General features: G+C 70.6%; 59 protein-coding genes, 1 pseudogene and 1 riboswitch (1 of these 61 cut by a window edge). Of the genes and pseudogenes, 22 read left to right on the top strand and 38 right to left on the bottom strand.

Translation table 11 applies throughout. From position 1 onward, the window contains the following. From ABTX60_RS11980 to ABTX60_RS11960, 5 genes are all read left to right on the top strand, one after another. A protein-coding gene (locus tag ABTX60_RS11980) for an ABC transporter ATP-binding protein (protein WP_352096939.1) crosses the window boundary here: on the top strand, nt 1-671 show its 3' portion. It extends 79 nt beyond the left edge of the window; the window shows 671 of its 750 coding nt (coding positions 80-750); its start codon lies beyond the left edge, outside the window; its stop codon occupies nt 669-671. Then, nucleotides 653-2290, top strand: coding sequence for a hypothetical protein (locus tag ABTX60_RS11975; RefSeq protein WP_352096938.1), 1638 nt, complete (start codon nt 653-655; stop codon nt 2288-2290). The genes ABTX60_RS11980 and ABTX60_RS11975 overlap by 19 nt, the downstream gene beginning before the upstream one ends. 116 nt (nt 2291-2406) lie before the next feature. Next, nucleotides 2407-2814 carry a VOC family protein gene (locus tag ABTX60_RS11970; protein WP_352096937.1) on the top strand — a complete coding sequence of 136 codons (408 nt, stop codon included), beginning with the start codon at nt 2407-2409 and terminating at the stop codon, nt 2812-2814. A gap of 24 nt (nt 2815-2838) precedes the next feature. Then, entirely contained in the window at nt 2839-3960 is a 1122-nt protein-coding gene (locus tag ABTX60_RS11965; protein WP_352096936.1) for an LOG family protein, read from the top strand. Between the two features lie 146 nt (nt 3961-4106). Continuing rightward, nucleotides 4107-4799, top strand: coding sequence for an LAETG motif-containing sortase-dependent surface protein (locus ABTX60_RS11960; protein WP_352096935.1), 693 nt, complete (start codon nt 4107-4109; stop codon nt 4797-4799). A 60-nt stretch (nt 4800-4859) separates the two neighbouring features. On the opposite strand, the gene ABTX60_RS11955 is transcribed toward ABTX60_RS11960, so the two are convergent. The 5 genes from ABTX60_RS11955 to rlmN form a co-directional block, all read right to left on the bottom strand. Beyond that, complete coding sequence (locus ABTX60_RS11955) at nt 4860-5657, bottom strand: maleylpyruvate isomerase family mycothiol-dependent enzyme (RefSeq protein ID WP_352096934.1); 798 nt, start codon at nt 5655-5657, stop codon at nt 4860-4862. 24 nt (nt 5658-5681) lie between these two features. Beyond that, complete coding sequence (locus tag ABTX60_RS11950; protein ID WP_352096933.1) at nt 5682-6701, bottom strand: ABC transporter ATP-binding protein; 1020 nt, start codon at nt 6699-6701, stop codon at nt 5682-5684. Further along, entirely contained in the window at nt 6701-8365 is a 1665-nt protein-coding gene (locus tag ABTX60_RS11945; RefSeq protein ID WP_352096932.1) for an ABC transporter permease, read from the bottom strand. Before ABTX60_RS11945 ends, ABTX60_RS11950 begins: the two co-directional genes overlap by 1 nt. Further along, entirely contained in the window at nt 8341-9378 is a 1038-nt protein-coding gene (locus ABTX60_RS11940; protein ID WP_352097035.1) for a thiamine ABC transporter substrate-binding protein, read from the bottom strand. The genes ABTX60_RS11945 and ABTX60_RS11940 overlap by 25 nt, the downstream gene beginning before the upstream one ends. Before the next feature lie 124 nt (nt 9379-9502). After that, nucleotides 9503-9609, bottom strand: a riboswitch (TPP riboswitch). 24 nt (nt 9610-9633) lie between these two features. Beyond that, nucleotides 9634-10740 (bottom strand): dual-specificity RNA methyltransferase RlmN, encoded by a 1107-nt coding sequence (gene rlmN / locus ABTX60_RS11935; RefSeq protein WP_352096931.1) that lies wholly within the window; start codon nt 10738-10740, stop codon nt 9634-9636. 171 nt (nt 10741-10911) lie between these two features. Between rlmN and ABTX60_RS11930 the strand changes: the two genes are divergently transcribed. Continuing rightward, complete coding sequence (locus tag ABTX60_RS11930; RefSeq protein WP_352096930.1) at nt 10912-11133, top strand: hypothetical protein; 222 nt, start codon at nt 10912-10914, stop codon at nt 11131-11133. A gap of 304 nt (nt 11134-11437) precedes the next feature. Here ABTX60_RS11930 and ABTX60_RS11925 read toward each other — a convergent pair whose 3' ends face one another. From ABTX60_RS11925 to ABTX60_RS11915, 3 genes are all read right to left on the bottom strand, one after another. After that, nucleotides 11438-12049, bottom strand: a complete 612-nt coding sequence (locus tag ABTX60_RS11925; RefSeq protein WP_352096929.1) for a hypothetical protein — start codon at nt 12047-12049, stop codon at nt 11438-11440. Between the two features lie 655 nt (nt 12050-12704). Continuing rightward, nucleotides 12705-13373 (bottom strand): YdcF family protein, encoded by a 669-nt coding sequence (locus ABTX60_RS11920; RefSeq protein WP_352096928.1) that lies wholly within the window; start codon nt 13371-13373, stop codon nt 12705-12707. After that, a complete protein-coding gene (locus ABTX60_RS11915; protein ID WP_352096927.1) occupies nt 13373-14164 on the bottom strand; it encodes a GntR family transcriptional regulator in 792 nt (263 codons plus the stop codon). Before ABTX60_RS11915 ends, ABTX60_RS11920 begins: the two co-directional genes overlap by 1 nt. 161 nt (nt 14165-14325) lie before the next feature. On the opposite strand from ABTX60_RS11915, the gene ABTX60_RS11910 reads away from it, so the two are divergent. The 11 genes from ABTX60_RS11910 to ABTX60_RS11860 all read left to right on the top strand — a co-directional run bounded on the left by ABTX60_RS11910 (nt 14326) and on the right by ABTX60_RS11860 (nt 21059). Next, a complete protein-coding gene (locus ABTX60_RS11910) occupies nt 14326-14655 on the top strand; it encodes an SCO3933 family regulatory protein (RefSeq protein WP_352096926.1) in 330 nt (109 codons plus the stop codon). A gap of 2 nt (nt 14656-14657) precedes the next feature. Further along, on the top strand, nt 14658-15998 hold the full coding sequence (locus ABTX60_RS11905; protein WP_352096925.1) for an FtsK/SpoIIIE domain-containing protein: 1341 nt from the start codon (nt 14658-14660) through the stop codon (nt 15996-15998). A gap of 22 nt (nt 15999-16020) precedes the next feature. Continuing rightward, nucleotides 16021-16695, top strand: a complete 675-nt coding sequence (locus ABTX60_RS11900) for a DUF2637 domain-containing protein (protein ID WP_352096924.1) — start codon at nt 16021-16023, stop codon at nt 16693-16695. Between the two features lie 19 nt (nt 16696-16714). Next, nucleotides 16715-16903: a mobile element transfer protein gene (locus ABTX60_RS11895; protein WP_097221057.1), complete on the top strand. Its 189-nt coding sequence runs from the start codon at nt 16715-16717 to the stop codon at nt 16901-16903. Nucleotides 16904-16915: 12 nt separating this feature from the next. Further along, entirely contained in the window at nt 16916-17071 is a 156-nt protein-coding gene (locus ABTX60_RS11890) for a hypothetical protein (RefSeq protein WP_097221055.1), read from the top strand. 20 nt (nt 17072-17091) lie between these two features. Continuing rightward, nucleotides 17092-17382, top strand: a complete 291-nt coding sequence (locus ABTX60_RS11885; protein ID WP_502992309.1) for a SpdD protein — start codon at nt 17092-17094, stop codon at nt 17380-17382. Between the two features lie 93 nt (nt 17383-17475). Next, nucleotides 17476-17664, top strand: coding sequence for a hypothetical protein (locus ABTX60_RS11880; RefSeq protein ID WP_352096923.1), 189 nt, complete (start codon nt 17476-17478; stop codon nt 17662-17664). A gap of 7 nt (nt 17665-17671) precedes the next feature. Next, nucleotides 17672-19063: a replication initiator protein RepSA gene (gene repSA, locus ABTX60_RS11875; RefSeq protein WP_352096922.1), complete on the top strand. Its 1392-nt coding sequence runs from the start codon at nt 17672-17674 to the stop codon at nt 19061-19063. 1 nt (nt 19064) lies between these two features. Continuing rightward, the gene (locus tag ABTX60_RS11870; RefSeq protein WP_097221050.1) at nt 19065-19262 is read left to right on the top strand and encodes a helix-turn-helix transcriptional regulator; all 198 of its coding nucleotides are present in this window, start codon (nt 19065-19067) and stop codon (nt 19260-19262) included. Then, a complete protein-coding gene (locus ABTX60_RS11865) occupies nt 19262-20497 on the top strand; it encodes a tyrosine-type recombinase/integrase (RefSeq protein ID WP_352096921.1) in 1236 nt (411 codons plus the stop codon). Before ABTX60_RS11870 ends, ABTX60_RS11865 begins: the two co-directional genes overlap by 1 nt. 373 nt (nt 20498-20870) lie before the next feature. Further along, complete coding sequence (locus ABTX60_RS11860; RefSeq protein WP_352096920.1) at nt 20871-21059, top strand: hypothetical protein; 189 nt, start codon at nt 20871-20873, stop codon at nt 21057-21059. Between the two features lie 186 nt (nt 21060-21245). Here ABTX60_RS11860 and ABTX60_RS11855 read toward each other — a convergent pair whose 3' ends face one another. The 6 genes from ABTX60_RS11855 to rpsB form a co-directional block, all read right to left on the bottom strand. Next, nucleotides 21246-21695 carry an SRPBCC family protein gene (locus ABTX60_RS11855; protein ID WP_352096919.1) on the bottom strand — a complete coding sequence of 150 codons (450 nt, stop codon included), beginning with the start codon at nt 21693-21695 and terminating at the stop codon, nt 21246-21248. Between the two features lie 118 nt (nt 21696-21813). Further along, nucleotides 21814-22941: a phosphatidate cytidylyltransferase gene (locus tag ABTX60_RS11850; protein WP_352096918.1), complete on the bottom strand. Its 1128-nt coding sequence runs from the start codon at nt 22939-22941 to the stop codon at nt 21814-21816. Then, nucleotides 22941-23498: a ribosome recycling factor gene (frr, locus tag ABTX60_RS11845; protein ID WP_006136598.1), complete on the bottom strand. Its 558-nt coding sequence runs from the start codon at nt 23496-23498 to the stop codon at nt 22941-22943. Before frr ends, ABTX60_RS11850 begins: the two co-directional genes overlap by 1 nt. 165 nt (nt 23499-23663) lie before the next feature. Continuing rightward, nucleotides 23664-24422, bottom strand: coding sequence for a UMP kinase (gene pyrH / locus ABTX60_RS11840; RefSeq protein ID WP_030852122.1), 759 nt, complete (start codon nt 24420-24422; stop codon nt 23664-23666). A gap of 184 nt (nt 24423-24606) precedes the next feature. Further along, nucleotides 24607-25443, bottom strand: a complete 837-nt coding sequence (gene tsf / locus ABTX60_RS11835; RefSeq protein ID WP_352096917.1) for a translation elongation factor Ts — start codon at nt 25441-25443, stop codon at nt 24607-24609. A 177-nt stretch (nt 25444-25620) separates the two neighbouring features. Further along, nucleotides 25621-26559: a 30S ribosomal protein S2 gene (rpsB, locus tag ABTX60_RS11830; RefSeq protein ID WP_352096916.1), complete on the bottom strand. Its 939-nt coding sequence runs from the start codon at nt 26557-26559 to the stop codon at nt 25621-25623. A 273-nt stretch (nt 26560-26832) separates the two neighbouring features. Between rpsB and ABTX60_RS11825 the strand changes: the two genes are divergently transcribed. Then, nucleotides 26833-27402 carry a M23 family metallopeptidase gene (locus tag ABTX60_RS11825; RefSeq protein WP_352096915.1) on the top strand — a complete coding sequence of 190 codons (570 nt, stop codon included), beginning with the start codon at nt 26833-26835 and terminating at the stop codon, nt 27400-27402. A gap of 150 nt (nt 27403-27552) precedes the next feature. On the opposite strand, the gene ABTX60_RS11820 is transcribed toward ABTX60_RS11825, so the two are convergent. The 18 genes and pseudogenes from ABTX60_RS11820 to proS form a co-directional block, all read right to left on the bottom strand. Then, nucleotides 27553-28110 (bottom strand): TetR/AcrR family transcriptional regulator, encoded by a 558-nt coding sequence (locus tag ABTX60_RS11820; protein WP_352097033.1) that lies wholly within the window; start codon nt 28108-28110, stop codon nt 27553-27555. Nucleotides 28111-28203: 93 nt separating this feature from the next. Further along, nucleotides 28204-29046, bottom strand: a complete 843-nt coding sequence (gene whiG, locus ABTX60_RS11815; RefSeq protein WP_053668728.1) for an RNA polymerase sigma factor WhiG — start codon at nt 29044-29046, stop codon at nt 28204-28206. Between the two features lie 272 nt (nt 29047-29318). Next, the gene (dprA, locus tag ABTX60_RS11810; protein WP_352096914.1) at nt 29319-30479 is read right to left on the bottom strand and encodes a DNA-processing protein DprA; all 1161 of its coding nucleotides are present in this window, start codon (nt 30477-30479) and stop codon (nt 29319-29321) included. Further along, entirely contained in the window at nt 30476-32101 is a 1626-nt protein-coding gene (locus ABTX60_RS11805; RefSeq protein ID WP_352096913.1) for a YifB family Mg chelatase-like AAA ATPase, read from the bottom strand. The genes dprA and ABTX60_RS11805 overlap by 4 nt, the downstream gene beginning before the upstream one ends. After that, nucleotides 32102-32503 carry a YraN family protein gene (locus tag ABTX60_RS11800; protein ID WP_352096912.1) on the bottom strand — a complete coding sequence of 134 codons (402 nt, stop codon included), beginning with the start codon at nt 32501-32503 and terminating at the stop codon, nt 32102-32104. A gap of 131 nt (nt 32504-32634) precedes the next feature. Beyond that, entirely contained in the window at nt 32635-32943 is a 309-nt protein-coding gene (locus ABTX60_RS11795; RefSeq protein ID WP_003993268.1) for a DUF2469 domain-containing protein, read from the bottom strand. Nucleotides 32944-32999: 56 nt separating this feature from the next. Continuing rightward, entirely contained in the window at nt 33000-33524 is a 525-nt protein-coding gene (locus ABTX60_RS11790) for an NUDIX hydrolase (RefSeq protein WP_352096911.1), read from the bottom strand. After that, entirely contained in the window at nt 33514-34296 is a 783-nt protein-coding gene (gene lepB, locus ABTX60_RS11785) for a signal peptidase I (RefSeq protein WP_352096910.1), read from the bottom strand. The genes ABTX60_RS11790 and lepB (ABTX60_RS11785) overlap by 11 nt, the downstream gene beginning before the upstream one ends. A 51-nt stretch (nt 34297-34347) precedes the next feature. Next, on the bottom strand, nt 34348-35310 hold the full coding sequence (gene lepB / locus ABTX60_RS11780; RefSeq protein WP_352096909.1) for a signal peptidase I: 963 nt from the start codon (nt 35308-35310) through the stop codon (nt 34348-34350). After that, nucleotides 35198-36292, bottom strand: coding sequence for a signal peptidase I (gene lepB / locus ABTX60_RS11775; RefSeq protein ID WP_352096908.1), 1095 nt, complete (start codon nt 36290-36292; stop codon nt 35198-35200). The genes lepB (ABTX60_RS11780) and lepB (ABTX60_RS11775) overlap by 113 nt, the downstream gene beginning before the upstream one ends. Further along, the gene (lepB, locus tag ABTX60_RS11770; protein ID WP_352096907.1) at nt 36285-37010 is read right to left on the bottom strand and encodes a signal peptidase I; all 726 of its coding nucleotides are present in this window, start codon (nt 37008-37010) and stop codon (nt 36285-36287) included. Before lepB (ABTX60_RS11770) ends, lepB (ABTX60_RS11775) begins: the two co-directional genes overlap by 8 nt. Before the next feature lie 45 nt (nt 37011-37055). Then, nucleotides 37056-37406 (bottom strand): 50S ribosomal protein L19, encoded by a 351-nt coding sequence (gene rplS / locus ABTX60_RS11765; protein ID WP_010044485.1) that lies wholly within the window; start codon nt 37404-37406, stop codon nt 37056-37058. Between the two features lie 134 nt (nt 37407-37540). After that, nucleotides 37541-38374: a tRNA (guanosine(37)-N1)-methyltransferase TrmD gene (gene trmD / locus ABTX60_RS11760; protein ID WP_352096906.1), complete on the bottom strand. Its 834-nt coding sequence runs from the start codon at nt 38372-38374 to the stop codon at nt 37541-37543. Beyond that, a complete protein-coding gene (gene rimM / locus ABTX60_RS11755) occupies nt 38374-38916 on the bottom strand; it encodes a ribosome maturation factor RimM (protein ID WP_352096905.1) in 543 nt (180 codons plus the stop codon). The genes trmD and rimM overlap by 1 nt, the downstream gene beginning before the upstream one ends. Before the next feature lie 84 nt (nt 38917-39000). Next, nucleotides 39001-39240 (bottom strand): RNA-binding protein, encoded by a 240-nt coding sequence (locus ABTX60_RS11750; RefSeq protein WP_031107040.1) that lies wholly within the window; start codon nt 39238-39240, stop codon nt 39001-39003. Nucleotides 39241-39242: 2 nt separating this feature from the next. After that, complete coding sequence (gene rpsP, locus ABTX60_RS11745; protein ID WP_030852064.1) at nt 39243-39659, bottom strand: 30S ribosomal protein S16; 417 nt, start codon at nt 39657-39659, stop codon at nt 39243-39245. A 298-nt stretch (nt 39660-39957) separates the two neighbouring features. Then, nucleotides 39958-40560, bottom strand: coding sequence for a hypothetical protein (locus tag ABTX60_RS11740; RefSeq protein WP_352096904.1), 603 nt, complete (start codon nt 40558-40560; stop codon nt 39958-39960). Between the two features lie 249 nt (nt 40561-40809). Then, a pseudogene (proS, locus tag ABTX60_RS11735) lies at nt 40810-42223 on the bottom strand (proline--tRNA ligase). Nucleotides 42224-42422: 199 nt separating this feature from the next. Here proS and ABTX60_RS11730 point away from each other — a divergent pair. Then, complete coding sequence (locus ABTX60_RS11730; RefSeq protein ID WP_352096903.1) at nt 42423-43277, top strand: methyltransferase domain-containing protein; 855 nt, start codon at nt 42423-42425, stop codon at nt 43275-43277. Nucleotides 43278-43411: 134 nt separating this feature from the next. Then, a complete protein-coding gene (locus tag ABTX60_RS11725) occupies nt 43412-44014 on the top strand; it encodes a hypothetical protein (RefSeq protein WP_352096902.1) in 603 nt (200 codons plus the stop codon). Between the two features lie 78 nt (nt 44015-44092). Here ABTX60_RS11725 and ffh read toward each other — a convergent pair whose 3' ends face one another. From ffh to nsdA, 5 genes are all read right to left on the bottom strand, one after another. Next, nucleotides 44093-45643, bottom strand: coding sequence for a signal recognition particle protein (gene ffh, locus ABTX60_RS11720; protein WP_352096901.1), 1551 nt, complete (start codon nt 45641-45643; stop codon nt 44093-44095). 81 nt (nt 45644-45724) lie between these two features. After that, nucleotides 45725-48172, bottom strand: coding sequence for a [protein-PII] uridylyltransferase (locus ABTX60_RS11715; RefSeq protein ID WP_352096900.1), 2448 nt, complete (start codon nt 48170-48172; stop codon nt 45725-45727). Nucleotides 48173-48209: 37 nt separating this feature from the next. Next, nucleotides 48210-48548, bottom strand: coding sequence for a P-II family nitrogen regulator (locus ABTX60_RS11710; protein ID WP_003993253.1), 339 nt, complete (start codon nt 48546-48548; stop codon nt 48210-48212). Beyond that, a complete protein-coding gene (locus ABTX60_RS11705) occupies nt 48545-49885 on the bottom strand; it encodes an ammonium transporter (protein ID WP_352096899.1) in 1341 nt (446 codons plus the stop codon). Before ABTX60_RS11705 ends, ABTX60_RS11710 begins: the two co-directional genes overlap by 4 nt. A 338-nt stretch (nt 49886-50223) precedes the next feature. After that, nucleotides 50224-51720, bottom strand: a complete 1497-nt coding sequence (nsdA, locus tag ABTX60_RS11700) for a transcriptional repressor NsdA (RefSeq protein WP_352096898.1) — start codon at nt 51718-51720, stop codon at nt 50224-50226. Nucleotides 51721-52164: 444 nt separating this feature from the next. Here nsdA and ABTX60_RS11695 point away from each other — a divergent pair, with 444 nt between their 5' ends. Further along, nucleotides 52165-52827 (top strand): bifunctional DNA primase/polymerase, encoded by a 663-nt coding sequence (locus tag ABTX60_RS11695; protein WP_352096897.1) that lies wholly within the window; start codon nt 52165-52167, stop codon nt 52825-52827. Nucleotides 52828-52937: 110 nt separating this feature from the next. Here the strand turns inward: ABTX60_RS11695 and ftsY are convergent, their stop codons facing one another. Further along, nucleotides 52938-54137: a signal recognition particle-docking protein FtsY gene (gene ftsY, locus ABTX60_RS11690; protein WP_352096896.1), complete on the bottom strand. Its 1200-nt coding sequence runs from the start codon at nt 54135-54137 to the stop codon at nt 52938-52940. Between the two features lie 151 nt (nt 54138-54288). Between ftsY and ABTX60_RS11685 the strand changes: the two genes are divergently transcribed. Next, nucleotides 54289-55260 carry an LLM class flavin-dependent oxidoreductase gene (locus ABTX60_RS11685; RefSeq protein ID WP_352096895.1) on the top strand — a complete coding sequence of 324 codons (972 nt, stop codon included), beginning with the start codon at nt 54289-54291 and terminating at the stop codon, nt 55258-55260. Nucleotides 55261-55341: the final 81 nt, after the last annotated feature.

The following is a 55341-nucleotide window of genomic DNA, read 5'->3' as shown; positions in this document are numbered from 1 at the left end:
GCGGCGTCTCGCTCGGCGTGCGCGAGGGCGAGATCCTCGCCCTGAGCGGCCCGCGCGGCAGCGGCAAGACCACCCTGCTGCGGTGCCTGTCCGGCCTGGTGCCCGTCCGGCGCGGCGAGGTCTGGTTCAACAGCGTGCCCGTGCACACCATGGGCCCCCTCACCCGCGAACGGCTGCGCCGCGACCGCTTCGGCTGGATCGACCCGGCCCCCTCCCTGGTCCCGGAGCTCAACGCCTGGGAGAACACCGCCCTTCCGCTGATGCTGCGCGGCACCAGCCGGCGCCGCGCCAAGACCGTGGCCCTGGAGTGGCTGGAGCGCCTGGACGTCGGCGACAGCGCCCGCAAACGACCCCACCAGCTGGTGCAGGCCCAGCGGCAGCGGGTCTGCATCGCCCGCGCGCTGGCCCCCGCGCCCTCGGTGCTGTTCGCCGACGAGCCCACGGCTCCCCTGCACCGCGCGGACCGCGCTCATGTGCTGCGCACCCTCACCACCGCGGCCCGCTCCCACCGCATCACCGTCGTCCTGGCCACCCACGACGCGGAGACCGCGGCCCTCGCCGACCGCACGGTGTCCCTGCTCGACGGGCGGCGCGTGCAGACGGTGCACCTCCCGCCGGTCGCCGAGACCAACGAGCCGGAAGGCCGGGCGGCGTGCTCGCTCTCCGTCTGACCCGCGGCGCCCACCCCGCCGTCCAGCTGCGCCGTCTCCTGGTGGCGGCCGCCTCGGCGGGCACGGGCTTCCTGCTGCTCTGTGCCCTCGGCTACGCGCTGGGGCACCCCGGCGCCCCCGGTTCCGCCGCGCTGCGACTGGTCTGGTGCGCGGCCCCGACGGCCGCCACGGTGTACTTCGCGGTCGCGGTCGCCCGTACCGACCCCGCCACCAAGCCCCGCGCCGCTCTCTCGGCGATCGGCCTCGGCCCGGTGCGCATGATGGCCGTCTCGGCGACGACGACGGCCCTGTCCTGCACGCTCGGCTCGATGCTGGCCCTGCTCGTCTTCCTGCACCTGCGGGGCGACCTGACGGGCATGCCCTTCGACGGCGCCGCCGCCGAGTCCCTCGCCGCGGGCCTGCCCCTGCCGCTCCCGGCAGCTCTGACCCTGCTGTCGCTCGTGCCCGTCGGCACGTCGGTGGCGGTGGCACTGGCCCTGCGGCCGCGCGAGGCGGGGCCCACCGGGACCCGGGCGGCCCGGACGTACGGCCGGTTCGGCGCGTACCGGCGCACCAGCACCCGTGAGACGTTCGGGGCGTACGGCCGGTTCGGTCGGCAGATCGTCCGGCCCACGGGCGGCCACGCCGCCGAGCCCGCCGCGAAGAGCGGCCCGCCCGCGGCCCGGACGAGCGAGCCGGCCTCGGCGGCGGTCGCGGGTCCCGGCGCGTCGGTGAGCGCGGTCGCGGCCCCTCCGGCCCGGGTGCCGGGCCACACGCTCGCCGGACCGGCTGAGCCGGCCGGCCCGCAGACGGACGCCGGGGGCCCGGCCCGGCTCCCCGCGGCCCCCCCTTCGGCCGCAGCGGCCGCGAGCGCCCCGGCCGGCGATCCCGCCCAGTGGCTCAGCCCGCGCGCGGCGGAGCCGGACGCGGCAGGCGCCATCAGCCCCGCCGGAGCTCTGGCAAGGCACCCGGGCCCGCACCACGCGACCCTCGACGCCCCCGACGGCCTCACCGCCCCCGACGCGGCCCTGCCGGACACCACCGCCGCCCCCTCCGGTCTGCCCTGGGGCATCACGGTGCTGGCCGCGGGCCTCGCGGTGGAGAGCTACACGAGCCGCACCGCGCCCTCGCCCCCCGACCTGTCCTTCTCCGGCGCCTCCCCCGGCGTGATGGCGGGCTGGGCGCTGGCCGTCGTCGGCCTGGCCCTGGCCGGTCCGGGCCTGACGCATCTGTGCGGACGGCTGCTCCAGTCGGCCCGCCCCGGCGCCCGGCGGCTCCTGGCCGGCCGCATCCTCATGGCGGAGTCCGTCCGCATCGGGCGGCCCCTGGGCGTCGTCTGCGCGGTCCTGTCCGCCGCGTGGGCCATGGCTCTGCTGCACGCCCCGGACGGACTCGCGCTCGGTCCGCTCACCACCCTCGGGGTGGTCCTGGTGACCGGCTGCACCACGGCGACGCTCCTGACGGCCGCCGTCGAAGCCCGTCAGGCCCGAGCCGGGACCACCGCCGCGCTGCTGCGGCTCGGCGCCCCCGCCACGATGCTGCGCGGCGCCGCCGCCCTGCGCGCGGGCGCCCTGCTCGCCCTGTTCGGTCCCCTCACCCTGACGGTGGCGGAACTGGCGGCGCTGCCCCTGGCGCGCTGAGGCCGCGGCTCCCGCCGGAAAACTCGTGCGGAGAAAGTCTCCGTGCGGCGATGAGTTCCGGTCCGGCCCCCGGTCTATCCCGCGTAACGACACGGACGTGATGGGAGAGACCTCGCATGTACCAGCAGATGATCTTCGTGAACCTGTGCACCGGCGATCTCGGCGCCTCGAAGAAGTTCTTCACGGAGCTGGGCTTCACGATCAACGAGCAGTTCAGCGACGACACGACCGCCTCGGTCGTGATCAGCGACACCATCGTGGTCATGGTGCACACCAGGGAGAAGTACCTCCAGTTCACCAAGAAGGAGATCGCGGACTCGACGAAGACCAGCGAGGTGCTGATCGCGCTGAGCGCCGAGAGCCGCGAGAAGGTCGACGAGCTGGTCGAGAAGGCGGTCGCGGCGGGCGGTTCCGTCTCGGGCGAGACCCAGGACCACGGCTTCATGTACGACCGCGCCTTCGACGACGTGGACGGCCACACCTTCGAGGTCGTGTGGATGGACCCGGCGGCCGTCCAGGGCTGACGGCGGCTGTGCCAGCATGGGCGCGTGCAGACGATGCCCGCCCATGCGGCCCACCACGACGACCGTGAGATAGAGAGCCTCGAGGAGTTCGACGCGACCGTCTCGGCACGCGGCACCCTCGCCGGACACCGCGTCCAAGCCATCGATCTGACGGACCGTACGCGCGAACTGCTCACCCACGACACGGCGGGCGCGGTCTTCCTCGGCTGCGCGATGCGCGAGGACGCGGCCGCGAAGGTCCGCGGCGACGGCGCCCTCGTCTTCCCCCCGGTCCCGGGTCTGCCGTTCGACCCGTACCGCGGCCTGGTCTACTCCCCGGAGGAACTCTTCGCGTCGCTGGCCGACGGCTACGAGGCCACGCCCGACGCCCTCGCCTATGCCTGGTTCCAGCGCACGAAGGCGGACCGCGACATCCACGCGTCGATGCTGCGCTCGATCCACGACGACTCCGTCTCGGACGCGCTCGACGAACTCCTGTCCGGCGCCCGGGTCGTGGGCGTCATGGGCGGTCACGCGATGGCCCGCGGCACCGAGGAGTACGCGGGCGCCGCACGGCTCGGCCGGGAGCTGGCCCGGGCCGGCTTCACGATCGCGACCGGCGGCGGCCCGGGCGCCATGGAGGCGGCGAACCTCGGCGCCTACGCCGCCCCCTTCGACGACACGATGCTCGCCGAGTCGCTGGAACTCCTCGGCAAGGCACCGCACTTCACCCCGTCCATCACCCAGTGGGCCGCCGCCGCCTTCGAGATACGCGCTCGCTGGCCCCAGGGCGGCCGTTCGGTCGGCATCCCGACCTGGTTCTACGGCCATGAGCCGCCGAACGCCTTCGCCTCCCACATCGCCAAGTACTTCGCCAACGCCACCCGCGAGGACGGCCTGCTGGCCCGGTCGAACGCGGGCGTGGTGTTCCTGCCGGGAGCCGCCGGGACCGTCCAGGAGATCTTCGACAACGCCACGCCCAACTACTACGAGTCGCGCGGCGAACCCACGCCGATGGTGCTGGTGAACCGAGTGCACTGGACGGAGAAGCTGCCGGCGTGGCCGCTGCTGCGGTCGCTGGCCGGGGGGCGCTCGATGGAGGCGCGGATCGCGCTGGTGGAGCGGATCGAGGAGGCGCCCGAGGCGTTGAAACGTCTCGGCGGTTAATAAGAAGGCAAAGCAAGTGCTTGCAGGCTGCATATGCGTTGACACTACTTATGCGGCGCTTATAGACCTGAGAGCCTCACGGTAGTGCTGATGCCCAGTCAGCACTGCCTCAGCCCCCCGCATTCGCAATCCTGTAAAGGACAAACGTGGCAGTTCTGTCCGTATCCCGCCGCGCACGTGCCGTGCGCGTCCTCGGTGTCGTCTCCGCCTCGGCCGCGCTCGCGCTCGGCACCGCCGGCAACGCGCTCGCCTGCAACATCAGCGAGTTCTCCGCCGAGGCGAAGTGCGATGGCGACAAGGGCGTCATCACGGTCACCGACGTGGACCCCGCCGGCATCCCGGCGACGGTCACCGTCTACCTGCAGAACAACGGCGCCGACGCGAAGAAGGTCGGCGAGCAGGTCGTCAAGGGCTCGCGCGAAGGCACCACCATCACCTTCGCCGACGACTGGAAGGCGAACGCCGAGTACCGCGTCCACGTCAAGGCCGCTTCGTACGTCGACGAGGACATCAAGCCGAACCTCGTCACCCCGGCCACGGCCTGCAAGAAGAAGGAGGAGGAGCCCCCGGCTTCGACTCCCCCGGCGACTCCGACCCCGTCGGCGTCCCCGTCGACGCCCGCCGAGGAGAGCGAGAGCCCGGCTCCGGAGCCGTCGGAGAGCCAGAGCAGCTCGCCGGCGGGCAACGCGCCCGCCCCGGCCGGTGACTCCAACCTCGCCGAGACCGGTGCCAACTCCAACACCGGCCTCATCGCCGGCATCGCGGCGGCCCTGGTCGTCGTCGGTGGCGGTGCGGTGTTCTTCGGCATGCGCCGCCGCGGGGCGAACAGCGACAGCTGACGCCCGAGCACACACCATGGCGTGGCCCGCCCCCCGACCGGGGGCGGGCCACGTCCCGTCTCAGCCGAAGGTGGCCCGCTCCAGCCAGAACTCCAGCAACTCCCGTTCGCCCAGGACCTCCAGCTCCTTCGCGTCCAGGGGCAGCCGACGGTAGAACGCGAGCAGCACGAAGGTGAGCGGCCCGCGCAGGGCGACCGTGGCCTTCTCGTGGCCCCGGCGCCAGCGGACACCGTCCTCGGTCAGCTCGACGAGCCACTCGGCGTTCAGGTCCGGTCCCGTGTCGGTGGCGTGCAGATGGATGCTGCGGCCCGGGCCGACCAGCTCCCCCACCACGTCCTGCGGCTCCGTCCGCTGCACGTACTCCACGATCTGGAGCCATTCGTCGATCGCGTCGGCGGCGACCTCGGGCGCGACCTCGTAGGGCAGCCCGGCGGCGAGTGCGGCGTCGGCGCGGTGCACGGTGATCTCGTGGGTCATCCTGCGGGCCCAGAACCCGGAGGTCCGTATCCCGGCCCAGCCCCACACCTTCGCGTCCGGCCCGGCCTCCCGCAGCGTGGCGACGATCCGTTCGCCCGTCTCCGCCAGCCAGGCGTCCAGTGCGGCGGCGTCACCGGCGGCCTCCGGACCGGCCACACCCGGCACCTGCTCCTCGGGCACCTCCTCCTCGGCCCGGGTCCGCACCATCAGCTCCGCCCAGCGCAGGGCACCGCCCGTGTGCCGGACGAGTTCCTCCAGCGACCAGTCGGGGCAGGTCGGCACCGTGCCGGACAGATCGGCCCCGGAGCTCACCACCTGCCTCAACAGGACGATCTGGTGGGCGATTTCGTCGCAGCAGCGGCCGTGCGCGAGTGGCGTCATGCCTCGCACCCTAGGCGGGGGCCTTCAACCGAGCACCACGATTTCGGCCGCGTCGAACTCCACCCCGACCTCGTCCCCGACCTCCGGTGCCGCCCGCAGCGCGCACGCCGCCTCCAGACGCGGGGCGTCCGGGGCCTGGAGGTGGAGGGCGACATGGGTGCCCTTGAAGGTGCGCGCGGTGACCGTGCAGCGCAGGCCCGTGTCGGCGGGTACCAGGCGCACCCCGGCGGGCCGCACCAGCAGGGTGCGTGCGCCCTGCGGGGCGTTCTCCGGCACCGGTACCTTGCCCCAGGGCGTGTCGGCGGCCTCCGTCCCGACCGTCGCCTCGACCACGTTCTCGAAACCGAGGAAGCGGGCGACGAAGGCGTCGGCGGGCCGCTGCCACACCTCGAGGGGCGTACCGGACTGCGCGATCCGCCCGTCCCGCATCACCACGACCCGGTCGGCCAGCGCGAAGGCCTCCCCCTGGTCGTGCGTCACTGCGAGCACGGTCGTGCCCAACCGGCCGAACAGTTCCTTCAGTTCGACGACAAGGCGCTCCCGCAGCGACCGGTCGAGCTGTCCCAGCGGCTCGTCCAGCATCAGCAGCCGGGGGTTCGGCGCGAGGGCCCGGGCCAGCGCCACCCGCTGCTGCTCCCCGCCGGACAGCGCGGCAACGGCCCGCCGGCCCGCGCCCGGCAGCCCCACGAGGTCCAGCAACTCCTTGACCCGTTCGGCCTGTTGCCGCTTCGACTCGCCGTGCATCCGCAACCCGAACGCCACGTTGCCGGCCACGTCCCGCTGCGGGAACAGCTGGTGGTCCTGGAACATCAGCCCGACGCCCCGCCGGTGCGCGGGTACGCCCGCCTGGCTCCGGCCGTCGAGCACCACCCGCCCGGAGTCGAGGTGTTGCAGCCCGGCCACCGCCCGCAGCAGGGTCGACTTGCCGCTGCCGCTGGGCCCGAGCACACACACGATCTCGTGCTCGGCGACCTCCAGATCGACGGCGTCCAGCACGGCACGCCCACCGAAGCGGACCGTCGCGCCCTGCAGGGCCAGCAGCATCAGAACTCCCCCGTCCGGTCCGTGCGGAGCCTCTCCAGCACCAGCAGGGCCACCGCGCACACCACCATCAGAATCGTCGAAAGGGCCATCGCCTGGCCGTAGTTGAGGTCGCCGGGCCGCCAGAGCAGCCGGGCCACCGCCACCGGCAGCGTCGGCCGGTCGGGGCGTGCGATGAACACCGTCGCGCCGAACTCCCCGAGGGACACGGCGAAGGCGAACCCGGCCGCGATCAGCAGCGCCCGCCGCACCATCGGCAGGTCCACCTCCCGCCACACCCGCCAGGGCGAGGCCCCGAGCACCGAGGCCGCCTCCCGCAGCCGCACGTCCACCGCCCGCAGCACGGGCAGCATGGTCCGCACCACGAACGGCACCCCGACCAGCGCCTGCGCGAGCGGCACCAGGACCCAGGAGGACCTGAGGTCCAGCGGCGGCTCGTCGAGGGAGATCAGGAACCCGAAGCCGACGGTCACCGCGGACACCCCGAGCGGCAGCATCAGCAGGGCGTCGAAGCCGCGCACGAACCGCCCGGCGTCCCGGCGGGTGAGCGCGACCGCGGCGAGACCGCCGATCACCACCGCGATGAGCGTGGCGGCGACGGCGTACGACAGGGAGTTGCCGATCGCCTCGATCGGCGGGACCAGGAACACTCCCCCGTCCTCGCGGGTCAGCGCCCGGTAGTAGCCGAAGCCCGGCGCGCCCAGGGACCGCTGCACCAGCACGGCGAGCGGCAGCACGATCAGGACGGCGACGGTGACGAGTACCCCGCCGAGCAGCGCCCACTGCCCCGTTCCCCGTGGCCTGCGCCCGGTCGCGGAGGCGTCCACCAGCCGCAGCGCGGTCTCCCGCCGCCGCACGGTCCAGGCGTGCAGGGCGAGGATCGCGCCCACCGCGACGAACTGGATGAGGGTCAGTACGGCGGCCGTGGACAGGTCGAAGATCTCCGAGGTCTGCCGGTAGATCTCCACCTCCAGGGTGGAGAAGGTGGGCCCGCCGAGGATCTGCACGACACCGAAGGAGGTGAAGGTGAACAGGAAGACCATCAGCGCGGCGGCGGCCACGGCCGGGGCGAGCGCGGGCAGCGTGACCTGCCGCCAGGCCTTCAGAGGCGATACCCCGAGCATGCGCGCGGCCTCTTCCTGCCGCGGGTCGAGCTGCGCCCAGAGCCCGCCGACGGTCCGGACGACGACCGCGTAGTTGAAGAAGACGTGCGCGAGCAGGATGGCCCACACCGTGGTGTCCAGCCGTACGCCCCACAGCTCGTCGAGCAGCCCGCCCCGGCCGACGAGCGCCAGGAACGCCGTACCGACGACGACCGTCGGCAGCACGAACGGGACGGTCACGACCGCCCGCAGGACCTGCTTGCCGGGGAAGTCGAAGCGGGCGAAGACGTACGCGCCGGGGAGTGCGACGAGCAGGGTGAGCACGGTGGAGACCACCGCCTGCCAGGTCGTGAACCACAGGACGTGCCGGACGTCCGACTGCGCCAGCACCTCCCCGATCCGCCCGAGGTGCCAGGCCCCGTCGGTCTTGAGGCCGCGCGCGACGATCGCGGCGACGGGGTAGGCGAAGAAGGCCGCGAAGAACGCGACGGGCACGGCCAGCAGACCGAACCGCGCCGCCGCGCCCCGCCTCCGGGCGGCTACTTCAGTACGAGTGAGGTCCACGACTTGACCCACTGGTCACGGTGGTCGGCGATCTTCGCCGGGTCCATGGTCTCCGGGTCCTTCGCCTGCGGCCCGTACTTCACGAACTCCGGCGGCACCTGGGCGCCCTCGGTCACCGGGTAGACGAACATGTTGAGCGGCATGTCCTCCTGGAACCTCTTGCTGGTCAGGAAGTCCAGGAACGCCTTGCCGCCCTTGGCGTTCTTCGCGTTGGCGAGCAGCCCGGCGTACTCGACCTGCCGGAAGCAGGTGCCCTCGGCGACGCCGGTGGGGGCGGTGCTCGGCTTGGGGTCGGCGTAGACGACCTCGGCGGGCGGCGAGGAGGCGTACGACACGACGAGCGGCCGGTCGCCCTTGGCCTTCTTCCCGCCGGCCGACCCGGAGAACTCCTGGTTGTAGGCCTGCTCCCAGCCGTCGACGACCTTGACGCCGTTGGCCTTGAGCTTCTTCCAGTAGCCCTCCCAGCCCCCGTCGCCGTACCGGGCGGCGGTGCCGAGCAGGAAGCCGAGGCCGGGCGAGGAGGCGGAGGCGTTCTCGGTGACGAGCAGGTTCTTGTACTGCGGCTCGACGAGATCGTCGAAGCTCCGCGGCGGCTGCAGCTTGTGATCGGCGAAGTACTTCTTGTCGTAGTTGACGCAGATGTCGCCGGTGTCGATGGGCGTGACGCGATGCTGCTTCCGGTCGACCCGGTACTCGGCCTTTACCTGGTCGGACCCCTTCGCCTCGTACGGCTGGAAGAGGCCGTTGTCGAGGGCGCGGGACAGCAGGGTGTTGTCGACCCCGAAGAAGACGTCGCCCTGCGGGTTGTCCTTGGTCAGGATGGCCTTGTTCACGGCCTGTCCGGCGTCGCCGTCCTTCAGGACGTTCACCTTGTAGCCGGACTGCTTCTCGAAGGCCGCGATGACGTCCTTGGACGCGGCCCACGAGTCGTGACTGACGAGCGTCACGGTCTTGGAGTCGCCGGACCCCTGGCCGCTGTCGGACGACCCGCACGCGGCGAGCGTGCCGGCCATGCCGAGCCCGACGACGACAGCCGTCAGTCGCTTCTTGTTGTCGCTCACTGGATTCCTCCTGGGGTGACCAGGAGAAGACGCGGCCCTGCCCGGGACTTCCGTGGTCCCGGGCAGGGCGCAACAGCTCGAGTGGTGACCGATCTCCCTACCCAGAATGACCTGGGCCAGGTTCGGAGGGTCTGCGGCCGTGTGCCGCACTCTCAGCGCTGTGGCGCTCCCCTGTCGGAATATGCAGATGTTCTTACGCGGGTCAGACTACCGTTCGGTGGCGGCGAGCTGACCACACGCCCCGTCGATCTCCTGACCACGGGTGTCCCGGATCGTCACCGGCACACCATGGGCGGCGATGGCCTCCACGAACGCCTTCTCGTCCTCGGGCCGCGAGGCGGTCCACTTGGAACCGGGCGTCGGGTTCAGCGGAATGAGATTGACATGCACGGGCTTGCCCTTGAGTAGCCGCCCGAGCCGGTCACCGCGCCAGGCCTGGTCGTTGATGTCCCGGATCAGCGCGTACTCGATGGACAGCCGACGGCCGGACTTGGCGCTGTACTCGAACCCGGCGTCCAGCACCTCGCGCACCTTCCACCGGGTGTTCACCGGCACGAGGGTGTCGCGCAACTCGTCGTCGGGAGCGTGCAGCGAGATGGCCAGCCGGCACTTGAAGCCCTCGTCGGCGAACCGGTGGATGGCGGGGACGAGGCCGACGGTGGAGACGGTGATGCCGCGCTGCGAGAGCCCCAGGCCGTCGGGCTCGGGGTCGGTGAGCCGCCGGATGGACCCGACGACCCGGTTGTAGTTGGCGAGGGGCTCGCCCATGCCCATGAAGACGATGTTGCTGAGCCGGGCCGGGCCGCCGGGGACCTCCCCGTCCCTGAGCGCCCTCATGCCGTCGACGATCTGATGGACGATCTCGGCGGTGGACAGATTCCGGTCCAGCCCCGCCTGCCCGGTCGCGCAGAACGGGCAGTTCATCCCGCATCCGGCCTGCGAGCTGATGCACATGGTCACCCGGTCCGGGTAGCGCATCAGCACGGACTCGACGAGCGTCCCGTCGAACAGCCGCCACAGGGTCTTGCGGGTGGTGCCCTGGTCGGTCGACAGATGCCGCACGACGGTCATCAGCTCGGGCAGCAGGGCTTCCTGCAGCCGCCCCCGGGCACCGGCCGGAATATCGGTCCACTGCTCCGGATCATGCGCGTACCGCGCGAAGTAGTGCTGCGAGAGCTGCTTGGCACGAAACGGCTTCTCCCCGACCGCGGCAACAGCCTCCTTGCGCTCGGCAGGAGTGAGATCGGCAAGATGCCGCGGCGGCTTCTTGGCTCCGCGGGGGGCGACGAAAGTGAGTTCTCCGGGTGCAGGCATAACCCTCCCAGTGTCGCAGATCAACTCCGGGAGCCCAGGCCAGAGTGGGGTGGGGGTGGTCACCCGCGGGTGCCGTCTGTCGGCGTTGGTCGGCTTCGGACGGCCCAGGGACGGCCCAGGGGCGCGTGCTCTGGGGTTGGGATGATCTCTCCGGGGGGGGGTGCGAGGGACATGCTTGAACTGATGGAGTGGCTGGCTGAGCGCGGAGTCACGACCGTCTGCAAGGTCGACGGTGACCGCATGGTGGAGCGGGGGAAGGCATGGATGGTCATCATCAGCGGTGGACCGCTTGGCGAGGACTCGTTCTTCCGTGCCGACCTGGCTACGGCAGACGCATGCCTTGATTCGTTGCTTGCGCACCTGGAGGGCAAGGGCCTGTCGCCGTTCGCATGATCAGTGTGTCCCCTACAGTCGTCGCTACCGCTCGATGCGGACTATGGGCGGGGAGGTCGCTGAGGTCTGCTGGGCCGGTCAGAAGCGCTATACGGAGCAACGGCGGTCAATGCCAGTCAGTGCGGTTGCTGTACTCCGCGGCTGTACTGTGCCGCCACGGGAAACCCTTCGGCGTCTGCCCTGTTCTCGCAATCGCCAGTGCAGTCTGAGATGTCAAGCCGAAGGCCTTGGCTTCTTGTTGGTCAGCTTCCTCTGCATCCTCTTGATCTTCTTCCTGTCGATCAACTTCTCCAAGGCGTTGCCTTCAAGATTGTCGACTAGGCGTGGGTCCGGGCGAAGAGGTTGCGGTTTGCTTTGGTTGCTCGGGGCGCTCATTACTGTCTCCTTCGGCTTTAGTCATCGTACCCGCGACCAAGAAGCCAAGGGAAACGATGAGCAACAGCAGTGACACGAAGAGCAACCAAGCCTTGGCTCCGGTTTTCCGGTTCATCCCGAGCAAAGCAGCACGCGTGTCAAATACAACCTTCCGGATGACGCTCTCAGGCTGCCCACTATATAGGCCTCGCAGCCGTACCGGATCGATGCTGCTGCCGCTCCGGAAGAACAGGGACAGCACGATCAACAAGCCTGCCCCTGCCGCCAACCATTGTGCGACCAGTTGCATGTCACTGGCCTTGTCCGTGTCCTTAACAGCCCCTACCAAAACAGCCACGAAGATCAGAAGGATGCCCCCCTTGCTGTCCAAGCTGTCGACTCGACGTTCTTGCAAGTCGATTTCTTGGTCAAGCTCCGAGCGGAAAAATTGATCTTCATCCCAACCGCTGGTGCTCTGTTGTCGAGACATGCGCCAGCACACCAGACCAATAGGCAGCAAGCCCAGGAGCCCGAGACCCCACTTGATCCAGTACTTGCGCATGTACGCAATGTAATTGCATAGATCATGGGGCGCACTTCCGCGGGCAAGCTTTGTCACGCGGTCGGCGTAGCAACTGGCCGGAGTTGCTCGCAGGTCGGCGGCTCCAGGAAAAGTGGACACACCTTCCGCACACACTCCCCTTCCTCCACCACCCACCGAACCCAGCTCCCATCCCGTCTGCCGTCGACCCACACACCGTGGAGCGGGCGTGGTTCCTGGCGTCCAGGTGGAGCGCGCCACTGTACGAACGACCTGGACGCCAGGGGCCGCGTCTGCTCGGCTCTGCCTGGGTCGATGGCAGGCGGGATGGGAGCTCCCCGCGCACGCCACCAATCGGCCGGCACTCGCGAACGGCGCCCCCTCCATCTCGGAGCCTGAGCGCCCCCGCCGGAGGCATGTTTGAGCGTTGCCGCGCTCCCGCGGTTCTCGACTCATGGCCCCGGCCTGTTTCACATGTGGGCGCGCGTCGGCGCAGCCCGGGCGGAGCGGGCCGAAGGCAGGAGCGGCGCCCGGAGCGGAGCCGGGAAGCGCGCCCGGCGGAGCGGAGCGCAGCCGGGGCTTGATGAGGTAGAGAAACTCGTAACAGCTCAGGCGTGGCCGGTCGCGTAGGAGCATGGCTCGTGGCCTGAGCGCCTGGCCTGGCGGCGAGTTGATGTCAGGCGGAAGCCTTGCCAGTGGTGCTGAGGAGCCGACTGGTGAAGCCTTCGCGGCAGAGCCGCTCGAACGCCTGACGTACGTCCTCCGGCACCGGCTGGCTGATCATGAACCCTTGCTCCGGGTAGATCAGCAAGCGCTGAAGGGCGCCCACCAGCATGTCGATGACCAGTCGCGCATCCCGGATGGAATCGACGTACTCGTCGAACGTCATCGGGGTAGAGGCGCTAACCACCTCAACCTCTGGCCAGAGCTTGCGAGCCGTCGCGTACGAGCGCCTCTCCTCATACGGCTTGCTGATCAGAAGCACGGAGGACACGTCCACTCCGGCCTTTTCGAGCAGGGCTTTGGACAAGCGGATGTTCTCACCCGTGTTGCGAGCGTGCTGTTCCACGAGCACCGCAGAGCTGGGGACACCGAGTTCAAGAGCCCGCTCGCGGTAGTGGACAGCCTCGCCCCTCGGCATGCGTTCTCGCGTCGTGGGGCTGGTAGCTCCCGTGAACACAAGCAGTGGAGCCATGCCGCGCTTGTACAGATCCACTGCCGTATCGGCCACACCCAGGTCGTGGCTGCCCAGGCCAATCGCGACAGAGCACGGCCGCGGGGTGTGGCCCATCTGGTGGTAGTCCCACAGGCGTCGTGCGTCGGCCCGTGCCTGTGTCGAGATCATTACTGTCCCTTCTCGCCCTTCGCTGAGTCCGGAACCTTGAACTCGTATTCCCAGGCGAAGCGCGAAGCCGCGTGAACACCGATGGCGAACTCGACCACTGTGCCAGATGCCGTGTAGGTCGTTCGATGCAGCTCGACCACCGGTTCACCCGGCGGTAGTTGTAGGAGCTTCGCCTCGTCGGACGTGGGGGCCCGGGCGAAGAGCCGCTCCTTCATGTGGTCGATCTCGTACCCGGCGTCGTACAGCACCCGGAAGCCGCCGCCTTTGCCGGCCGGACCCGGTGTCGGGTCCACCAGCCTGGTGCCCTCGACATGCTCGGGTCGGTAGTAGCTGGTCAGGGTGTGCGTCGGCTGGTCGCCTTCCTTCACCAGTCGCGCTCGCGCGTACACCTCTGCCCCTTCAGGCAGGCCGTGTGCGGCTGCGACTGCTGGCGGGGCTTCGATGAGGCTGACCGTCTGAGACTGCTCATTTCGGCGGTAGCTGCGCCCGGAGGCCACGCGGTCCGCGATGAACGCGACCTCGTCGCCGTCTCGCCACTTGGCCTTGTCGTACCGGGCGATGCCGAGCCGCTTGAGCGGCACCTGTTGCCGTACGACGGTGCCGTGCCCCCGAGACGAGGTCACCAGGCCCTCGACCTCAAGAGCCTTGTAGGCCGCATGGACGGTGGACTTTGAGCCCTCGCCCTCTGCGACTAGCTCCCTGATCTGCGGAAGCTGCTGGCCTGGTGCGTACTCGCCCCTTTTGATCTGCTCAGCCAGCTTGTCCGCCAGCTCTCGCCACTTGGGCGTCATCGCGTGACTCCTCTCTTCGCGACCAGTCAAACACAGTCCCAGGACTGTTGACAGTCCCAGGACTGCGTGCCACTGTTTCCTCAGGCGCTCGCAGTCCTAGGACTGCGAACCGGAGGGCCCTTTTTGGGCTGCTCCAAACGCATCGACTCAGGGAGTGATTCATGCCGTCGTTCAAGATCGACGTTTCCACCGCCGTGGTGTTCGTGGCCACCGCCCCGACGCCGAAGCTTGTCAACCAGAAGACTGGAGAGCGCGCCATGGACCGGGAGACCGGTGCGGGCCTGTCGACCGTGGGCCTGCTGGTCTCGGACGAGGGGGAGGGCAACCTCTACCAGGTCACGATCCCGGAGACGGGTATCCCGGAGGGCCTGGCGCCGGGGCTGCCGGTGAAGGTGATCGGCTTGAAGGCCCGTGACTGGGAGAACGAGTTCAACGGCCAGAAGCGCCACGGCATCTCGTTCCGCGCGGTCGCGATCACCCCGGCGGCCTGACCATGACCGACCTGACGATGTGGCTGGAGGCCACGGGAGCCTTAGCCGGTGCCGGTGGTCTCGGCTACGCGAAGGTACGCGCCCCGCGCGTGTACTGGGCGCTGGTCGGCATGCCGGTCACATGGGGCCGCTTCCTCCTCTCGTACCGCTCGACCATGGACGTGTGCGGCCTGACGGTGCAGCCCTCGGGTCTGCGGGCGTTCATGACGCGCAACGTCGCCCGCCGCGAGGTGCAGCCGGTTCCGCCGAAGATCCGCCGGGTTCGGGGCACCTCGACCGGCCTGCGGGTCACCCTGCGGCTCCCGGCCGGTCTGGAACCCGCCGACCTGATCGCCACCTCGGAACGGCTGCGCCACGCCTGGGGCGTGCACTCGGTGGCCGTGGCGGAGACCAAGCCGGGGTACGTCGAGCTGCGCATGACCGGCTATGACGTGCTGCGCCGGGTGCGGATGCCGCGCAAGGCACGTCCCCGCGACATGGTCGTGCCGGTCGCACTGCGGGAGGACGGGACCGCCTTCGAGCGGGACTATCGCAAGGCGCCGATGGCGCTCACTCTGGGCGCGAACCACTCGGGCAAGTCGATGTACCAGCGCAACCTGATCAAGGGGCTCGCGCAACTGCCGGTGGCTCTGGTCGGCATCGACTGCAAGCGCGGGGTGGAACAGACCGCCTACGGGCCTCGTCTCTCGGCACTGGCCACCACTCCGGACGAGTCTGCCTCGCTGCTGGGTGTCTTGGTGGCGGAGATGGAAAACCGCTTCGACCTGCTGAAGACGCACGGCGTCTCCGACATGTGGGAGCTGTCCGCCGCGCTCCGGCCGGTGCCGGTCGTCGTCCTCGTGGACGAGGTGGCAGAGCTGTTCCTGATCTCCTCCAAGAAAGATGAGGAACGCCGCGAGCGGATCGTCACCACGCTGATTCGGCTGGCGCAGATGGCTCGCGCGGTCGGCATCCACCTGGAGATCTGCGGGCAGCGCTTCGGTTCCGACCTGGGCAAGGGCGCCACCATGCTCCGTGCCCAGCTCACCGGCCGGGTGGTGCACCGGGTCAACGACAAGCAGACCGCCGAGATGGGTCTGAACGACGTGGCCCCCGACGCGGTCGCGGTCGCCAGCCTCATCCCGATGGAACGCCCCGGGACGGCGGTCGCGGCGGACGCCTCCGGTGGCTGGTCGAAGATCCGCACCCCCGACACGTCTCGCGACGAGGTGGCAGCGGTCTGCCGGGCCTTCGCTCACCTGGTCCCGGACTTCCCCGCCCTCGAACCCTTCCGCCCCTACGTGCCCGCCGATATGCCGGCCGTTGGCCCCTCGCTGGTCAAGGCCCGGCCGGTCACTGACTGACCCCCGAAGGGAGGTGTCCTCCATGCCTCGCTCGATCCGTCCGGACGCGGTTTTGGTCCAGGCCGTCATCGCCGGTGCGCTGTCCTTCGCCCACCTGCACGACCTGGCCGCAGCCGCCGGACAGACCGGCTGGAAAGCCTGGGCCTACCCCGTCTCCGTGGACTTGCTGCTTGTCGCTGCCTGGCGTCGGCTGCGCACGGCCCGCCGGGACCGCTCGGCCTGGATCTGGTTCGTCATCGCACTGTTCGCCTCGCTCGGCGCGAACGTCGCCACCGCCGGGCTCCTCGACCTCGACGCCGTGCCCGCCTGGCTGTGCATCCTCGTCGCTGGCTGGCCCGCCCTGGCGTTCCTGGGCGGAACGCTCCTGGTGCACTCGCCCACCGAAACGACCGCTCCGCCCGAGCAACTGGTGAACGACGAACCCGCCGCACCGGAAGTCGAGATGCACCGCACCGACGAACCCGACCCCGTTCCCGAGACGGCTCCCGTACCGGCACCGGAGCTGACGGCCGCACCGCCGAAGCCGCCTACCAGCACGCCAGCGGTCCCGGCCGCCCTGCTCGACCACGCCCGGAAGATCGCTGACGCACACCGGGCCTCCACCGGCTCACCGATACCCGCGGCTGACCTGTCCGCCCGGCTCGGCCTGCCCACTCCGATGACCGACGCGATCACCGCCGAACTCCAACTCACCTGACCAGGAAGGAGAAACACCCGTGAGCGCTTACCGCCGCTTCCGCGACCGCCTCCGCATCGGCCCCGTCCAGGTCGCCACGTACTACGACGCCCGGGGCCGCGACATGCACACGGCTGCCTGCACCGCCCCCGGCTGTGGCTTCTCCGCCGACTACACCAGCCGCGCCGCCGCCGAACTCGCCGCCCGCACCCACCGCTGCAAGGCCTGACAGGAGACCGCCATGGACGTTCCGCTCTGGCTCGCGCTGCTCGTCGTCGGCTTCCTCGGCATCAAGCTCGTCCGCCCGCCGTGGTGGCTGGTCGCCGTGCTCCTCCTCGGCGGCTACCTCGTCGCGGACAGCATCCTCGGCCCCGCCGTCGGCGCGGTCGTCAAGTAACCCACGAAGGGACACCGCCCGTGTTCACCCCGAAGTACCCGACCCAGGACACCGCTCCGGCCGTCGCCGCCAACATGCCGGCACCCACCGCTCCCGCCCCGACTCCGGTCGTCCCGGCCTCGAACCGGCCGACCGTCCAGCTCGCCCCGGGCAGCGCGCTCGCCCTCGCCGCGGGCGGTGGTGCCGTGGTCCTGGTCGTCGGCGCCGTCCTGGTCTCGATGCTCCTGGCCGTGGCCATCACGGGCATCTCCGTCGCCGTGGTCGCCGTCGTCCTGCGCTTGCTGCTCAAGGATCTCGACAAGCAGCGCTGACGGCCCCCGGAGCGGCCTCGGTCGCCAAACTTCCGCCGCTCCGGGCGCCTGCACCACTTCCAGATCCAACGGACCCGAAAGGGAAGCCTCATCATGCACCAGCACGCCCCGACCAAGCGCGTCTGCCGCGTCTGCGACGGCTTCGCCGCTGCTGTGATCACCACCGGAGCCCGCCACCGCGACGGCACCCGCGCCACACTCCGTGTCACCTGCCCGGCCTGCAAGGGCACCGGCCACACCACCCCCGCCACGGCGCCCGCGCTCCACCGCGTCGGGAGGTGAAACGTACGTGACTGACACCGCCACCATGGCGGGCCTGGACCCGGCCACCCTCGCCGACGTGCTGAGGGTGGCCGGGTCTGATGGCTTCGACCGCATCCAAGACCAGATCCGCCGTACAGGCGGCTGCTCCGACCCGATCCACCTGCAAGGCTCCACCGTCACCCGCGACGCGTTCACCGGGCAGGTGCTGCATTCCTACTCCACCGACGCTGAGCCCGGCGGCCGTCTCCGGGTCGCCTGCGGCAACCGCCGCGCCTCGCGCTGCCCGTCCTGCGCCTGGACCTACGCGGGCGACACCTACCACCTGATCCGCGCTGGGCTGGTCGGGGACCCGGCCAAGGGAACCCCGGAAACGATCCGCGATCACCCGAGGGTCTTCGCGACCCTCACCGCGCCGTCGTTCGGCCGGGTCCACAACCGGCCCGGCAACCGGCCGTGCGCCTGCGGCATCCGCCACCAGGAGGACGCGCCTGAACTCGGCACGGCCCTTGATCCGGCCACGTACGACTACGCGGGCGCGGTGCTGTGGAACAACCACGCTTCCGAGCTGTGGCGCTACTTCACGATCTACCTGCGCCGAGAGATCGCCCGCCGCGCTGGCCTGACCCAGAAGGCTGCCCACGAACAATCCCGGGTCTCCTTCGGCAAGGTCGCGGAGTACCAGAAGCGCGGGGCCGTGCACTTCCACGCCGTGATCCGCTTCGACGGACCCGAGGGCCCCGACTCCCCGCCTCCGTCCTGGGCCACCCTCGACCTGCTCACCGACGCCATCCACGCCGCCGCTAACCGCGTCGCGGTCGACGTACCGCCCGCCGGAGAGCAGCCCGCCCGCACCCTTCGCTGGGGCACCCAGCTCGACGTACAGCCCATCGGAGCCTTCGGAAACGGCGAAGACATCACCGAACAGGCCGTCGCCTCCTACGTCGCCAAGTACGCCACCAAGGCCGCTGAGACCACCGGCACCGTGGATCGCCGCATCGGCAACAAAGAGGCCCTGGTCCTACTCGAAGTCCCCGACCACCCCGCCCGGTTGATCGCAGCCTGCCTCGACCTCCACGCGCTCTACCCGGACCGAAAGCTGCGGGACTGGGCCCACATGCTCGGCTTCCGCGGCCACTTCTCCAGCAAGTCCCGCCGCTACTCCACCACCCTCGGCGCCCTGCGACAGGTCCGCGCCGACTACCGCGCCGCCCAGCAACGCGAAGCCCTCGGCCTACCCGTCCCCGACGACACTCCAGAGACAACCACCCTTGTCCTCGCTCACTGGACCTATGCCGGTCACGGCCACACCCCCGGCGAATCCTGGCTTGCTGCCAACATCCGCCGCGACATCCAGCACAACCGAGAGACCGCCCGCGAGGAACTACCCGGCCAGCTCAGCGACGAAAGGGAGTGGTGATATGGCCTCCGCTCTGCCGACCCGCTTCCTGACGCCCGAGGACCTGGTCGAGATGTTCGAGCTGCCGAGCGTCGAGACGGTCTACCAGTGGCGCCGCAAGCGCACCGGCCCCCGCGGCTTCCGTGTCGGCCGGCACCTGCGCTTCGACCCCAATGACGTACGGGCCTGGGTCGACTCCCAGCTTGGGGAGGCCGCCTGATGGCTGGTCACATTCAGGATCGTTGGTACAAGACCGAACCGGGTCCGGACGGCAAGCCGGTAAGGGTCAAGACCGAGCGCTACGGCAACGGGCTCCGCTACCGGGCCCGGTACGTCGGACCGGACGGCACCGAGAAGAGCAAGTCCTTCCCGGACCGTCAAAAGCGCCGGGCGGAAGAGTGGTTGGCCGAGACTGCTGCCGACATGTCCCGTGGTCAGTACGTCGATCCCAGGGCTGCCCAGACCACCTTCCAGCAGTACGCGGAACGCTGGATCGCCGGGCAGACGACCGACCTGAACACACGCATCGGAGCAGAAACCCGCCTTCGGCTGCACGCCTTCCCTCGTATCGGGGCGCGTCCGCTCGGGTCCTTCCGTCCGGTCCACATCCGCGAGTTCGTTCGCGACCTGGAGAACGACTCGATAGGCGGCACCTACGCCCGCAACATCTACGCCAACGTCCGCGCGGTGCTGTCGGCCGCAGTGGATGACGGCCACCTCGCCCGGAACCCGTGCTCGGCCGCGTCCGTCCGCCCGCCCGCCGTCTCCACTGCCCGGGTCGTGCCCTGGCTCCCGTCCCAAGTGCGTGCGGTCCGCGACGCCCTGCCCGAGCGCTACCAGGCCATGGTCGACGTCGGCAGCGGCTGCGGCCTCCGACAGGGCGAGATCATCGGTCTGGCCGAAGACACCTTGCAGCTCGACAGCGACACCCTTCGGGTCACCGCTCAGGTCAAGCTGATCCGGGGCGTCGCGGTCTTCGCTCCGCCCAAGGGCAACAAGGAGCGTGACGTACCGCTGCCGTCCTCGGTGGCCTCCGCGCTGCGGCGGCACATGAAGAGTCATCCGCCCGTGGGCATCAAGCTGCCATGGGGCAGGCCTGACGGCCCGCTCACCGAACGGCGCCTGATCTTCACCAACACGGCCGACGGAATCGTCTGGCGAAGCAACTTCAACATCCAGGAGTGGAAGCCAGCCCTTGCGGCGGCCGGCCTCATCCCGACGCCGGAGCCGGGCAAGCCGTACGCCTCCGCTCGGCAGCACGGAATACACGCGCTGCGCCACTTCTACGCCTCGGTCCTCCTGGACGCGGGCGAGAGCATCAAGGCCGTGAGCGAATACCTCGGGCACTCCGACCCGGCGATGACGCTGCGCGTGTACGCCCACCTAATGCCCAGCAGCACCGAGCGCGCCCGCCGCGCCCTGGACGGTGTCTTCGGCACGGCTCAGGAGCCCTGACGGCCCAGGGACGGCCCAGCGGGCATAAGACGGCCCCCTACTGGCGACAACATCGCTGGTAGGGGGCTTCTTCGTGCCCGGATCACATCAGTTCTCCGGGCTTAGGCATGGCCGTACCAGTGTCGCAGATCAACTCCGGTTGCCCGGGCCGGAGTGGGGGTGGGGGCGGTCACTTGCGGGTTGCGTCGGTCAGCGTTGGTCGGCTTCGTATAGCCCGGGGCAGGCGCAGGCCCACCAGCCACCCCGAGGGGAAGTCGGATGACACCCTGCCGCTCCGCGAGTCCAGCTGCGCCGCGGATAGCGCCAGCGGCCTGCTGGAATGAGGCCTGCCTGCAAAGATGAGCGGACCATCACACGAAACGGGGGGGCGAGCATGCTCGTACTCATACTGTCAGTCGTCGTTCTGCTCATCATCGGTGGCTGCGTCTGCGTCTACTGGGCAGCCCGGGGCGACGCCCCCCGCTGGGCACGTGGGGTGGCCAAGGCGACGCTGCTCGGCAGCGAACTGGCCCGCAGCGCGAGCCGGGGTTCCGGCACCCAGCGCAGCGACGGGGACGACTAGGGTCCGTCTGGAGAACGGAGTCCTGCGCCGATCGTCTCCAAGGAAAGGGGCCCCGTGGTTCTCAAGTGCGCCTTCCTCGTGATGTGGGCGCTCTGCGGCCTGTGCGTTCTCTTCAAGCTGCGGCAGAACGGCTGGAAGGTCCCCCGACGGCGCTGACCCCAGGAGCCGCGGGAGGAAGGGGCGCCCCTACACGCCCGTCCGCTCCAGCCGGTCCTTGAGGAGCTGCTCGTTGCGTGGGAGTTCCTTGCGGACCTGGGGGCGTACGACCAGCGGGACCAGGACCTTGCCCATGCCGTGGCCCTCGAAGTCGATGTCGATCGTGACGTGCGAGCGGCGGCCCTGGTCGTAGGGCTCGACCTCGCCGTGCACCTGCGCCCGGACAGGGCCGTCGACGCCGCGCATGCCCCAGCTGTGCGGCGGGTCGTACTCGGTGACCTCCATGGTCATCGGCATGACGCGACGGCCTACGTGCCGGGTCACCCGGACCTTCGAGCCGATGCCGACAGGGCCCTCGTCGAGACGCTCCGCGGACACGGCGCTCAGCTGCCACTCCGGCATGTGCCCGGCGTCCATGACGTACTGGTAGACCTCCTCGGGACGGCGGTCGACGTCGATGCTCTCTCGGATGATGGCCATGATGGCCTCCTTTGGGAGATACATCTGAATCGTCCCACTTCGGTCCCTCAGGGTCTCCCCGAGACGCCGGAGAGCCCCCGCCCGGTCGGGCGGGGGCTCTCCGGCAGAGCAGGTCGGATCAGCCGGACCCGACGAACAGCACGAGCAGCAGCCACACCACCGGAGCCGTGGGCAGCAGCGAGTCGAGCCGGTCCATGATGCCGCCGTGCCCCGGCAGCAGCGTGCCCATGTCCTTGATGCCGAGGTCCCGCTTGATCATGGACTCGCCGAGGTCGCCCAGCGTGGCGGTGACCGCGACCGCGACCCCCAGCACCAGTCCCTGCCACCAGGCACCGTCGTCGATGAGGAACTGCATGCACAGGGCCCCCGCGACCATGGCGAAGGAGACCGCGCCGAGCAGGCCCTCCCGGGTCTTGCCGGGGCTGATGCGCGGGGCGAGCTTGTGCCGGCCGAACCGCCAGCCGACGGCGTACGCCCCGGTGTCGCTGACGACCGTCAGCAGCAGGAAGGTGAGCACCCGCTGCGGCCCGTCGTCCGCGGTCAGCATCATCGCGACGAAGGTCGCCAGGAACGGCACGTAGAACGCCGCGAAGACGCCCGCGGTGACGTCCCTCAGGTAGCCCTCGGGCGGTTCGGTCATGCGCCAGACCAGGACGGCCAGTGCCGTGAGCGCCATCGCCACCCACGCGCCCTCGGCGCCCCGGACGTACCCGGCGACGACCATCGCGGCACCACCGAGCGCGAGCGGCACGATCGGCGCCCGGATGCCTTTGCGCTCCTCCAGCCGCTTGGTCAGCTCCCACAGGCCCACCACCACGGCCACCGCGACGACACCGACGAACACGGCCTTGACGACGAACAGCGAGGCGACGATCACCACCCCGAGCCCGACACCGACGCCTATCGCGGCACTCAGGTCGCGACCCGCGCTCTTCTTCGGCGGCTTGGGCGCCGGCTGCGAGGCGTCGGGCATGGGCTCCGGATTCGTGTCGTTTCGGACCGGGGTGCCACTCAGGCGAGCAGCTCCCCGGTCGTCATCCTGGTTTCCGCCGAATTCGGTCACGTCGGGCACGATGGGCATGGGGCGAGTCTGAGGCGCTTCATACGCATCGTATGCGGGACCCGCCGGAGCGGCCCCTTGGACGTGCCCTTGGCCATGGCCCTGGACGTGCCCGTGACCATGCCCGTGGTCGGTGGGCCCCCAGTACCCGGCCTGTGGCGGCGCCCCCCAGGAAGAGTCGTTCATCAGACCTCGAGCAGCTCCGCTTCCTTGTGCTTCAGGAGCTCGTCCACCTGCGCGACGTACTTCGCGGTGGTGTCGTCGAGCTCCTTCTCCGCACGGCGGCCCTCGTCCTCGCCGACCTCGCCGTCCTTGATCAGCTTGTCGATGGCTTCCTTGGCCTTGCGGCGCACGGAGCGGATCGAGATCTTCGCGTCCTCGCCCTTGCCCTTGGCGACCTTGATGTACTCGCGGCGGCGCTCCTCGGTGAGCTCGGGGAACACCACACGGATGATGTTGCCGTCGTTGCTCGGGTTGACGCCCAGGTCGGAGTCGCGGATCGCCTGCTCGATGTTGCGCAGCGCGCTCTTGTCGAACGGGGTCACCACGGCCATGCGCGGCTCGGGCACGGAGAACGAGGCCAGCTGGTTGATCGGCGTCGGCGCGCCGTAGTAGTCGGCCACGATCTTGTTGAACATCGCCGGGTGCGCACGGCCGGTGCGGATCGCGGCGAAGTCCTCCTTGGCGACCACGACGGCCTTCTCCATCTTCTCCTCGGCCTCGAGGAGGGTCTCTTCGATCACCACTTGCTCCTGCGTGTCTTGAGTAGGCCCGGCTGCGGTTCCATGTGGGGCGGCGGCCGGCTGCGTCGCGTCTTCTTCTGAACGGTTCCCGACCGGCGGGACATTGTCCATCCCCCGGCCCGGCCCCGTCCCGTCCGTCCCCCGGACGGGGTTGTACCCGGGGTGTCAGTCCCGGCTGCCGGGGTCCCCCACCAGCGTGCCGATCTTCTCACCCTTGACGGCACGTCCGATGTTGCCCTCCGCCAGCAGCTCGAAGACCACGATCGGGAGCTTGTTGTCGCGGCACAGGGTCACGGCCGTGGCGTCGGCGACCTTCAGGTCGCGCGTGATGACCTCGCCGTAGCCGAGGTGATCGAACTTCACCGCGTCCGGGTTGGTCTTCGGGTCGGAGTCGTAGACCCCGTCCACGCCGTTCTTGCCCATCAGCAGCGCCTCGGCGTCGATCTCCAGGGCACGCTGGGCGGCGGTGGTGTCGGTGGAGAAGTACGGCATGCCCATCCCGGCGCCGAAGATGACCACACGGCCCTTCTCCAGGTGCCGTACGGCGCGCAGCGGGATGTACGGCTCGGCGACCTGGCCCATGGTGATGGCGGTCTGCACCCGGCAGTCCACGCCCACCTTCTCCAGGAAGTCCTGGAGGGCGAGGCAGTTCATGACCGTGCCGAGCATGCCCATGTAGTCGGAGCGGGCCCGGTCCATGCCGCGCTGCTGGAGTTCGGCACCGCGGAAGAAGTTGCCGCCGCCGATGACGATCGCGATCTCCGCGCCGTCGCGCACGACGGCCGCGATCTCGCGGGCGATCTTGTGCACCACGTCGGGGTCGACGCCAAGGCCGCCGCCACCGGAGAAGGCCTCTCCGGACAGCTTCAGCAGAAACCGGCCGCGCACTTTGCCGTCGTCGCTCTTCTGGGCCTTGGTGGTCATGGGGGATCCCGCCTCTTTCACGTGTTGCACATACCAAGAAGGCCATTGCCGGTGGGGCGTGTTTCGCATCCCATACGGCAATGGCCTCCTCGTCAGATCTGCTGTCGTCCGCCACTGGTGTGACGGCGTACGCGGACGACTGCTGTCGACCCTATCGGGGTCGGGCGTCGAGCGCGGTACGGACTCAGATGCCGACCTTGATGCGCGAAAAGCGCTTCAGGGTGACACCGGCCTCGTCCAGAACCTTCTGGACGGACTTCTTGTTGTCGAGCGCGTACGGCTGGCCGAGCAGCGTGGCGTCCTTGAAGAAGCCGTTGAGGCGACCCTCGACGATCTTCGGCAGGGCGGCCTCGGGCTTGCCCTCGGCGCGGGTGGTCTCCTCGGCGACGCGGCGCTCGGACTCGACGACCTCGGCCGGCACGTCCTCCTTGGAGAGGTACTTCGGCGCGAAGGCGGCGATGTGCTGGGCGACGCCCTTGGCGATCTCGGCGTTCGGCTTGTCCAGCTCGACGAGGACACCGATCTGCGGGGGCAGGTCGGGCATCGTGCGGTGCATGTACGCCGTCACGTAGCCGTCGGCGAACTGCGCGAAGCGGTCCAGGACGATCTTCTCGCCCAGGTTGGCGTTGGCCTCGTCGACGAACGCCTGGACGGTCTTGCCGGCCTCGATCTCGGAGCCGAGCAGGGCCTCGAGGTCGGCCGGGGAGGTCTTGGCGACGTGCTCGGCGATGGTCTTGGCCACGGCCTGGAACTTGTCACCCTTGGCGACGAAGTCCGTCTCGCACTTCAGCTCGACGAGGACACCGGAGGAGTTGTCGTCGGCAATGATCGAGACGACGGCACCGTTCTCGGCGGAACGGCCCTCGCGCTTGGCGACGCCCTTCTGGCCCTTGATGCGGAGCGCCTCGACGGCCTTCTCGACGTTGCCCTCGGCCTCGTCCAGCGCCTTCTTGCAGTCCATCATGCCGGCGCCCGTGAGCTCACGGAGCTTCTTGACGTCGGCGGCGGTGTAGTTCGCCATGAGTCTGTGAATCTCTCTCGAAGTCTGGAAGATCGAAGATCTGCGGATGCGCTCCATGGAGCAGGAGCGCGCTGTCCTTCCGCTGACCTACGGGTGAACGGCGGGAGCGGACTTCACCGCGCCGAGGGCGCTGGTGTAAGCAGTACCGCTCCCGCCGTCACCACGGGACTGACGGGGTCAGGCCTGCTCGGCCTCGGCCGGCTTGTCGCCCTCGGCCGGCTTCTCGGCCTCGGCGGCGGGGGCCTCGGCCGGCTTCTCGGCCTCAGCGGCGGGGGCCTCGGCCGGCTTCTCGGCCTCGGCGGCCGGAGCAGCCTCAGCGGCGGGGGCGGCCTCGTCGGCCTTCTTCTCGCCCTCGAGCAGGTCGCGCTCCCACGCGGCCAGCGGCTCGCCCGCGGCCTTGTCGCCCTTGCCCTCGGTGGCGACACCGCTGCGGGCGATGAGGCCCTCGGCGACGGCGTCGGCGATGACGCGGGTGAGCAGGGTGACGGAGCGGATCGCGTCGTCGTTGCCCGGGATCTTGTAGTCGACCTCGTCGGGGTCGCAGTTGGTGTCGAGGATCGCGACGACCGGGATGTTCAGCTTCCGGGCCTCACCAACGGCGATGTGCTCCTTCTTGGTGTCCACGATCCAGACGGCGCTGGGCACCTTCTGCATCTCGCGGATACCGCCGAGGGTCTTCTCCAGCTTGGCCTTCTCGCGCGAGAGCACGAGAAGCTCCTTCTTGGTCAGACCCGACGCGGCGACGTCCTCGAAGTCGATCTGCTCGAGCTCCTTGAGGCGCTGCAGACGCTTGTAGACGGTCGAGAAGTTGGTGAGCATGCCGCCCAGCCAGCGCTGGTTGACGTAGGGCATGCCGACGCGGGTGGCCTGCTCGGCGATGGCCTCCTGCGCCTGCTTCTTCGTGCCGACGAACATGACCGTGCCGCCGTGGGCGACGGTCTCCTTGACGAACTCGAAGGCGCGGTCGATGTACGACAGCGACTGGAGCAGGTCGATGATGTAGATGCCGTTGCGCTCCGTGAAGATGAAGCGCTTCATCTTCGGGTTCCAACGACGGGTCTGGTGACCGAAGTGGACGCCGCTCTCCAGCAGCTCCCGCATCGTGACGACGGCCATGGCCGTATCTCCTTGAATTTCTCGGTTGTGCCGCGGATGCCGGACGGCTTCCGCGCCTGACGCCCACTGCGCGCCGTTCCACGAGGGACCGAGGGGCGCTGATACGGCCCGTTGCCGGGGTGCGTATCGGGGCGTGCGAAGTCGACCCGATGACTCGGATCGCCACCAGAAGTGTACGGGACCCGCGGGGTGCCGGGTGACGCCGTTGTCCACAACCGGCGGGTGATCCACAGCCGGGGGCCATGAGGGGCGCTGGTCCGGGACGCTCTTCCCATGCGAATGAACCGGTGTGTCCGCGTGTGTACGCGTCTGATCCTGCTGCTGCTCCTCACAGTGTGGGCCTTGCTGGCCCCACCGCCGCGGCTGCTCGCGGCGGGCTCTCCCCTCGGTGACCCCGCCGTGCCGGCGGTCGGCCGCGCCTGGCCCGTCGGCCTGCGCCCTCCGGTGCTGCGCGGCTGGGAGCCCCCGGCGACGGTCTACGGCCGGGGCCACCGGGGCGTGGACCTGGCGGCCGCAGCGGGAACGCCGGTGCGGGCGGTGGCGGCGGGCCGGGTCTCCTTCGCGGGCAGGGTGGCCGGAAAGGGAGTGGTCTCGGTGGAGCTGACGGGCACCGGCGACCCGCCCCTGCGCACGACCTACGAGCCGGTGATGGCGTCGGTGGAGGAGGGCGACGAGGTGGAACCAGGCGAGGTGATGGGCACGGTGGACGCGAGCGGGTCGCATTGCACGGCTACGTGTGTGCACTGGGGCTTGCGGCGCGGAGAGACCTATCTGAACCCCCTGCCCCTCCTGCCACCGTGGTTGCTCAGCCGGGGCCCGTCCAGACTGCTGCCGGTGTACTGACCCCGCTGCGGGCAATCGTGCCGCCGGGGCGACGGGTGTCCCCGGCTCCGGCTCCCTGCTCGAGCGAAGCCGAGAGCCTGGGTGTGGGTGGGCGCGGCGCACCCCGCTCCGCCGGGCTGTGGGCCCACCCGCCCCGGGCGCGGACGCGGCTCAGCCCCGCACACCCCGCAGCGCCATGGACACCGCCGCATCCGCGATCGTCGCGGGCTCCTCCGCCGCCCCCAGCTCGATCCTGCGCACGGCCGCGTCCACCACTCCCTGCACCAGCATCGCCGCGAGCCGGGGCTGCTCGTGACCCAGCTCGCCCAGCGCCTCGACGATCATCGCGACCAGCCCGCCGTGCGCCGCCCGGATCTTCTCCCGCGCTCCCGCGTCGAGTTCACTCGCGGAGATCGCGACCACGGCGCGGTGCCGCCGGTCCCCGACCAGCTCCAACTGCTGCCGCACATACGCCTCGACCTTGGCCTCGGCCGTCTCCGCGCGCTCCATCGCCGCCGACACGTCCGCGGCCCAGACCGGGAAGTCGACCTCGCACAGCTCCTCGACCACGGCTGCCCGTGACCGGAAGTACTCGTAGACGGACGAGCGCGCGAGGCCCGTCCGCTCGGCGAGGGCCGGGAAGGTCAGCGCCTCCGTACCGCCCTCGGACAACAAGGAACGAGCCGCGTCCAGCAGGGCGGCTCGCTGCATCGACCGGTGCTCGGCCACGGAGGCCGCTCGAATCCTTGGCACGTCAACACTGTACGGACGCGCCCCGCCGCACGGGAGTGGTTGAGGCCGACCCGAGGCCGTCCGGCCAGGTCAGCGGCCGAAGCTCGCCAGTTTCGCTCTCAGCTGCAGCACCGACTTGGTGTGGATCTGACTGACCCGGCTCTCGGTCACACCCAGCACGTTCCCGATCTCGGCCAGGGTGAGGCCCTCGTAGTAGTACAGCGTGACCACGGTCTTCTCCCGGTCGGGCAGCGTGTTGATCGCCCGTGCCAGGAACCTCCTCAGCTCCCGGTCCTCGGCGACCTCGACGGGATTGTCGGCGGCGGTGTCCTCCAGCGTGTCCATGACGCTGAGCCCGTCGCCGCCCTCACCGCCGCCGTGCAGCAGCTCCTCCAGGGCCACCACGTTGGCCAGCGACAACTGGCTGAACACCGCGTGCAGTTCCTCGACGGCGATGCCCATCTCGCCGGCCACCTCGCCCTCGGTCGGCGTCCGCCGCAGCCGCGCCTCCAGCGTGGCGTACGCCCGCTCCACGTTGCGCGCCTTCTGCCGCACCGAACGGGGGATCCAGTCCAGCGCTCGCAGCTCGTCGATCATCGCGCCGCGGATCCGGGTGATCGCGTAGGTCTCGAACTTGATCTCCCGGTCGATGTCGAACTTCTCGATCGCGTCGATGAGCCCGAACACCCCGGACGAGACGAAGTCCGCCTGCTCCACGTTGGACGGCAGGCCCACGCTGACCCGCCCCGCCACGTACTTCACGAGCGGCGAGTAGTGCAGGATCAACTGTTCCCGCAGCCGCTCGTCCCCCGTCGCCTTGTACGACCGCCACAGCTCGTCGAGCGTCGAGGGAGCGGGCGGCCGCACGCTGCCACCGTCACGGGCGGCTGGGGGGATCGCCGCCCGGTCGGACCCGGAGGTGTGCTGGGGCATTCGTCGCCTTGTGCCGTTCTGCTGCGAAGTGGTGCTGCCGGGGTGAGCTGTCTGTCTGATGTCGAGTTGCCTGTCCGTGTCGGGATCCTCGCGAGCGTAGCGTGACTGCGGTGTCGCGGTGTGCGAAGGGCAAAGGCCGGGGCGGGCGCAGATACGTTCCTCGGGACGCCCCCGCGGGGTGACGCGGTCGCTCGGTGTGATCACCGCAAGGCCCCAACTGGGCGCATTTCCAAGGGATGTCGGGGTTCCCCCGGACGGCCGAACACAGACCGTCAGCACGGCCCGCGAGCGTCCCGGACCGACATCACCGCCTGGCGTGTCAACTTCCAGCCGTCGCCATGTCGTTCGACGTAACCGAGTGCTCGGAGTTCGTACAGTCTCGCGATCGCGTCGTCCGGTGCGGTCTGTGCGGAGCGCGCGATCTCGTCGGGCGCTGCTGTGCCGCGTCCCGGCAACGCGTCGAGCACCTGCCGGGCGGACGGCTCCAGCAGGTCCCGGGGCAGGACGGGCCCTCGCCGGTCGGGGGCCAGCTCTCCCATGCCGCCGACCAGTTCCACGACGTCCGCGACGTCGGTGACCAGGGCGGCCTCCCCGCGCAGCAGATCGTGCACCCCGGCGGAGAGGGCGCTGGTGGCCGGGCCCGGCACGCCCATCGTGTGCCGGCCGAGGCGCTGTGCCGCCCGCGCGGTGACCAGGGAGCCGCTGCGGTGGGCCGCCTCGACGACGACCGTGCCGCGGGTGAGCGCGGCGATCACTCTGTTGCGCAGGATGAAGCGGCTCGGCGTGGGGTGATCCCCGGGTGGCAACTCGCCGATCACCAGCCCCTGTTCGGCGATTCTGCCGATCAGCTGGGTGTGGCCGCGGGGGTAGGGCCGGTCGACGCCGCAGGCGAGGACGGCGACGGTGGCGCCGCCGGCTCCGAGGGCTCCGCGATGGGCGGCACCGTCGACTCCGTAGGCGCCGCCCGACACCACGACCCAGCCCCGCTCGGCGAGCCCGGCGGCGAGGGTGGCGGCCATGTGTGCCCCGTACTCGGTGCAGGCCCGGGCACCGACCACGGCGACCGACTTCAGCGCCCACATGCGCAGACCGGCCCGCCCACGCACCCACAGCCCCAAGGGCCGGGCGTCCCCGAGATCGTCGAGCTGCCCCGGCCACTCCGCGTCCCCGGGGCACACGAACCGCACGCCGGCGGCCCGGGCGGCCTCCAGATCACGGCGTGGCCGGGCGGCCTCGGCCCTGGCCACCAGCCCGGCCCACCGCTTCCCGCTCGCCCCCGGCAGAGCGGCCCCGCCGTCCGCCAGCCGCCGGACCACCTCCCGGACCCCGAACTCCCGCACCCACCGCCCGCCGACCTCGTCCCCGGGCTCGATGACCCGGGTGAGAAGGACCCGGCAGAGCAGGTCGTCGTCCGGCCAGTCGACGAGGCTCACGTCAGCGCCCCGATGGCCATGGGTACGCCGCGCGGTACACCGGTGCGCAGCTGGAGTGCGAGGGCGACGTCCATGGCGTTGGGCCGGTCGTGGCCGACGAGGTCCGCGACGGTCCAGGCCACGCGCAGGACGCGGTCGAGGCCGCGGGCGGTCAGGACGCCTCGTTCCAGGCTTCGCTCGGCCTCGTCCATCGCGCCGGGCAAGGCGTGCCACCGGCTGCGCAGCTCCCGGCCGGGCATCTCGCTGTTCGTGCGCCAGGGGGTCCCGACGAGGCGCTCCGCGGCTCGTTCCCGGGCTGCTCGGACCCGGTCGGCGACCGTCGCGGTCGATTCACCCCGGGCGGCGGAAGCAGTCAGCTGGGAGCGGGTGACGCGATCCACCTCGACGCGCAGATCGACCCGGTCGAGCAGCGGACCGGAAAGCCTCGCTTGATAGCGGCGGATGGCCGAGGGCGGGCATTCACACAGGTCATCCCGTTGGGAGAAGCGGCCGCACGGGCAGGGGTTGGCCGCGAGCACCATGAGGAATTTGGCCGGGAAGCGCACGACACCCGCACTGCGAGCGATCACCACATGCCCTGCCTCCAGTGGCTGGCGCAGGGCGTCCAGGGCCTGGCTGTTGAATTCCGGTGTCTCGTCCAGGAACAGCACTCCGCGGTGGGAAAGGGACACCGCTCCGGGCCGTGCGATGCCCGGGCCGCCGCCGACGAGCGCTTGCATCGTGGCGGAGTGGTGCGGAGCGCAGTAGGGCGCGACGTCGATCAACGGCTTGCCGGGAGGCAGCAGGCCCGCGACCGAGTGGACCGCCGTGACCTCCAGCGACTCCTGTCGGCCGAGCCGGGGCAGGATGGCCGGCAGCCGTTCGGCGAGCATCGTCTTGCCGGCGCCGGGCGGCCCTTCGAGGAAAAGGTGATGCCCACCCGCTGCGGCCACCTCCACAGCCGTGCGCGCCGAGGTCTGCCCGACGACATCCGCCAGATCGTGACCGTGGTCGTGCTGGGCCGCGCCGACGCTGTGCATGCCCGTGGCCGCGCCCGTGCCCGGCATCCGGAGGCCGGCGAGGAGCGGATCCGGGCGGCCCAGTTCGACCTGTTCCTCGTCGGGCACGGGCTCGTCGGCCAGGACGGCGATCAGCTGCCGCAGACTGCGCACGCCCAGCACCGACACCCCGGGCACGAGGGACGCCTCAGCGGCCGCACACTCCGGCACCACCACCTGCTCGTACCCCGCCTCGGCCGCCGCCAGCACCGCCGGCAGCACCCCCCGCACCGGCCGGACCCGCCCGTCCAGCCCCAGTTCGCCGATCATCACGATGTCGGCCAGGACCCTCGGGTCGACGCGCTCCGCCGCGCCGAGGACCGCCGCCGCGACGGCCAGGTCGAAGCCGCTGCCGGACTTCGGGACCGAGGCCGGGCTCAGGCCGACGGTGAGTTTCTTCTGGGGCCAGGCCGCGCCCGAGTTGACGACCGCGGCGCGCACCCGGTCCTTGCTCTCCGTGAGGCTCTTGTCGGGCAGCCCCACCAGCGTGAAGGCCGCGACGCCGGGTTCGAGGTCGGCCTGGACCTCGACGACGACGCCCTCCACGCCGACCAGCGCCACCGAACACGTACGGGCGAATGCCATTCAGGCCACCCCCCGCACATGTTCGACCACGGCGGCTCCGCGGGCCGGCAGCAGCACGCCGACCACGTCGATGCGGACCCCGCCGGGCGGTGCGCCCCCGTGTGTCTGGATCCACCGCTCGGCCAGGCCCCGCAGCCGCTCCGCCTTCTGCGGGGTCACGGCCGCCATCGGATGCTGGAAGGGACCCTCCCTGCGGGTCTTCACCTCGCAGACGACCAGGACGTCCCCGTCCCTGGCCACGATGTCGATCTCGCCGGTCCGGCCGGAGCGCCAGTTGCGCTCCAGGACCGTCAGACCGGCCTCGGCCAGCCGCCGTGCGGCCAGGCCCTCTCCGTACCTTCCCATGGCACTGCGTGCCAGATGTGCGGTCATGTCGGCACCACCTCCGGCGCCAACGATCACGCACCCGTCCCCACGAAGTGGATCTTGGTGGACGGCTCAGCGACTGTGGAAAACCCCGCCACCCACAGGGGTGACCGAGACCCCACCACTCGCGCGCCCCATCGCCCCACCGGCGATCACGCGCGCGGCCCTCACCCGCTCGGCAGCTCCAGATCGCTCTTGTTCAGCTCCTCAATGTTCACGTCCTTGAACGTGAGGACCCGCACCTGCTTCACGAACCGCGCCGGCCGATACATGTCCCAGACCCAGGCATCCGCCATGGAGACCTCGAAGAAGACCTCACCCTGGACCGAGTGCACCTGCATCTCGTAGTCGTTGGTCAGGTAGAAACGTCGCTCGGTCTCGATCACGTATTTGAACAGACCGACGACATCGCGGTACTCCCGGTAGAGCTTCAGCTCCATCTCGGTCTCGTACTTCTCGAGGTCCTCGGCGCTCATGGCATGTTCCCCTTCAGCCGTGCGATCCCCCCATTGTGCGCCAGTCCTGCGAGCCCCTAGACGATTTCCGGGTCAAGGATCACTGGCCTGGCCGGGGGACCTTCGTCGAGCAGCGTGCGCAGCAGCCCGGCGAGTCTGGTCGGATACACCGTCTCATGTGCCCGGCTCAGTTCCGGACACGTCCACCAGCGCGCTCCGGCGACACTGCGCCGCTCCAGCTCGGTCAGCCCGGTGGCGGCCACGGTCGTGCGGTCCGTACGCGCCAGGTAGTACCACTCGTCCTGGTCCCAGCGGCGGCCCGCGAACGGGAAGGAGCACCTACGCCGCCACAGCACCGGGCCGAGCTCGACCTCGGTGATGCCCGTCTCCTCGGCGAGTTCCCGCAGAGCGGCCTGTTCACGGGTCTCCTCGCCCTCCACACCGCCGCCGGGGGTGAACCACCAGTCGTCGGAGGGGTCGTCCGGCTCGTGCCCGTGCAGCAGCAGGATGCGGTCCCGCGGGTCGAGCAGCACGACCCGGGCGACCCTGCGCAGCCCGCCCTCGTAGGTGTCCTGGCCCGCTCCCACGGCCTCAGCGGACACCTGCGGGCTCCGTGACGCTCTCCCGGCGGGCCCGGGCGGCCCCGGCGCGCTTGGCGATGGGTCCGTAGGCACCTCCGCCCAGGACGAGCACGGCGCCCGCGATCACGAGGGCGGTGATCGTGCGCAACGGTCCGGGCGAGGACAGGGTGCCGAGCGGCTCGAAGCCGGTGGGGCGCTGCAGCATGCCCTTCATGGGCCACACGACGGTGTCGACGCGAGCGTCCACCGCGGAGCGTGCCACGGTGCCACTGGCGGCGTCGGTCAGGTGGGCCGTGGAGTCCACGGAATTGCCCCGCTCGTCGCCGAGCAGGAAGAGGCGCCCCTTGGGCACGGTCACGGTCGGGAAGTTGCTCATCTCGGCCGGTGTGCCCTTGGGCAGGTACGTTTCGTCGATCTCTTTGCCGTTGACCTTCAGCTTGCCGTCCTGGCAACAGGAGACCGTGTCGCCGCCGACGGCGACCACGCGCTTGACCATGGGCGCGTTGGCCCAGGTCGCGTCCTTGAAGACGACGACGTCACCGCGGCGCACCTCGCCCCCGTCGACACGCTGCGCCAGGATCCGGTCGCCCGCGTCGATCGTCGGTGTCATCGAGCTGGTGGGCACGGTGTACGGCCGGTAGACCACCGCTCCCCAGGCGAACCCGCCGAGAAACAGCACGAGGCCCAGTGCGACGGCCAGCCCGGACAACCGCTGTCCGGTCCGGCTGCCCACCGGGCCCGTGCCCGAGCCGCCGCCGCGCGGGGCCGTGTGCGTCATGCTCTCGCCACCCATGGGTCCGCACCCTACCCGGGGGTACCGGCCGGGGTCAGCCCATGGTCGGGATCACTGCTTCCGGCGACGCCAGAGCACCACCGGCACCACGCCGAGGAGCGCGATCCCCTGCGGCGCGACCGTCAGGCCCGCGGCGGCCGGCTGGGCGCTCAGCCCGGGCTGGTCGAAGGTGTCCGGGACCGGCAGGGTGGCCCAGCGGTTGACCGGCCAGGCGACGACGACGGCGCGTCCGACGACGTCCTTCACCGGGACCATGCCGTGGTTCTTGTCGGCTTGGTTGTAGCGGGAGTCCCGCGAGTTCTGCCGGTGGTCGCCCATGACCCAGATGTAGCCCTTGGGGACCTTGACCTTGAACTGGCCGCCCTGGTCGTCGACGCTGCACGGCGTGTTGCCGGCGTAGACGTAGTCCTGCTCGTTGAGCGCCTTGCCGTTGACCGTGAGCGGGCCGGTGTTCTTGCACTCGATCGTGTCGCCGCCGACGCCGATGACGCGCTTGATGAGGTCCTTCTCCTCCGCGGACGGCATGAGGCCGATCCAGCTGAGGAAGGTCTGCAGGGCGTTCGGGTCCGTGGTCGGCTCGCCCGCCAGCCAGTTGTCCGGGTCGTGGAAGACGACGACCTCACCGCGCTCGGGCTCGGAGCCGAACCAGGGCGTGAGCTTGTCGACCAGCACGCGGTCACCCTGCTGGAGGGTGTTCTGCATCGAGTCGGAGGGGATGGAGAACGCCTGCACCAGGAAGGTCTTGATCAGCAGCGCCAGCACCAGCGCGATACCGATCAGGATGGGCAGCTCCTTCCAGAAGGAGCGCGGCTTCTTCGGTGTCCTGGCCGTACCGCCCGGTCCCTGGCCCTCGCCTGTCGTGTGCTCGCCCGTCACCCTGCCGTCCTCGGCTGTCCCGGAGTCACTCCCGGAGGTCACGGCGCTGTCCGCGGCCGGGACGGCGGATTCCGCGGGGCGTCCGCGGTGCTCCTCGCCGTCGTGTCCGGACCGTGCGCCAACCGCCACATCCCCCACGCCAACTCCTCACTCTGTGCCGCCGCCTGCCCCATACGCGGCGCAGGCCCACCACTCCCATAACGAGCGGGAGTTCCGCAGGGGTCGGGAGCTGGATCGTTCCGTTCGGATCGTAGGAGGCAACCCTATGCGACAGTTCGGGAGCGGCGGTCGACCCGGTGGCCGAGTCCGACACGGTGGCGTACGTATTCGGCTCCTCGAGCATGTTCCAGTGCCCGAAGGGCCAGGCGATGACCATGGCGCGGCCCACCACCTCGTCCTGGGAGACCGTGCCCCCGTAGTCGGTGTCCTGGTGGGCGCGGGAGTCCGCGGAGTTGTTCCGGTGGTCGCCCATCACCCACAGCCGTCCCTGGGGGACCGTGATGTCGAACGGCGTGTCGGAGGGGGCGGCGCCGGGGTACAGGTAGTCCTCGTTCAGCGGGACGCCGTTGACGGTCACCCGCCCTTGCGTGTCGCAGCACTTGACGCGGTCGCCGCCGACGCCGACGACCCGCTTGATGAGGTCCTTCTCGTTCTCGGACGGCAGCAGGCCGATGAAGGTGAGCCCTTCCTTCACCTGCTTGATGACGACCGGGTCGGACTTCTGCGTGGTGGGCTGCTCGTCCCGGAGCCAGCCGCCGGGGTCCTTGAAGACGACGACGTCCCCGCGCTGCGGCTCCGAGCCGAACCACGGGGTGAGCTTGTCGACCAGGACGCGGTCGCCGATCTGGATCGTCTGCTCCATGGAGCCGGACGGGATGACGAAGGCCTGGACGAGGAACGTCTTCAGCACGAGCGCTATCAGGACCGCCACGCCCACGAGGAGCGGTATCTCCTTCACGGCGCCGCGCCTGCGGCGCCGCTTGACCTTGCGCTGGAGCTTGCGGCGCTCGGCCCGCGTGCGGCCGCTGCCGGACGGACCGGCGGCGCGGCGGGCGCCGGTGGGCAGCAGGTTCTCCGCGGGGCCAGCAGGGACGCCGCGTGGTTTGCCGCGGTTACCCATGGGCGCCCGCCCTGCCGGCGTCGGGCACGCGCATGTAGGCGTCGGGCCGGTGCAGCCGGGTGGCGTGACCGAACGGCCAGACGATCCAGTCGGCCCGGCCGATCACCTCGTCGACGGGGATCATGCCGCCGCCCGGCGAGCCCAGGTGATCGCGGGAGTCGCTGGAATCGCTGCGGTGGTCGCCGAGGACGAACAGGGTGCCGCCGGGGACGACGACGTCGAAGGGCACCGCGGACGGGCTGTCGCCGGGATGCAGGAAGCCCGACTCGTCGACCGGCCGGCCGTTCACCTGGATCCTCCCCTCCCTGTCGCAGCAGACCACGCGGTCTCCCCCCACACCGACAACGCGTTTGACGTAGTCCGCGTGCCCGAAGTACCCGGTCCCGTCGAACACGACGATGTCTCCCCGCTGCGGCACGGCACCGAAACGGTACGCCAACTTATTTACGAGAACCCGGTCCCCGATCCTCAATCCCGGCTCCATGGATCCGCTGGGGATCTGGAACGGCCGCAGCACGAACGTGCTGAGCAACAGCAGGAACACCAGGCAGACCAGCAGGGTGAGGGTGATCCGGCCGCCCGGGACCCAGGAGCTGACGCGCGCCACCAACGCGAAACGCGACCGGTCCTCCGGCCCTGCGGGTTCCGAGGTGGTCGTCTCGGAGCCGGAAGGGCGGGAGGAGCGGTCGCGCTCCGTGTGCTGTGCTTCGGTGTCCATCGGAGCCAGATGTTATCCGGCCCCGACGCGAACCCCGGAGAGCGCTCAGTTCTCGCGCTTCTCCTTGATCTTCGCGGCCTTGCCGCGCAGCTCGCGCAGGTAGTACAGCTTGGCGCGGCGGACGTCACCCTTGGTGACGAGCTCGATCTTCTCCACGATCGGGGTGTGCACCGGGAAGGTGCGCTCGACGCCGACGGAGAAGGAGACCTTGCGGACCGTGAAGGTCTCGCGCACGCCGGCGCCCTGGCGGCGGATCACAACGCCCTTGAACTGCTGCACACGGGAGCGGTTGCCCTCGATGACGCGCACGTGGACGTTGACGGTGTCGCCCGGGCGGAAGGCGGGGACGTCGCTGCGCAGCGACGCGGAGTCGACGGTGTCGAGCAGGTGAGACATTTCGTCTGCTTTCCTCGCTGATGCCACAGGTCATCAACGGAAACTAGGTTTCGGGATCAGGTGTGTGCGGGTCGGGGCGGACGTCGTCTCCCCCTGTGGCAGGGGCGCACGCCGGACGGACGCACAACAGCTGGCTATTCTTCCACGCCGTCGGTCCTGCGCCAAAATCGGCCGTACGGCTCCCCCGCCGGGTCGGGTGCCCAGCCCAGGATGGAGAGCATCTCGCGGTCCTTCTTGTCGAAGGCCTTGGGGTCGCAGCGCTCGATGAGGTCGGGCCGGTGGGCGGTGGTGCGCTTGAGGGCCTCGTCGCGGCGCCAGCGGGCAATCTTCCCGTGGTGGCCGCTGAGCAGCACGTCGGGGATGTCCCGGCCGCGCCACTCGGGGGGCTTGGTGTAGACGGGTCCTTCGAGCAGGTTCGCCATGGCGCCGGGAGCGAAGGAGTCGTCCCGGTGGGACTCGGCGTTGCCCAGGACGCCGGGCAGCAGCCGCGCCACGGCTTCTGTGACGACGAGGACGGCCGCCTCTCCGCCGGCCAGGACGTAGTCGCCGATGGACACCTCGTACACCGGCATGCGTGTCGTGTACTCGTCGACGACGCGGCGGTCGATGCCCTCGTAGCGGGCCGGGGTGAAGATCAGCCAGGGGCGCTCGGAGAGGTGGACGGCGAGTTCCTGGGTGAAGGGCCGGCCGCTGGGCGTGGGCACGATGAGGGCGGGTGCCCGGGAGCCCGTCTCGTAGCCGTCGGCGAGGACGGAGTCCAGTGCGTCTCCCCACGGCTCGGTCTTCATGACCATGCCGGGGCCGCCGCCGTAGGGGGTGTCGTCGACCGTGTTGTGCCGGTCGTAGGTCCAGGAACGCAGGTCGTGGACGTGTACGTCGAGCTGCCCGCGCGCACGGGCCTTGCCGACGAGGGAGACGTTCAGCGGTTCCAGGTACTCGGGGAAGATCGTGACGACGTCGAGGCGCATTACGACTCGTCCCGGCTGGAGGCGATCTCGGCGCGGTCGTCGATCAGGCCGGGCGGCGGGGTGATGACGGCCTTCTGCTCCTCGAGGTCGATCTCGGCGACGATCTCCTCGACGAAGGGGATCATCACCTCGCTGCCGTCGGGACGCTCCACGATGAACAGGTCCTGGGTGGGCAGGTGCGAGATCTCCGTGATCCGGCCGACCTCGGTGCCGTCCACGGTGACCACGTCCAGGTCGATGAGCTGGTGGTCGTAGTACTCGTCCTCGCCCTCGGGCAGTTCCTCCGGGTCGATCTCGGCGATCAGGAGGGTGTTGCGCAGCGCTTCGGCGCCGGTGCGGTCGCTGACGCCCTCGAAGCGCAGCAGGAGACGGCCGCTGTGGACGCGGCCCGTCTCGATGGTGAGCGGTCCCGCGGATGCGGGATCGGTGGTGAGTACGGCACCGGGGCCGAGCCTCAGCTCCGGCTCGTCGGTCCGCACCTCGACGGTGACCTCACCCTTGATGCCATGGGCACGGCCGATCCGTGCGACTACCAGCTGCACGTGTCCATTCTCCTGTCATACGACTGCGGGCCGGGGACGGCCCAGTGGCCCTCCCCGGCCCGAGCCGGTGCTGCTGCGAAAGCGTCAGCGGACGTGGTCCACGTCGACGAGGTCGACGCGGATGCCGCGGCCGCCGATGGCGCCCACGACGGTACGCAGGGCGCGTGCGGTGCGGCCGTTGCGGCCGATCACCTTGCCGAGGTCGTCCGGGTGGACCCGGACCTCGAGCACTTGCCCGCGGCGCAGGTTGCGCGAGGCGACCTGCACATCGTCAGGGTTGTCGACGATGCCCTTCACGAGGTGCTCGAGAGCCTCCTCGAGCATGCTCAGGCCTCGGTCGAAGCGGACTCGGCGGCCTCGTCCTTCTTCTCGGCCTTCTTCTTCTGGGTGATCGCCTCACCCTTGCCCTCGTCGTCGCCGCCGATGGCCTCGAACGACGGGCGCGCGGCCTTCTCCGGCTGCGTCAGCAGCGGAGCCGGGGCGGGCTCGCCCTTGAACTTCTGCCAGTCGCCGGTCTTCTTGAGGATGGCCATCACGGGCTCGGTCGGCTGGGCGCCGACACCGAGCCAGTACGCCACGCGCTCGGCGTCGACCTCGATCACCGACGGGTTGTACGTCGGGTGGTACTTGCCGATCTCCTCGATGGCCCGGCCGTCACGGCGGGTACGGGAGTCGGCGACGACGATGCGGTAGTGAGGCGAACGGATCTTGCCCAGACGCTTCAGCTTGATCTTGACTGCCACGGGAGTGGGTTCTCCTGGATTTGACGTGGTTGGGCACGGCGAGAAATGCCGCGTGGGGTTGCGGTACCCGAGTGCCCGATGGACGCGTCAGCCGGAGGCGAGAGGGTTCCTGTGCGGCTGTCGAGTACAGCTAGCCATTGTGCCACACCCCGCGAGTCACTCCGGGCCGGGGGCCCGATCCGCTGCGCGGGCACGCCGACGGCGCACCCGACGTGAGAGGTGAGGCACGTCGGGTGCGCCGGCGACCCGAGCCCTGCGCCGTGGACCGGCAGCCACGAGATGCCGGTGCCGGACGGCGTCAGCTCGCTACCGCTCCCACGATGTCCGGGATCCGGAACGGCTTGCCGCAGCCGCCGCAGACGATCGGGGCCTGGGCGAGTACGGACGGGACGACTCGGACGTTGCGGCCGCAGTCGCAGACCGCCTTGACGCGTACACCGCCGCCCGAGGAGCCGTGCCGGGCGGCCGGTCCCCGGAAGGTGCGGGACGTGTCGGAGGAGGTCGCGGCGGTGTGGGCCTTCAGGGCGCGCTGGAGACGCTCCATCGTCGAGCGGTAACGCCGCTTCGCCTCGGGCGTGAGCGTGACCAGGGAGAAGCCGCTGCTGGGATGCGGTTCCTCGGGGTGGTCCAGGCCCAGCTCCTCGGCGATCGCGAGGAATCTGCGGTTGTGGTAGCGGCCGGCACGGGAGGTGTCGCGGACGCCGCGCGAGGCGGCGATGCCATGGACTGCCTCATGGAGCAGTCGCTCGAAGGAGAGCTCGTGACCGCACGCGGACGACGACTCCCCGATCAGGGACTCTGGCGCGGCAAGGTCGGGCAGCTCGGGGTGGTACCGCTGAATATCGGCCCACGCCTGTGCCAGCTCTGCGGCGAGAACAGGTGGTGTCTGTGTCGTGCTCACGTAATGACAACGAGCCGGGGTGCCCCAGTGTTCCGATTCCGGGCCATCCCAAATAATTTGCACGTACCCGTCAGTTGCCTCTGATGCGTCCTGACGAGGGCGGGTGCGTAGATCTGTGGAGAAGCCTCACAGCTCACCACAAGGTGGTGCGTAGTCCCGCGTACGCCCCAGCACGTAAGACGCGTTCGCGCGCCGGGGCGACAGAGGTCTGTGGTTCCGCAAGGGGCGTTTCGGCCGCCTTGCCCTCACTCAGTAAGCGCGTGCGACGACCGCGACGTTACCGGGTGCGTCGTCGGCGTCCGGCACCGACCCGTCCTCGGCGACCAGACACCGTACGGTCACCGCGTGATCGGCCAGCCGGGCCTCGCCCTCGGGGCCGAGCGCGGCCCACGGAATGCGCGCCCAGCCTCCCGCCGTGGCGGCCTCGACGGCCTCCGCCGGGGTCGAGACCTCGGCCGTCCGGGACTCACGGCGCTCGCGGGACTGCCGGAGCAGCAGCGCCTGGTCTTCCTCGAGGATCTTCGGGAGCAGTTCGGCGAGGTCGTCCAGCGCCACCGGCTCCTTGCCTCCCGGGATGCGGCGGGCCAGCATCGCGGTGCCGTTCTCCAGGTCGCGCGGGCCGATCTCGATCCGCACCGGCACGCCCTTGAGCTCCCAGTCGACCGCGCGACGGCCGAAGGGGGTGTCGGTGCGGTCGTCGACGTGGACGCGGACACCGGCCGCCTTCAGCCGGTCGCCGACCTCGCGGACCTTGGCCAGAACCGCCTCGTCGCCCTTGATCGCGAGCACGACGGCCTGGATCCGCGCCAGCCGCGGCGGGACGCGCAAACCGTTGTCGTCGCCGTGCATCATCACCAGGGCGCCGATCATACGGGTGGTGGAACCCCAGGAGGTCTGCCAGACCAGCTCCTGCCGGCCGTCCTTGGAGAGGTACTGCGTGTGGAAGGCCTTCGCGAAGTTCTGGCCCAGTTCGTGGCTCGTGGCCATCTGCAGGGCCTTGCCGTCGCCCATCATGCCTTCGAGGGTGAGGGTGTTGATCGCGCCCGCGAACCGCTCCCGGACGGTCTTGCGGCCCGGGACCACGTCCATCGCGAGGACGTTCAGCATGAAGTCCTCGTAGACCCGCCGGTGGATGTGCGCGGCGAAATCACGCGCCTCCTCCTGGGTGGCGTGCGCGGTGTGACCCTCCTGCCAGAGGAACTCGGACGTCCGCAGGAACAGCCGGGGCCGCAGTTCCCAGCGCACGACGTTCGCCCACTGGTTGATGAGCAGCGGCAGATCGCGGTAGCTCTGCACCCACTTCGAGAAGTACTCGTTGATGATCATCTCGGAGGTGGGACGGCACGGCCGGCTCTTCGAGCTCCTTGCCGCCGCCGTGGGTGACGACGGCCAGCTCGGGCGCGAAGCCCTCGACGTGGTCGGCCTCCCGGGCGAGGTACGACTCGGGGATGAGCAGGGGGAAGTACGCGTTCTGGGTGCCCGTCTCCTTAATGCGGGCGTCCATCTCCGCCTGCATCCGCTCCCACAGCCCGTACCCGTACGGCCGGATGACCATGGTGCCGCGCACCGGACCGTTGTCGGCGAGCTCCGCCTTGGTGATCAAGTCCTGGTACCAGCGCGGGAAATCGTCCGCCCGGGGGGTGAGAACAGGTGCCTTCGCCATGGCGGGATGCTACGCGCCCAGATTGCCGGAATGTGAAATCTCGCCATAGGCACATGACAACTCACAGACCCTGCCGCATTCCACTGGACGACGGGTCGAGGGGGGAGTTTCCTGGCATACGGGGGTAGTGCGAGCGCACTGTCACGGGGGCCATGGAATCGGGCAAGAGGCAACTCTCGGCGGATTGGGGCGCTTACTTATGACACCTACGCTCGTGCGGCAGCACCTGCCTCACGCGGGGGCCGCACCCCGCGTGGACCTGCGTGCACGCGCGCGTGACTGGTCCGAGATCCAGGAGCGGATGCTCGTACCGCTCTACGAGGCCGTCTACGAGCGACTGGACGTCGGTCCCGCGACGCGGCTGCTCGGTCTCGGCTGCGGTTCCGGGCTCTCCCTGCTGATGGCCGCCGCCCGGGGAGCGGCGGTCACCGGTGTCGACGCTTCCTCCGAAAGAATGGCCCTGGCGCGGGAGCGGCTGCTGCCCGAGGCGTCGGGCACACGGGCGCGTCCGAGCACCCGGCTGGTCGACGGCTCGCCCCGGGACACGGCGGAGCCGGGCGCTCCGGGCTACACCCTGGTGACCGCGTTCGAGCCGATCGGGTGCCTGGCGGGCGACTCGGAGGGGCTGGCCGGACTGCTCGCGGAGGCGACGCCGCTCGCCCGGCGCGGCGCGACGGTGGTGCTGGCCGGCTGGGGTCCGCCGGAGCGCTGCGCCACGGCGTCGGTGATGCGGGTGGCCACGAAGCTGGCGGAGCCGCTGCGCACCTCGGGCAGCTGGCGCCCAGCCTGTCGCGACGACCTGGAGGACGTCGCTCACCGGGCCGGACTCAGGCCGGACGGGTCGGGGCGGGTGGCGTGCCCCTTCGGTTACGCCGACGTGGACAGCGCGGTACGCGGCCTGAAATCGACGGGTCTGTTCGACGCGGCGATGACGGCGACGGACCAGGTGCAGGTCGACAAGGAGCTGACCGAGGCCCTGCATCCGCACCGGCGGCAGGACGGGACGGTGTGGATGCCGAACGTCTTCCGGTACCTGATCGCCCGGACACCCTGAGGACAGCACACGATGCAGGTGTGAATGGTGTGAAGGAAACACCAAGAGCAGCTTTCGGTTCCACCAAGTGGATCATGAACGCTTAAAGTGATCCACCGCTCGGGGGACCTACACATCTGCATACAGGAGCTGCTGTGCCGCACCACCAGACCGCGCTGCGCCTCGTCGCGCCCGTCGCCGTCCTCGCCCTGACGCTCACCGCCTGCGGGGGCGGCGACGACACCGCCGACGCGAAGAGCACGGGCACCGCCCAGGCCAAGGCCTCGCCGTCGCCGGAGCCCACATCCGGCGGCGAGATGGGCGCCGGCGAGAGCGCCACGGGCAAGGTCGCGGAGGACCCCGGCGAGGTCACCTACGAGGTCCTGGCGCAGAAGGTCGAGGTCGGCACCGAAGCGGAGGCGGCGAAGGCCGTCTCCGAGCCGGACAAGGTCAAGGGCAAGGCGCTGGCCGTCGCATACGTGAAGTACACGCACAAGAGCGGACCCGCCCTCACCGAGGGCTCCGACGTGCACGACGGCACCACGGTGTTCGCCGACGGGCAGCGCGGCTCGGTCCTCATCGGTGCCTCCGAGGACGCCGCGGGCTGCGAGGACCCGTACGACGTCGAGAGCTGGAAGCAGGGCGAGAGCCATGTCTTCTGCGAGACGTACGTGGTCCCGGCGAACGCCAAGAGCGTGGAGGTCCACTGGTCCGAGGAGGACGGCGAGCCGTACGTCTGGAAGTTCCCGAACGGCTGACCGGCGAAGCACCGGCACATGACTGAGGGCGCCCCCCTCCAAAAGAGGGGGCGCCCTCAGTGCCGTTCGGACGGGCCGTCAGCCCATGAACTTCTTGAACTCGTCGGGCAGTTCGAAGTCCTTGCCGCCCTGCTGCGGCAGCCCGAAGGCGCTGCCGCCCTCGGCCGCGGCGGCCCGGCGGGCGGCCTCCTCCTGCTCCTGCTGCTTGCGCTTCATCGGGTTGCCGGAGCGCTGCTTGCCCTTGGCCTGCTTCTGCTTCTTCTTCGTCCGGCCGGGGCCACCGCCCATGCCGGGCATCCCCGGCATCCCGGGCATGCCGCCGCCCTGGGCCATGCGGGACATCATCTTGCGGGCCTCGAAGAACCTCTCGACCAGGTTCTTCACCGCGCTGACCTCGACGCCGGAGCCCCTGGCGATACGGGCGCGGCGCGAGCCGTTGATGATCGTCGGCTCCTGGCGCTCGGCCGGGGTCATCGACTTGATGATGGCGGCCGTGCGGTCGACGTCCCGCTCGTCGAGGTTGGCGATCTGGTCCTTCATCTGGCCCATGCCGGGCAGCATGCCGAGCAGCTTGGAGATGGAGCCCATCTTGCGGACCTGCTCCATCTGGGCCAGGAAGTCGTCCAGGGTGAAGTCCTGGCCCTTCTTGGACGCCAGCTTGGAGGCCATCTTCTCGGCCTCTTCCTGGCTGAACGTCTTCTCCGCCTGCTCGATCAGGGTGAGCAGGTCACCCATGTCGAGGATGCGGGAGGCCATCCGGTCAGGGTGGAAGGCGTCGAAGTCGTCGAGCTTCTCGCCGTTGGAGGCGAACATGATCGGCTTGCCGGTGATCTGCCGGATCGACAGGGCGGCACCACCGCGGGCGTCACCGTCGAGCTTGGAGAGCACCACGCCGTCGAAGCCGACGCCGTCGCGGAAGGCCTCGGCGGTGTTGACGGCGTCCTGGCCGATCATCGCGTCGACGACGAACAGGATCTCGTCCGGGGAGACGGCGTCGCGGATGTCCGCGGCCTGCCGCATCATCTCCTGGTCGATGCCGAGACGGCCGGCGGTGTCCACGATCACGATGTCGTGGACCTTGGACCTGGCGTGCTCGATGGAGTCCTTGGCGACCTTGACCGGGTCACCGACGCCGTTGCCCGGCTCGGGGGCGTAGACGCTGACGCCCGCGCGGTCGGCGACGACGCTGAGCTGGTTCACGGCGTTGGGGCGCTGGAGGTCACAGGCGACCAGCAGCGGCGAGTGGCCCTGCTCCTTCAGCCAGCGGCCGAGCTTGCCCGCGAGGGTGGTCTTACCGGCACCCTGCAGACCCGCCAGCATGATCACGGTGGGCGGCTGCTTGGCGAAGCGCAGGCGCCGGGTCTCGCCGCCGAGGATCGTGACCAGTTCCTCGTTGACGATCTTGAGGACCTGCTGGGCGGGGTTCAGCGCCTTGCTGACGTCGGCACCGAGGGCGCGCTCCTTGACGTTCTTGATGAACGTCCGGACGACGGGCAGCGCCACGTCCGCCTCGAGCAGCGCGATCCGGATCTCGCGCGCCGTGGCGTCGATGTCCGCCTCGGAGAGCCGTCCCTTGCCGCGCAGGTTCTTGAAGGTCGCTGAGAGGCGATCGGAAAGAGTATCGAACACGGCGCTCGCGGTCCTCGGGGTCGGTGGCTACAGGGAATCGCCCTCCAGGGTATCCCGGCGTGACAAGTCGCCGGGTCGGCCTCACCCCCGCAGTGTCTCCTCCAGCTTCCGGGCCACCGCCGCCGCCTCGTCCCCGGGCAGCGGCGCGCCTTCCGGGCCGGTCACGTAGAAGGCGTCGACGGCGTTGGCGCCGAGCGTGGAGACGTGGGCGCTGCGCACCTGCACGTTCGCGTCGTCCAGGGCGCGGCCGATACGGAACAGCAGGCCCGGGGCGTCCTGGGAGCGGACCTCGATGACCGTGGCCAGCCGGGAGGCGGCCGGGTGGACCGAGACCCGGGCCGCGGGGGCGATCACGCCCCGGCGGCGCGGATAGGCCGCGTCCCGTTCGGCGAGGCGGCCGGCGATGTCCAGGGAGCCGTCCAGGGCCCGGACGAGGTCCGAGCGCAGCCGGGCGGCCTGCGGCAGCGAGCCGTACTCGGCGGCGACGCGCCAGTCCAGCAGCAGGACGGAGCCGTCCACGCCGTCCGGGAGGTGCAGGGAGCGGAGCTCGGCGGTGCGTACGGTCAGCCGGTGCATGGCGAGGACGCCGGCCACCGCGGGCAGCACCCCGGGCTGGTCGGGCACGGCGATGAGCAGCTCCACGCCGAGCGGCTCGGGGTCACCGGACGGTTCCTGCCCGGCGGGCGGCTCGGTCTGGGCCCGCAGCGAGAGCACCGGGCTGCCCGTCGCCGCCGCCTCCAGTGCGAGCCGCTCCTGCTCGGCGGTCGGCGCGGCCTCCTCGGGGTCGTCCGGGGCGTCGCCGGCGAGCACCGCCGAGACCCGTTTGACCAGGTCGGCGACGAGTGAGCCGCGCCAGGACGACCAGGCTGCCGGGCCGGTGGCGAGGGCGTCGGCCTCAGTGAGCGCGTGCAGCAGTTCCAGGGTGCCCTCGGAGCCGACGGCCTCGGCGACGGAGCGCACGGTGGCCGGGTCCTCCAGGTCGCGCCGGGTCGCGGTGTCGATGAGCGTGAGGTGGTGCCGTACGAGGGTGGCGATCACGTTGACGTCGTGGCGGTCGAAGCCGATCCGGGTGGCCACGTCCTTGGCGATGATCTCGCCCGCCACGGAGTGGTCGCCGGGCCAGCCCTTGCCGATGTCGTGCAGCAGCGCGGCGACCAGCAGCAGGTCGGGGCGGCTGACCCGGCGGGTGAACTCGGAGGCGCGCACCGCGGTCTCGATGAGGTGCCGGTCGACGGTCCACAGGTGCACGGCGTTGCGCTGCGGGCGGCAGCGGACCCGCTCCCAGTCGGGCAGCAGCCGGGTGATCAGCCCCTCCGCCTCCAGGGCCTCCCAGACGTCGATGGTGGGGCGGCCGGAGCCGAGCAGGGTGACGAGCTGTTCGCGGGCCTCGGCGGGCCAGGGCGTGGGCAGCGGGCGCACGGTGGCCGCCAGGCGCCGTACGGCGTGCAGCGAGAGCGGGAGGCCGGCCTGCGCGGCGGCGGCCGCGGCGCGCAGCGGCAGCACGGGGTCGCGTTCGGGGCGCGCGGCGCGGGCGAGCACCACCTCGCCGTCCTGCTCCACCACTCCCTCGGCCAGCGGAGACCGCTCGGCGGTCGGTTTCGCACCGCCCAGCATGGCGCGCAGCCGGGGCCGCACGGCGCGCGAGCGCAGGACGCGCCCCACCTCGCGCCAGGTGACGTCACTGGCGTACGAGACGAGCCGGGCCGCCTCGTACACCTGCCGCAACAAGGTGTCCGCGTCGAGCAGGCCCAGCTCGGCGGCCACCTGGTCCTGCTCCTGGAGGGCGAGCCGGTCGGTGGCGCGCCCGGTGGCCAGGTGCAGGGCGTCCCGGACGTCCAGGAGCCGGCGCCGGGCGTCGGCCAGGCCCTCGCGCGGGGCGTCGGCGAGCCAGGAGGCGGCGACGGCCCGCAGCGCGGTGGCGTCCCGCAGCCCGCCGCGGGCCTCCTTCAGGTCGGGTTCCAGCAGGTACTGCAGCTCGCCCTGGCGCTCGGCGCGTTCGGCGCACAGTTCCTGCAGTTCCGGGAGGCGTTTGGGGGCCTGGTTGCGCCAGTCGGCCAGGACGGCCGTGCGCAGCGAGCTGGTGAGGCCGAGGTCCCCGGCGATGTGCCGGGCGTCCAGCAGTCCGAGCTGCACCTTGAGGTCCTCACCGGCGGTCTTGCGGGCCTCGGCGGGTGTGCGGACGGAGTGGTCGAGGTCCAGGCCCAGGTCCCAGACGGGGTACCAGAGCCGGTCGGCCAGGGCGGCGACGGCCTTGGTGTCGCCGCCGTCGTGCAGCAGGAGCAGATCGAGATCGCTGCGCGGGGACAGCTCGCCCCGCCCGTAGCCGCCGACGGCGACGAGAGAGGCTCCGCGCAGCTCCTCGGCGCCCGCCGCGAACAGGCCGGTGAGCCAGTCGTCCGTGAGTTCGGCCAGGGCCGCACGGCGCGGCGGCCCGGACCGCGCCTCCTCGGTGAGGAGACGCAGCCGGGCCGCCGCGTAGCCGCTGGGTCCCGAGTCCTCTGCTTCCTTCTGCACGTCCGTACCCGTCACCCAGCGACTCCTGTTCCGTTGCCTGCCTCGAGGGTCTTCAGAGCGCGTCGGGGCCGCGCTCGCCGGTCCGGACCCGTACGGCCGTGTCGACCGGGATCGACCAGACCTTGCCGTCACCGATCTTGCCGGTGCGGGCCGCCTTGACCACGACGTCGATCAGCTGCTCGGCGTCGTCGTCCTCGACCAGGACCTCGATGCGGATCTTGGGGACCAGGTCGACGGTGTACTCGGCGCCCCGGTAGACCTCGGTGTGGCCCCGCTGACGACCGTAGCCGCTGGCCTCGGTGACCGTCAGACCGTGTACGCCGAAGGCCTGCAGGGCCTCCTTGATCTCGTCGAGCCGGTGCGGCTTGACGACGGCGGTGATGAGCTTCATGCGTCCACCTTCTTGCTCGCGGCTGCGGCGACGGGGGCCGTGACGGCCGTCTTGGCGGCACCGCCACCGGCGCCGCTGAAGTCGTATGCGGTCTCGGCGTGCTCGGCCTGGTCGATGCCGGCCACCTCGTCGTCCTCGGTGACCCGCATGCCCATGGTCTTGTCGAGGATGAAGGCGAGGACCGCGGAGACGATCAGGGAGTAGGCGAGGACCGCGAAGACACCGGCGCACTGCTTCCAGAACTGGGTCAGGCCGCCGCCGTAGAAGAGGCCCTCGGCGGTGGACTGGCCCTTGCCGCTGGCGAAGAAGCCGATCAGCAGGGAGCCGAGGACACCGCCGACCAGGTGGACACCGACGACGTCGAGGGAGTCGTCGTAGCCGAACCTGTACTTCAGGCCGACCGCCATGGCGCACAGCACACCGGCGATGGCACCGACGGCGATCGCGCCGAGCGGGGTGACCGCGCCACCGGACGGGGTGATGGCGACCAGGCCCGCGACCGCGCCGGAGGCGGCGCCCAGCGTGGTGAACGCGCCGTGGCGGATCTTCTCGTAGATGAGCCAGGCCAGCATGGCGGCGGCGGTGGCGATCTGCGTGTTGACGAACATCAGCGCGCCGACGCCGTCGTCGTTGCCGAGCCAGGAGCCGGCGTTGAAGCCGAACCAGCCGAACCACAGCAGACCGGCGCCGAGCATGACCAGCGGCAGGCTGTGCGGGCGCATCGGGTCCCTCTTGAAACCGACGCGCTTGCCGATGACGAGGATCACGCCGAGCGCCGCGGCACCCGCGTTGATGTGGACCGCCGTACCACCGGCGAAGTCGATCACGCCCAGCTCGAAGGCCCAGCCGCCGGCGCCCCAGACCCAGTGCGCGACCGGGAAGTAGACGATCGTGGCCCACAGGGCGATGAACAGCGCCCAGGCGCTGAACTTCACGCGGTCCGCGAGGGCGCCGCTGATCAGGGCGGGGGTGATGATCGCGAACATCAGCTGGAAGACCATGAACACGAACACCGGGATGGTGTAGCCGGGCCACAGCTCCGTCAGGCCGATCTTGTCGAGGCCGAGCCAGTCGGAGTTCCAGCCGATGAGGCTTCCGGAGTCGGTGCCGAACGCCATGGAGAAGCCGTACAGCACCCACAGGATGGTGACGATCCCGAGGCTGATGAAGCTCATCATCAGCATGTTCAGGGTGCTCTTGACGCGGACCATGCCTCCGTAGAAGAAGGCCAGGCCCGGCGTCATGAGCATCACCAGGGCGGAACAGATGAGCATGAACCCTGTGTTCGCGGCAGACAGCTTGGGCGCTTCTGCGGCAAGGGTGATGGCTGGTGCCATCGGCGTCTCCTCGTCATTGGTACGGCCCCGTGCGGGCGAAGCCTCGAGCGGAATGAGGGGTGGGCCGGTTATGCGCCACGAGATTGACGCAGCGCGGTTTCGGTCGAAGCCCCTCGTTGTTTCGCGGCCGTGACGAAGGCGGGTTCTGTGTTACGCGTCGATGAACTGCCGGATTGCGGGCGAGCCGATCGTTATCGTGGCGCAACCTTCGGCTTTCAGGCAGCCGTGGGCGCACAGACCGGCCGCGGTCGGCCTTCCGATGACCTGGCATGGGGGAGCCGAGTCGGGCGGTTCGGGAGGGCCGGCCGCGGCCGGGGTTCAGGAGGTCGGACGGCTTTTCAGACCGCCTCGGCGGTCTCGGGCAGTTCCGCCGCGAGCCGCTCGGTGAGGTCGACGACCTCGCCGAGGTCGCCGAATTCGCGGGCGGCGGTGTCGACCGTCTTCCGGATCCGGGTGTTGACGCGCTCGGAGCGGACCTTCTTGGCGACCTGCATGGCCTCGGTGGCGAAGACCGCGCTCCGCTCGGGCTCACGCTGGAGGAGGTGCACCGTGGCCATGCCGATCAGGTTCAGTGCGTACGACCGCTGGTGCTCGCCGTCCTCGGCGAAGAGCTTCACGGCCTGGTTCATCAGGGGCTCGGCCAGCGAGGCGTATGCGGGGCTGCGGCCGGCGACGTAGGCCAGGTCGCGGTAGGAGTGGGAGTTCTCGCCGTGCAGCTCGGCCTCGGAGAAGAAGCGGATCCAGTCGGGGTCGGGCTCGTCCCACTCGTCGGCGTCGGAGAAGGTGTCCTCGGCCATGCGCACCGCACGCTTGCACTTGCCGGGCTGCCCCATGTTGGCGTAAGCGCGGGCCTCCATCGCATACAGCATCGACTGGGTGCGCGGACCGGCGCAGTCGCGGCTGCCGTACTGCGCGAGGTGGATCAGCTCCAGCGCGTCCTCGGGCCGGCCGAGGTGGATCATCTGGCGGCTCATGCTGGACAGCACGTACGAGCCGAGCGGCCGGTCACCGGCCTCCTTTGCGGCGTGCAGCGCGAGGACGAAGTACTTCTGCGCGGTCGGCTGGAGCCCGATGTCGTACGACATCCAGCCGGCCAGCTCGGCCAGTTCGGCGGCGACCTTGAACAGGCGCCGGGTGGTCGACTCCGGCTGGGGCTCCTGGAGGAGGTCCGTCACCTCGTGCAGCTGTCCGACGACCGCCTTGCGGCGCAGGCCCCCGCCGCACTGGGCGTCCCACTGCCGGAACATCACCGTCGTGGACTCCAGGAGGTCCAGCTCCGGCTTGGAGAGCCGGCCGCGGGCGCGCCCGGAGCCGCCCGTGGGCCCGGGCTCGGAGCGCGGGGCCGGGGGCGAGGGGACGAGCCAGCGCTGCATGGGCTCGATGAGGGCCGGGCCCGCAGAGAGGGCCAGCGAGCTCCCGAGGAAGCCGCGCCGCGCCAGCATGAGGTCGCTGCGCGAGAACTCGCTGAGCAGGGCCACGGTCTGCGGGCCCGTCCAGGGCAGGTCGACGCCGGTCGCGGAGGGTGACTGGCGCGCGGTGCGCAGGCCCAGGTCCTCGACGGAGACGACGACGCCGAAGCGTTCGGAGAACAGCTCGGACAGGATTCTGGGGATCGGCTCGCGGGGGTTCTCGCCGTCGAGCCAGCGGCGCACCCGCGAGGTGTCCGTGGAGATGTGATTGGCGCCCAACTGCCGTGCCCTGCGGTTGACCTGGCGGGCGAGTTCACCCTTGGACCAGCCGCTGCGTACGAACCAGGAGGTGAGCAGCTCGTTGGGGCGCTTGTCAGCGTGCGTCGCGCTCGCAGCGTTCGTTCCGCTTCCGCCGTTGCCGCTCACTGGAACGCCCCCATCCCTGAGACCACTTGCCGCCGAGTGCGCCAAGCCCTATCAGCATGCCGGTTCATACGGCCGTCCGTCCGTCCCTTGTCACCCTTCGAACGGAATGACGACTTGCCTCCGGCATACCCACGAGCGCATGTGCCCCCAGGGCTCGTGCACACAAAGTAATCCTACGATCACCCGTCCAGCCACGGCTCACACGGAAACGCCACCATTCGCCACCCCATCGTATGAACTCACGTACGCCTGGGCGCGATTCACTTGACACAGCACAACCAGGAGTGGGTGCAGCGATGCACTCGGGGGCGCGCGCCGCGGGGCACGCCACCCCGGACACATCCGGGCGCCGAGTGAGCGGGCCACCGCCGGGAAGGCGGAAACAGAGCGTCACACACCGCGTCCGCTGCGTAACCGCCGGGCGCCGGACCCGTTGGAGGGGGCATGGGCTTCACGATCGGCATCAACCGTGGCATGCGCGACATCCGGTCCGGCTCACGCCGCCGCCGCACGTCGGACTGCACGGCCGTGGCCGAGTACACCGGGCTGTGGGGCTGGGACGTGGTGCCGGGCGCCCGGGCCTCGGCGGGTGCCTGCTCCTGCGGTCGCGGCGACTGCCCCGCACCGGGCGCGCACCCGCTCGATTTCGCGCCGCCGCTACCGGCCGGCGCGACACTGGACGCCGTGACCGAGACGTGGGGCGAGTTCCCCGGCGCCTCGGTGATGCTGCCGGTCGGCCGGGCGTTCGACGTCATCGAGGTGGCCGAGCCCGCCGGCTGCCGCGCGCTGGCCCGGCTGGAGCGCATGGGCCTGCCCGTCGGCCCGGTCGCGGCGACCCCGGACGGCCGCGCCCACTTCTTCGTCGCCCCCGGCGCCGCCGCAGATCTGCCCGGACTGCTCTACCGCATGGGCTGGGACGACCCGGGCTCCCTCGACCTGTGCGGCCTGGGCCCGGGCGCGTTCATCACGGCACCGCCCTCCGACCGCGGCGGCCTGGGCCCGGTCCGCTGGCTGCGCTCCCCCGCCCTGGACTCGGCGTCCAGGCCGCCGGAGGCCCGCCTGATGCTGGGCACCCTGGCCTACGTGGCGCACCGCTCACGGGCGTAGGCGCGGGCAAGGACACAGAGCGAAGCGCCCGGCCCCGACTGCACCTCGGGGGCGGGCGCTTCTCGCGCAGGTACGGTTCTTCGCAGGTCGTGCCGCGGCTGGTGCCGAGCTCACTCCCCGATAAGGGCGTCAACGAACGCCTCCGGCTCGAACGGCGCCAGGTCGTCCGCGCCCTCGCCGAGCCCGATGAGCTTGACCGGGACGCCCAGCTCGCGCTGGACCGCGACCACGATGCCGCCCTTGGCCGTGCCGTCGAGCTTGGTGAGCACGATGCCGGTGATGTCGACGACCTCGGAGAAGACCCGGGCCTGGACCAGGCCGTTCTGGCCGGTGGTGGCGTCCAGGACGAGCAGCACCTCGTCGACCGGGGCCTGCTTCTCCACGACTCGCTTGACCTTGCCGAGCTCGTCCATGAGTCCGGTCTTGGTGTGCAGGCGGCCGGCGGTGTCGATGAGCACGACGTTCGCACCCATCTCCTTGCCCTCCTTGACCGCGTCGAAGGCCACGGAGGCGGGGTCGCCGGCCTCCGGTCCGCGCACGGTGTGGGCGCCGACGCGCTCGCCCCAGGTCTGGAGCTGATCGGCGGCGGCGGCACGGAAGGTGTCGGCGGCGCCGAGCACGACGCTCTGGCCGTCGGCCACCAGGACGCGGGCGAGCTTGCCGGTGGTGGTGGTCTTGCCGGTGCCGTTGACGCCGACGACCATGACGATGCCCGGCTTGCGGTCCTCCGGCTCGGTCTTGACCGCGCGGTCCATGTCACGGCCGACCAGCGTGAGCAGTTCCTCGCGGAGCAGGGTGCGCAGTTCCTCGGGGGTGCGGGTGCCGAGCACCTTCACCCGCTCGCGCAGCCGCTCGACCAGTTCCTGGGTGGGCTGCACACCGACGTCCGCGGTGAGCAGCGTGTCCTCGATCTCCTCCCAGGTGTCCTCGTCGAGGTGCTCGCGCGACAGCAGGGTGAGCAGCCCCTTGCCGAGGGCGTTCTGCGAGCGGGAGAGCCGGGTCCGCAGCCGGACCAGGCGGCCGGCGGTGGGTTCCGGGATCTCGATCTCGGGAGCTTCGGCGGGCGGCTCCTCGACTACGACCGGAGCCGAGCCGTCCGGGAGATCCACCTCCTCGATGGTGCGCCGCGGTTCCTCCCGCGGCGTCTCGGCCTCGTCGCCGACATGCGGCTCGGCCGGTGGGGCGGTGATGTCGGGCGCTGCGGGCGGGGGCGGGGGCAGCTGCTTCTTGCGCCGGCTGCCGACGATGAGCCCGCCGAGCGCGCCGATCACGACCACGGCGATGACTACAGCAAGGATGACGATGTCCATAACGGGTCCAGTATCAGTCATGGGCCCCCGGGTCACCCCGCTCGCACCGCCCCGCCGGGCCGGGCGCCGCCGGATCTCCACACCCCTGGATGTCTGACGCTTCGTCAGCTAACGTCCCCCGGACACCCGCCCGGCGGAGGGAGACGCCCCCATGCCCGTCACGGTCGCACGCTTCAACCTCGTCGCTCCCGGGGCGACGCCCGCCGAGCTCGGTGCCCGCTACCGGGCGGCCCTGGAGATGGCTGGGTACGCCGACGACCGGGGTGTGAGCACCGTGCAGACGGAGGAGCACCACGGGGCGGACAACAACTGGCTGCCGTCGCCGTTCGCCTTCGCGGGGGCCGTCTTCGGGGCGACCCGGCGTGTCGCGGTGACCGTCTCGGCGATCATCGGCCCCCTGCACGATCCGCTGCGGCTGGCCGAGGAGATCGCCGTGCTGGATCTGCTGAGCGGTGGCCGGCTGGTGACGGTCGCCGGGATCGGGTACCGGCCTCAGGAGTACGAGCAGTTCGGGGTGGACTTCGCCCGGCGCGGGAAACTGCAGGACGAGCTGCTGGAGACACTGCTGGCGGCCTGGACGGGCGAGCCCTTCTCCTACCGGGGGCGCACGGTCCGTGTCACCCCGCGCCCCTGCACCGAACCGCACCCGCTGCTCCTGGTCGGCGGCTCGTCCCGGGCGGCAGCCCGCCGCGCCGCCCGGTTCGGTCTGCCGTTCTTCCCCAGCGCGCATCTGCCGGAGCTGGAGACGTACTACAAGGAGCTGCTGGTCGAGTACGGCACCGAGGGCTGGGTGATGATGCCCGCCGCCGAGACGCCCCTGCTGCACGTGGCGGAGGATCCGGACCGGGCCTGGGCGCGGTACGGGCGGCACTTCCTGCACGAGGCCCGGACGTACGCCTCCTGGCAGCCGGGCGGGATGCGCTCGGCGGTGAAGTCGGCCGCGGAGACGGTCGAGGAACTGCGCGCGGAGGGCGTGTACCGGATCCTCACCCCGGAGGCGTGTGTGGCGCTGGGGCTGGAGTCGTATGTCCTGCATCCGCTGGCGGGCGGGATGCCGGTGGAGGAGGGGTGGCGGAGCCTGCAGCTGTTCTGCGAGCGGGTGCTGCCCCGGCTGGCCGGGTGACGACAGACCGCCGCCCCGGCTCGGGCAGTGGCCGAACCGGGGCGGCGGCGGGTTACGGGGAGAGGGGCAGCGGGGACTTGG

It is taken from the genome of Streptomyces sp. NPDC126510 (assembly GCF_040302345.1).
GTDB lineage: Bacteria > Actinomycetota > Actinomycetes > Streptomycetales > Streptomycetaceae > Streptomyces.
The sequence above is the reverse complement of the archived record's forward strand: the minus strand, read 5'-3'. Positions and strand labels throughout refer to the sequence as shown.

Excerpts from the sequence above, each read along its gene's own strand:
- ABTX60_RS11970 (WP_352096937.1), top strand. The coding sequence starts at position 2,407 with ATGTACCAGCAGATGATCTTCGTGAACCTGTGCACCGGCGATCTCGGC.
- ABTX60_RS11955 (WP_352096934.1), bottom strand. The coding sequence starts at position 5,657 with ATGACGCCACTCGCGCACGGCCGCTGCTGCGACGAAATCGCCCACCAG.
- ABTX60_RS11950 (WP_352096933.1), bottom strand. The coding sequence starts at position 6,701 with ATGCTGCTGGCCCTGCAGGGCGCGACGGTCCGCTTCGGTGGGCGTGCC.
- ABTX60_RS11940 (WP_352097035.1), bottom strand. The coding sequence starts at position 9,378 with ATGGCCGGCACGCTCGCCGCGTGCGGGTCGTCCGACAGCGGCCAGGGG.
- rlmN (WP_352096931.1), bottom strand. The coding sequence starts at position 10,740 with ATGCCTGCACCCGGAGAACTCACTTTCGTCGCCCCCCGCGGAGCCAAG.
- ABTX60_RS11930 (WP_352096930.1), top strand. The coding sequence starts at position 10,912 with ATGCTTGAACTGATGGAGTGGCTGGCTGAGCGCGGAGTCACGACCGTC.
- ABTX60_RS11925 (WP_352096929.1), bottom strand. The coding sequence starts at position 12,049 with ATGCGCAAGTACTGGATCAAGTGGGGTCTCGGGCTCCTGGGCTTGCTG.
- ABTX60_RS11920 (WP_352096928.1), bottom strand. The coding sequence starts at position 13,373 with ATGATCTCGACACAGGCACGGGCCGACGCACGACGCCTGTGGGACTAC.
- ABTX60_RS11915 (WP_352096927.1), bottom strand. The coding sequence starts at position 14,164 with ATGACGCCCAAGTGGCGAGAGCTGGCGGACAAGCTGGCTGAGCAGATC.
- ABTX60_RS11910 (WP_352096926.1), top strand. The coding sequence starts at position 14,326 with ATGCCGTCGTTCAAGATCGACGTTTCCACCGCCGTGGTGTTCGTGGCC.
- ABTX60_RS11905 (WP_352096925.1), top strand. The coding sequence starts at position 14,658 with ATGACCGACCTGACGATGTGGCTGGAGGCCACGGGAGCCTTAGCCGGT.
- ABTX60_RS11900 (WP_352096924.1), top strand. The coding sequence starts at position 16,021 with ATGCCTCGCTCGATCCGTCCGGACGCGGTTTTGGTCCAGGCCGTCATC.
- ABTX60_RS11890 (WP_097221055.1), top strand. The coding sequence starts at position 16,916 with ATGGACGTTCCGCTCTGGCTCGCGCTGCTCGTCGTCGGCTTCCTCGGC.
- ABTX60_RS11880 (WP_352096923.1), top strand. The coding sequence starts at position 17,476 with ATGCACCAGCACGCCCCGACCAAGCGCGTCTGCCGCGTCTGCGACGGC.
- ABTX60_RS11870 (WP_097221050.1), top strand. The coding sequence starts at position 19,065 with ATGGCCTCCGCTCTGCCGACCCGCTTCCTGACGCCCGAGGACCTGGTC.
- ABTX60_RS11865 (WP_352096921.1), top strand. The coding sequence starts at position 19,262 with ATGGCTGGTCACATTCAGGATCGTTGGTACAAGACCGAACCGGGTCCG.
- ABTX60_RS11860 (WP_352096920.1), top strand. The coding sequence starts at position 20,871 with ATGCTCGTACTCATACTGTCAGTCGTCGTTCTGCTCATCATCGGTGGC.
- ABTX60_RS11855 (WP_352096919.1), bottom strand. The coding sequence starts at position 21,695 with ATGGCCATCATCCGAGAGAGCATCGACGTCGACCGCCGTCCCGAGGAG.
- ABTX60_RS11850 (WP_352096918.1), bottom strand. The coding sequence starts at position 22,941 with ATGAACGACTCTTCCTGGGGGGCGCCGCCACAGGCCGGGTACTGGGGG.
- pyrH (WP_030852122.1), bottom strand. The coding sequence starts at position 24,422 with ATGACCACCAAGGCCCAGAAGAGCGACGACGGCAAAGTGCGCGGCCGG.
- tsf (WP_352096917.1), bottom strand. The coding sequence starts at position 25,443 with ATGGCGAACTACACCGCCGCCGACGTCAAGAAGCTCCGTGAGCTCACG.
- rpsB (WP_352096916.1), bottom strand. The coding sequence starts at position 26,559 with ATGGCCGTCGTCACGATGCGGGAGCTGCTGGAGAGCGGCGTCCACTTC.
- ABTX60_RS11825 (WP_352096915.1), top strand. The coding sequence starts at position 26,833 with ATGCGAATGAACCGGTGTGTCCGCGTGTGTACGCGTCTGATCCTGCTG.
- whiG (WP_053668728.1), bottom strand. The coding sequence starts at position 29,046 with ATGCCCCAGCACACCTCCGGGTCCGACCGGGCGGCGATCCCCCCAGCC.
- ABTX60_RS11805 (WP_352096913.1), bottom strand. The coding sequence starts at position 32,101 with ATGGCATTCGCCCGTACGTGTTCGGTGGCGCTGGTCGGCGTGGAGGGC.
- ABTX60_RS11795 (WP_003993268.1), bottom strand. The coding sequence starts at position 32,943 with ATGAGCGCCGAGGACCTCGAGAAGTACGAGACCGAGATGGAGCTGAAG.
- lepB (WP_352096910.1), bottom strand. The coding sequence starts at position 34,296 with ATGGGTGGCGAGAGCATGACGCACACGGCCCCGCGCGGCGGCGGCTCG.
- lepB (WP_352096908.1), bottom strand. The coding sequence starts at position 36,292 with ATGGGTAACCGCGGCAAACCACGCGGCGTCCCTGCTGGCCCCGCGGAG.
- lepB (WP_352096907.1), bottom strand. The coding sequence starts at position 37,010 with ATGGACACCGAAGCACAGCACACGGAGCGCGACCGCTCCTCCCGCCCT.
- rplS (WP_010044485.1), bottom strand. The coding sequence starts at position 37,406 with ATGTCTCACCTGCTCGACACCGTCGACTCCGCGTCGCTGCGCAGCGAC.
- trmD (WP_352096906.1), bottom strand. The coding sequence starts at position 38,374 with ATGCGCCTCGACGTCGTCACGATCTTCCCCGAGTACCTGGAACCGCTG.
- ABTX60_RS11750 (WP_031107040.1), bottom strand. The coding sequence starts at position 39,240 with ATGCTCGAGGAGGCTCTCGAGCACCTCGTGAAGGGCATCGTCGACAAC.
- ABTX60_RS11730 (WP_352096903.1), top strand. The coding sequence starts at position 42,423 with ATGACACCTACGCTCGTGCGGCAGCACCTGCCTCACGCGGGGGCCGCA.
- ABTX60_RS11710 (WP_003993253.1), bottom strand. The coding sequence starts at position 48,548 with ATGAAGCTCATCACCGCCGTCGTCAAGCCGCACCGGCTCGACGAGATC.
- ABTX60_RS11705 (WP_352096899.1), bottom strand. The coding sequence starts at position 49,885 with ATGGCACCAGCCATCACCCTTGCCGCAGAAGCGCCCAAGCTGTCTGCC.
- ABTX60_RS11695 (WP_352096897.1), top strand. The coding sequence starts at position 52,165 with ATGGGCTTCACGATCGGCATCAACCGTGGCATGCGCGACATCCGGTCC.
- ftsY (WP_352096896.1), bottom strand. The coding sequence starts at position 54,137 with ATGGACATCGTCATCCTTGCTGTAGTCATCGCCGTGGTCGTGATCGGC.
- ABTX60_RS11685 (WP_352096895.1), top strand. The coding sequence starts at position 54,289 with ATGCCCGTCACGGTCGCACGCTTCAACCTCGTCGCTCCCGGGGCGACG.